The sequence below is a fragment of the Oculatella sp. FACHB-28 genome, from assembly GCF_014696015.1.
In the GTDB taxonomy this organism is placed as follows: domain Bacteria; phylum Cyanobacteriota; class Cyanobacteriia; order Elainellales; family Elainellaceae; genus JAAUTN01.
On record NZ_JACJPJ010000036.1, the window covers coordinates 1 to 57,671 of the forward strand.

Below are 57,671 nucleotides of genomic sequence, written 5' to 3' on the forward strand. Positions count from 1 at the left end.
TGGCTCTCTCTCGACCGCTTAACCAATATAACGAGACATCCAAGAAACTGTCAAGCATTTCTGGAAAGTTTTTCGGGAAACGCTGGAAGTGGTGATACCGCAAGGGCTCCAGCTTTTTGGGCGCTGGGAATCTTCGAGAAATCGCCTTTAAGGTCTATGATTTCTTGAGATGAATCTCTAACGCGATAGGATGAGTTCCGAGCGGAGTGGTAGCTGCAAAATCCTGAAAGTCTTGATTGCTATTGGATTAAGACGGCTGTCTGCTTAGTTGGGACGAGCGAGATACTCATCCAGAGGCTTAGAAAAGTTGCAGGTTGCATCAATGAGTCCTAGCTAATTACTATTGTTGGACTTAGTGAAGCTGGAAAATTATAAGTAATGGCTCCTGTGTTACCGCCTGTTTTGGTGCTGGATCAACTGCTGAGAAGTTGGCTTTTGGAGGATATTGGGCGGGGTGATCGCACAACTCAAGGCCTTTTTGCATCTGACGCTGTTAGTGGACAGGCTCAGTGGATTGTGAAAGAAGCAGGGGTCGTTGCGGGATTGCCGATTGCTGCGCGGGTTTTTCATCTACTCAGCGAACAGTCCACTTTTACGGCACTTGTTGAGGAAGGACAGTGGTGCGCTCACGGACACCCCATTGCTCGGTTGAGTGGATCGATTGATGCGCTCTTGACGGGGGAGAGGGTTGCGTTAAATGTAGTAATGCGGCTGAGTGGGATTGCAACGCTGACCAATAAGTATGTGGAGCAGATTGCAGATTTGCCAACTCAGTTTGTCGATACGCGCAAAACTACGCCGGGACTGCGACTTTTGGAAAAGTATGCAACTCAAGTGGGCGGTGCTGTGAACCACCGCATGGGATTGGATGATGGCGTAATGATCAAGGATAATCACATTGCGGCAGCAGGGGGAATTGGGGAGGCGATCGCCCGAATTCGTCCTCACATTCCTTATCCGCTGACTATTGAGGTGGAAACGGAGTCAATTGAACAGGTTGAAGAAGCCCTGGTTCACAAAGCGGACATCATTATGTTGGATAATATGCCGCTGGAGATGATGAGACACGCAGTGCAGGTTATTCGTCAACGTAGTCCGCATATTAGGATTGAGGCTTCAGGTAATATTACGCTGGAGACGATCCGGGCGGTGGCGGAGACGGGTGTGGACTATATTTCTAGCAGTGCGCCGATTACTCGCTCTTCTTGGCTAGACATCAGTATGAGGATGGTCGTTGCCAGTTAAGAGTTAAATAGTTTTTGATTTATGAATTCTACAATCCAGAAAATTCGAGAGCAGTTTGAGCAGGCGTTGGTGGCTGCGTTTGGGTCTGACTTGGAAGGAACAGATCCGATTTTGGTACCTGCTAGTAATCCTAAGTTTGGGGATCATCAGTCTAATGTAGCGATGTCGCTGGCGAAGCGATTGGGGAAAGCACCGAGGGCGATCGCTGAGCAAGTTATTCAGCACCTTGATGTGAGCGAGTTTTGTGAACCACCTACCGTAGCAGGTGCGGGTTTTATTAATTTGACGTTCAAGACGAGTTACCTAGAGGAGCAGCTTCGGTGTGTGCAGGCTGATCCCCGACTGGGAGTAGCTCCAATTGAGCCGCCTAAACGGGCGATCGTAGACTATCCCAGTCCCAACATTGCGAAGGAAATGCACGTTGGACATTTGCGTCCCTCAGTGATTGGAGATTGCATTGCCCGAATTCTAGAATTTTTGGGTTATGAGGTGTTGCGGCTCAGCCATGTGGGGGATTGGGGAACGCCTTTTGGGATGCTGATTGCATATTTGCGGGAAGCGTATCCAGAGGCGCTGAAGTCTGATGAGAATTTAGATCTGGAAGATTTGGCATCGTTTTATCGTCATGCCAAAAAGCGATTTGATCAGGATGCGGCCTTTCAGGATGCAGCGAGACTGTCTGTGGTGCAGCTTCAGGCGGGAGAGGAGGAAACGCTGCGTGCTTGGAAAATTGTTTGCGATCTGTCAAATCGAACCAATCAAAGAATTTTCGATCTGATGGGTTTGTCTCCTCTAATTATTCGAGGTGAGTCTTTTTATAATCCGTTTTTGCCGGATGTGATTGAAGAGTTGGATCGGCTTGCTTTGTTAGTTGAAGATAGTGGGGCAAAATGCGTTTTTCTGAAAGGCTTTACGAATAAGGAAGGGGACCCTTTGCCTCTGATCGTGCAGAAGTCGGATGGTGGATATAACTATGCCACCACTGATTTGGCTGCCATTCGCTATCGGGTGAATGTGGACAAGGTAGACCGAGTGGTTTATCCAGTTGGGGCAGAACAAACAAATCACTTTGCTCAAATTTTTCAGGTTGGGAAACGAGCGGGCTGGATTACGGACGATGTAGAGTTTGTTCACACGCCGCTTGGGTCTGTATTAGGGGAGGATGGGAAAAAGTTAAAGAGCCGTTCTGGAGAGGCAATTCGGCTGGAGGATATGTTGAATGAGGCGATCGCCCATGCTCGTACTGACCTAGAAAATCGTCTTAAAGAAGAGGGGCGTGAGGAAACAGAAGAATTTATCAAACATAGCGCTCAAGTAATCGGGATCAGTGCGGTAAAGTATGCTGACCTGAGCCAAAACAGAACGAGTAACTATGTTTTCAGCTATGACAAAATGCTGGCGCGGCAAGGCAATACGGCTGTATATATGCTTTATGCCTACGTAAGGACGCGTGGGATCAGTCGGAAAGGAAACATTGATTTTGAAAAATTAGGTTCCGACTGCCCGGTTGTGTTGAAAGAAGATGAAGAGTTTGTATTAGCAAAACACTTACTTCGACTAGATGAAATTCTCAGCATAATTGATGCAGATCTGCTGCCAAATCAGCTTTGCCAATATCTATTTGAACTGAGCCAAAAGTTTAATCAGTTCTACGATCGTTGCACGGTACTGGATGCGGAAGAACCTATCAGAACGTCGCGGTTAGTGTTATGTGATTTGACTGCGAGAACGATCAAATTAGGACTATCTTTGCTGGGAATTCCCGTGTTGGAGCGGATGTAGCAGTTAGGGAAACTTCTGGTTGACGATAAAACTTCTGATAACCTTTGAAGAATGTAAGTTGGGTTGAAGTATGAAACCTTAACGCAAAGCTTATGTAAGTGTTGGGTTTCGCTATGCTCCACCCAACCTACCAATGCGTCTATTACAGGAGTTGGTGTGAATGCTTGATACGCCCCTGGAATGGGTACTGCTGGTTTTGGTAGGGTCAGTTACCGGAGTTGCAGCTGGATTGCTGGGAATTGGGGGGGGGCTGCTGATGGTTCCAGCCCTGACATTTCTGGGAGTGCCATTAATCCAGGCTACTGCGACGAGTTTGATTGGGGTGTTTTTGAGCGCGGTTTCTGGTAGCTTGCGGAATCTGGGAGCCGGTGAATTGAACTGGCGGGTTTCGTTAATGCTAGCGGCTTTTGGGGTTGTTACGGCGCAAGGGGGTGCCTGGTTGGGCGATCGCCTCCCTGACCCAGCTTTGGCTTTAGGATTTGCAGTTCTGTTGCTAGCTACGACGTATTTGATGGATCTACGTCAAAGACTCAAGCGAAAAACTGAGAAAACGATGGAACCAGAATTAACATCTGGGGAAGAAGTGCCAGAAGCAGAGAAAGAGGCACCGCTGACTTCAATTGCTGGAATCGGTCTGTTAGCAGGTGGGCTATCTGGTTTGTTTGGCGTGGGTGGTGGGGTGGTGATGGTGCCGCTGCAAATGCTGTTTTTGGGAGAATCGATCAAGGCGGCAGTGCGGACGAGTTTGGGCGCAATTGTGGCGATCGCCGTCTCAGGACTCGCTCAGCACACGTGGAATGGCAACGTTTTATGGATTCCTGGGTTGTGTCTGGGATTAGGTGGAATTGTTGGAGCACAGGCGGGAACTCGCTTGCTGCCTCGATTGCCTGATCGAACGGTCAATTTCCTGTTTAAGTTTTTGCTGTTTGCTCTAGCCGCCTACATGATTGTTCGAGGCGTTCAGGGTTGGATCTAGTTATTCCTGTCAGCAAGTTTCAGCAATCAGCTTGAGGTATTCCTGGTCAGTAATAATGTCTCGCGTGGATTCCAATCGATCCAGAAAAACGTAGCCTTCCAGATGATCGAACTCGTGCTGGAAGATGCGAGCGACAAAATCGGTAAGTTCTTGGTGTTGGAGGTTGCCGTGGCGATCACAATATTCAATCGTAATTGCTTGATATCGAGGCACCAGCCCCCGAATTCCAGGAATGCTCAGGCAACCTTCCCAATCTTTTACCACTTCATCAGAATGGCTCACTAACCGAGGATTAATCATCGGAGTCGGCTCCATCTCGGGAGCATGAGGATATCTGGGATTGGGACGAGATGCGACGATCAGCAAACGCTGAGAAACACCTACTTGAGGCGCTGCAATTCCAACTCCATTGGAATGCTGCAGGGTTGCAAGCAAATCGTCGATCAAGGACTGCACTGGCTGCGTTTGAATTTCGGTAATGGGTTCGGCAGTTTGGCGCAGGACAGGATTACCCAGTTGGGAAATTTGCAGTAATTCAGCCACGGCTTTGATCAACTCCTGGACAGGTCAATTAGGTTTGATCGCGATCGATCCACTTGTGAATTTGGATAAGCTGATATTGGTTCAGCTTATCCAAGAGTTCTTCACAGGTTTGCGCTTCGATTACCGCTGAGCGATGTTCGGGACGGACAAATTGCGCTTGAACCGCTTGGTTGAAGAAGGCGATCAAAGAGTTGTAATATCCCTCAATATTAAGCAAACCACAGGGCTTTTGGTGCAGCCCTAATTGCCCCCAAGTGAGAACTTCAGCAAATTCTTCAAGCGTACCCATGCCGCCGGGGAGCGCGATGAAAGCGTCGGCGTAGTCTGACATGAGGGCTTTGCGTTCGTGCATGGAAGCAACGATATGCAGTTTGGAGAGACCTGTGTGAGCAATTTCGCGATCGGCTAGCGCTTGGGGGATTACGCCGATGACTTCACCCCCTGCGGCAAGGGCGGCATCGGCGACGGTTCCCATTAGCCCAACTTTGCCGCCGCCATACACTAGCCCAATGTTTTGCTGTGCCAGCAGTTTACCTAGCTGCTCGGCTGCAAACCCGTAAGCAGGGTTTGCTCCCTGATTTGAGCCGCAAAATACGCAGACTCGTTTCATACTTGCCTCTTAAGCATCTGTTTCAGGCAAAATTTTGAGGCGAATAGTGCGAGAGAAACTACCTCCATCTGGATCACCCAGTTGGACTTCCAGCACTTCACCTGAAAGGGGACTAAGGTGAGCAAGGAGCGATCGCAAGTGAGGTGTACTCGCGCCGCTGTCCAGATAAACCCGCTCTGAAAGCGTGTTGAGCCGTTTCCAAGTGGTGTAGAGTTTGACGATCGCCTGCTCTAACTGCGAAGCCTGATTTACTAAGTCAGCCGTAGAACTAAGGCAACCGACCCGCAACGCTTCTTCTAAAGCAGATTCCAGGTCAAGCGCTTCGTTATCTAAGGCCTGCACGTTGGTTGCAGCATTGAGATACTTCGCCAAATAGCGAGCTTCGGCAGTAACTTGCTTCAGCGTATCCACGTCAGGATTTCCTGCCACCTCTGCCTGGAGGGAAACCTGATGCGCTTCTGGCAACTTTTCCATTTCTCGCACCAGTGGAGCCAAATAGCGGGTAGGAATTGTGCTGTTAGCAGCTTTTTCCTTCACGACTTCAGGAATCAGGTCTGAAGTCATCGCTGTCCATTCGTCGGAAAGCTGACGGACTTCTCGGCGAGTGATGCGATCGCCCTTTCGCGCTGCATCCCCGACCATTTGCTGAACTTCCGGGGATGACTGAGCCGTTTCGACAAAGGCGCGTTTGCTGAACTGGTTAACATCTTCCGGCTCTAGGTAACCCTCTTCTAGCAGCGCATCGGCACTATTTGCCAGTTCGATTAGCGAGTAAGCCTGGGTTTTGCTGATTTCCCGGTCTTTGAGCCAGTTGAGAAATCCGCTGCCTCGACCGTCGCCGCCTCGCTTTTCGCGATCGCGCACAGCTCGAAGGATGCGTCCGCGCCAAATCTCGGTTTGCAGGTCAAAGCGATCGCACACCTGCCAGGCTGTCTCGACCTGACTCAAAAATTCTGCTTCGGGAATCAGATCATCCTCTGGATCAGGAAGCTGAAAGCTGAGATCAGGGTTTTGCTCAAAACTAAAGTTGTTCAAATCAGTGGGAAGTGGAGGCGCTTGAACCATGAGAAGACTCTGGAAGACAGTGCATCATTATTGCATAATCCTCCCTTGGAGATCACGCCAAATGTAGCGCTAAGAATTGAGTTAGCCGCCACTGATAGCGCCAATTAGTAGGCGAACCAGCAGTACAGAAAAAGTAGCAAAACCTATGATAACCACTGCTAAGCCGAGAATTAGCAGAATTAGAAATTTGCGATCGCTCGCTCGATTGGATTGTGGCATATCGACGTGAGTTTCAAGCAAGGCAATATTTCGAGCATTTGCTTTCCAGGTCGCGTCAAACACATCGCCTAGCATTGGCACCGATCCCAGCACAACTTCCAGAACAATGTTGGATGCCATTCGCAACAGGATTTCACGAGGCACGCCCATTCGCGCTGCTTCAACGACAATGTAGGCTGATAGCGCTCCTGCAACCGTATCTCCAGCACCGGGCAGTAACCCCAGAAGTGGATCAAGTCCAATTCGATAACCTGTACCAGGAATTGGAATGGCGTTGTCTAAGACATGGCTGAGTTGGCGCAGACGTTGAAGCGAGGTGTTTCTGGAATTTACAACCGATGGGACCCGCTTGGGAGGAGGCTGTGACATCTAGGATGCTCCAAATAATGCCAGGAATTTTTGCTGGGCGATCGCCATCAGATCAGAATCAACGGGCTAAAGCATTTGTGGCGATCGCGACAGAAGTTGCGATCGCCACAATAGCGTAAATCAAACCAGGAGAACCAGTCTTCTACCAGGAGAACGTTATTCCTTCAAAAATCGCCTGACTACTTTTCGTTTGGAAGGTTGTCGAGACTGGCGATCGACCCTATCTAAAGCGAGAGCGACCCGTCCACGACGAGACATTCGCTTCACTCCATTCGTCCAACGGGGATCATGGAGTAGCAGGTAAAAGCAGGGAATGATGAACAGCGTCAAGAACGTTGCTAGAGATAACCCAGAAAACACAACGATGCCGAGCGGCTGCAAAAACTCTCCCCCTTCGCCCATTCCCAACGCCAAAGGAAACATTCCTAATACAGTTGTGATCGTCGTCATGAGAATCGGACGAAGTCGTTGGGGAGCCGCTTTGAGAATGGCAGTGCGGCGATCGACCTTTTCTCGCTCGCGGATTTGGTTTGCTAGTTCCACCATGATGATGGCGTTGTTAACGACGATACCGACCAGCAGCACTGCTCCCACAATCACTGTTGCACCGATCGCCGTTTGCGTCACATACAGTCCCAAAATTCCACCTGCTAGAGCTAGGGGAATCGTGAACATGATGACTAGCGGGTCTATTAATGAGTTATATTGCACCGCCATGACAACGAATACCAGGAAGGCAGCCAATCCACCGAGAAGGGGCAAAGCAGACTGAATTTCCTGGTTACTTTGGGCCGCAGCACTGGGCAAACGACTAACCCCTTCAGGCAACTCTAATCCTTGCAAGATAGTATCTACTTCAGCCAAAGCTTCACTCAAGCTGGCACCTTCATTCAAGTTGCCTGCTGCGATGAACACCTGCCGCTGGTTGATCCGCTGAATTTCGCCAGGGGCTTCTCCTTCTTCTAATTGAGCAACATCTCCTAGCCGAATCAACTGGTTGTCTTCTGTGAACAGAGGTAACCGTTCTAGCTGCGACGGCCGGGTAATCGCGTCCTCGTCAAGCTGCACACGCACATCTACCAAACGGTTACCGCGCTGAAGCTGGGTTGCAACGACTCCTTGGACGGCAGTTTCAAGCGTTTCCCCGATGTCCTGGGTGTTGAGTCCGAGGGCGGTCAGGCGCTCCAAGTCAGGACGGATTTGAATTTCAGGCTGGCGCTGGTCAGCATCTGGGCGAAAGGTTGCCAGCGTTGCCTGCTGGTCAAGTGCGTCGAGTACCTGAAAACCTGCCTGAGTTAGCGATCGCTCATCTTCTCCTTGCAGCACCACATCTACTTCTGCACCACGCACCGGAGAATTGTTTAGTACCAAACCACGCACTTCACCCGGCCTTATGCGAATCCGAGTATCGACCAGGTTAAGCTGCTCAATCTCTTGATTGACCCGAGCGACAAACTCCTCAACATCACTTCCTCGCTTCAGCGTGATGTTGCTGGTGCCTCTCAACGGGTTTTCGTTTGTACTGCTGCCAAAGAGGGAGCCTCCCGCTGTCGTGAATACGTATTCTGTCTCCGGTTGCGCCTGAATAATCTTGTCTACCTCTTCCATTACCTTCCGATTGGTTTCGAGGGGAGTTCCGGGGGGAAACTGGGCATTCAGGTTTGCTTGCCCGGTGCTAATGCGCGGCAGAATTTCCTGAGGAATCTGACCGATTGTTAGCAGACTGCCACCCCCCAGAACCAGAAAAGTTGCCAAGACGATTAAGACACGCTTTCGCAGCACCCATTCCAGAGTGCTGGCGTAGCCTCGTGTCGAGGCTTCAAAGCGACGATTAAATTCTTTTAAGAGCCAAAATTCTCCGATGCGGCTTGACCAGCGAATTCCTAGCAGTCGAGAAGACATTGCGGGCACGACGGTTGCCGCAACAACAATCGACGCGGCGACCGCAAAGCTGATGGTTAGAATCAACTCGTTAAACAGCAGGGCGATAAAGCCACCGATCAGCAGGAAAGGCAGTACCGCCACCAGGTTTGTGCTGGTAGAAGCTAGCAGGGCCGATTCCACCTCCTGGCTGCTCTGGATAGAGCGCTCGATGATTTCGTCGGGGGGCATTTGCGATCGCGTATCCTGTCCTGGTGTCATGCCTGCTCCTTCGGCGATCGCCTCCAGCATGACGATGGAGTTATCGACCACAATTCCCACACCCAACGCCAAACCGCCCAGACTGAAAACGTTGAGCGACAGCCCAAACACGCCCATCAAGATGATTGCGGCTAGCGTTGCCAGAGGAATAGAGAGGACAATAATCAGTGTTTGGCGAATGGAGCCAAGGAATAGGAGAACGGCGATCGCTGCCAATCCTGCGCCAATCAAACCTGAACTGGCAACGTTGGAAATAGAATTGCGAATAAAAACTGACTCATCCAGAGTTGGCAGCAACTCCATGTCTTCGGGAATTACACCAGACTGGCGCAATTCCTCAAGCCGTTTTTGAACTGCATCAACCACTTGGATAGAGTTTGCGTCAGGCTGCTTCTGAATGCTTACCTTAACGGCAGGCTGTCCGTTGAGCGACACAAAAACCCGCTGTTCCCCAGATTCATCAATGACCTCTGCAAAATCTCGCAGGTAAACTCGCCGAGGAGCACTGGGAGACAAGCCAGATTCTGTATCACTATCGGTCTCCTCAGTGTCTGTTGATGTGCTGCTTCCTCCAACAACAAAAGAAATATTGTTAATTTCCTCAGCGTCTTGAAACCGCCCAATTGCTCGCGTTAAGGGTTCAGCATTCTCTCCAAAAATTCGTCCGCCTGAAACATCCTGATTGGTTTGCTCTAGCTCATCCAATACGTCCGTCAGCCCGATGCCCAGTGCTTGCAGGCGATCGAGATCAACGTTCACAATGACCTCTTCTGCCTCTCCGCCAGACACATCCACCGAGGCAACGCCTGGAACCACACCCAGTTCACGGCCTAGCTCTTCATCCGCAAATACCCGCAGGGCGACCGATTCTAGTGAAGAGGAAGTCAGCGCTAACTCGTAAACTGGCAACTGTGAAGGGTCAGCCTTGAACAGACGCGGCTCCTCAATCGTGTCGGGTAGCTGTCCCCGTGCACGGTTGAATGCAGCCGTTGCATCGTTCAACGCCTGATCAATATCTCCGCCTGGCTCAAAGTACAGGTCTAAGCTCACCTGCCCTTCACGAGTTTGGGAATAAACCTGCACCACCCCTTCTGTGGCAGAAAGGGCTTCTTCGAGTGGACGGGTTACTTCATCCACCGCAACTTCGGGCGAAATTCCGGGTGCATCAACCCGTACTCCAATCCGGGGATAGGTAATAGAAGGCAGCAAATCAACCTGAAGGTTGGAGATATAAAACACGCCAACGACGATCACTGCCAGGGTCAGCATTAGCGTGCCGATGTGACGGCGGATTGAAATGCTGCTAATGCTAAAGCCGGAAGGTTTTTGGGTTTGCATTGCTTCAACGAGTGAGTGAGGACGATCAGCAGCCTAGATGAGCAGTAGGCACAGGTATCAGGATTAAGAAGCGGGCGAATAAATGGGATGAAGGGGAAAACGTTAGTTCTAGGAGGATGTTTCAGAAATTAGGCTGAGGCGGACGGCGGCACCATCTTCCAGAGCGCCACTGCTCCGCGCAACGTATTGATCCCCGGGTTCTAGTCCAGAGAGAATTTCTACTTGCCCGTCAGCGCGATCGCCCAACCTTACCGTTCGGGCCACCACAGTCGGCTCCTCTTGAGAACCTTCTAAGACAAAAATGGTGGCTGTTTCGCCGGATTGCTCATCTGATTGCTCTGATGCCGAAGCTTCTGCCTGCGGTGATTCTGCGTCTGAGCTTTCTGCGTCTGCCTCTCCTCCGATTTCGATCGCCGTCAACGGAATAACCACTCGTTCAGCAGCCTGTTGAGAGAAGCTAACCCGTGCCAGCAGTCCACTGCCGATGCGTTCATCTGGGTTCGGTATTGTCACCTCAATTGGGATTAGACGAGCAGTGGGGTCAGCCGCAGGAGAAATGAGCGTTACCTCGCCCGAAAAGGTTTGGTTAGGAAGTGCATCCAGGCGAACCTGGACGGGTTGACCGACTTGAATACCTGCCAGTTCGAGTTCTGAAATTTGGACTTCTACTTTTATTTGGCTGAAGTCTCCCAGTCGTAAAACTTCACTGCCGGGTTGGGCCAGATCGCCCGGTTCTATTTCCCGCGATAATACCGCTCCAGTGACGGGAGAAACGAGCGTACTGTAAGATTGCCGCTCTTGTTCTTGGGCAACCAACGCTTGCTGAGCAACAACTCGCCGTTCGGCTGCTCTCACCACCTGCTGACGGGTGCGAACCTGCTCTTGCGCCGATCTGAGTGCTTGCTCTGCTGTGCCAACGGTAGTTTGGGCAAGTTCTACCTGTTGCTCTGCGATCGCCCCCTCGTTAAATAATTGCTGTTGTCGTGCGGCATCTGACTGCGCCTGAGCCAACTCTAGCCGCGCTTGTTCTACTAGGGTCAGTGCATCGCTGACTTCTGCTTGCAGGCTGGCCACTTCAGACTGACGGGCTGCTTCCTCTGCCTGCGCCTCAATCACAGTTGCGGTCAGCAACCTATTATCGAGCCGCGCCAATACCTGCCCCCGCTCTACTGGATCGCCCATATCGACCGTTACATCTAACAGTTGCCCTTCAGCTTGCGATCGCAGTGAAACTTCTCGGAAAGGTCGGGTTGTGCCAGTGAATTCCTCTGCTGCCTCCAAAGGGGCAGTTTCAGCAACCATTACATCAACGGATGGTGGGCCGCCTTGCTCTGCACCAGGAGGCTCAGACTGAGCTTCGCTACGAGGAAACAGTTCACATCCGGCTGACACAAGTAATAAACTGAGAGTCAAAATTAGGCGGCTGGCGATTGACACAGGTTTACGCGCAACAGCCAGGGGCACGGAAGGAGCGACCTGCAACATAAATTTCTTGCCAATTATTTGGAAAATTTCTTGCCTTAGCTGATCAAGCGCTTGCTTAAAAATGCAACAGAGTTTATTGCATTTTGTAAACGCTGTATCCTTAACAGGTATATCAATTTGGAGTAGGAATATCAACCTGATATAGAAATACGTTGAAATAATGTTGGAATTAGCAACACTTGGATTTTTACAAAAGCAACCTTTGCACGGCTACCGTCTAAAGCAGCAGCTAGAGCTATTTATGAGTGGCTGCATCAGCGTCAACTATGGGGCGATTTATCCTTTGCTCAAACGGCTGGAGGCAAGAGGAGATATCGTGACGCTGGTGGAGGAAGCTGGAGAATCGGGTTCGAGCCGCAAGGTATATTGCATTACTGAGGCGGGGCGCGATCGCTGGCGACGCAAAATGCTGGAATATCCGCATGAAAGCTGGGTCAACAGCCGGTCCCGTTTCATCATCAAATATTTCTTCTTTAGCCACCTTCTTCCCATAGAGCGAATTAAGCTGCTAGAGCAACGATTGCTGGTTTGCCGTCTGCGGCTACAGGATCTAGAGCGGGAAGATATGACTAGCAGCACCGATCGCTATGAGTCAACAGCGTGGCGACGGCATCTAGCCAATTTGCGGTTTGAGATTGATTGGCTACTGGAACAGCTTGAGCAAGAGAATCTTGAGAAGAGGTTGCAGGAGGCGGGGGTTGGGGATTAGGGGGAGGAATGAGTTGGCTCGAAGGGCACACTACACCGTAACTCTACTGAAATTGCTGAATGACTTGCAATTCTCGATAGTCCTGCAATATTTCTATAGGGCGATCGCTCAAAAGCAGATCTAGCAGCGATCGCAAGCTCATATCTCCCTTGAATGAACTCAATTCTTCTTTATGAATGCTGATTTTGACCGAACCATGATGCAACGTTGTCTGGAGCTAGCGCGTCAGGCAGCAGGTCAAACAGCCCCAAACCCATTAGTGGGAGCCGTTGTGGTGCAAAACGGTCAGATCGTTGGCGAAGGATTTCACCCCAAGGCGGGGCAACCCCATGCTGAGGTTTTTGCATTGAGGGCAGCGGCTGAGCAAGCACAGGGAGCTACCGTTTATGTCAATTTGGAGCCTTGCAATCACCACGGTAGAACTCCACCCTGCACAGAAGCCCTAATCCAAGCGGGGGTTGCCAGGGTTGTCGCGGGAATGGTTGATCCAGATCCGCGTGTGTCGGGAGGTGGCATTGCCAGACTACAAACGGCTGGAATAGCAGTCAGCGTTGGTGTAGAAGAGACAGCCTGCCAAGAATTGAATGAAGCATTTGTGCATCGAGTGCTTCATCGCCGACCGTTTGGCATTTTGAAATATGCGATGACCCTAGATGGCAAAATTGCTGCTAGCACCGGACATAGTGCCTGGGTTACAGGAAAAACTGCACGAGCAGCAGTTCACCAGTTACGCGCTACCTGTGATGCAGTGGTTGTAGGTGGAAACACGGTTCGGCGTGACAATCCGCTGTTGACCAACCATCAAGTCGCCCAGCACAATCCGCTCAGGGTGGTGATGAGCAGCAGTTTAGATTTGCCCGACGATGCCAAATTATGGAACATCGCGGAAGCTCCAACACTAGTCTTGACTGAAGCTGGCAGCAGACCCGAATTTCAAACTGCTTTGAGGAAGCGGGGAGTTGAAGTGGTTGAGATGTTATCTCTGGCTCCTGCTCAAGCAATGGACTGTTTGTATGAACGGGGCTGCTTGAGTGTTTTGTGGGAATGTGGAGGACGATTGGCAGCTGAGGCGATCGCCGATCGGGCTATTCAAAAAGTTTGGGCATTTATTGCCCCCAAAATTATTGGTGGGGCAACGGCTCCTTCCCCAGTTGGTGAGCTGGGCTTGTCGTTGATGTCAGAGGCGCTAGTACTGGAGCGGGTGAAGTGGCGATCGCTTGATGCGGATTATTTAATAGAAGGCTATTTGCCAGTTGGGCAGCCTTAGCGCATCTTGATTACCGTTAGAAACATCGAAAGGTTGCACCTAGAGAGTGCAACCTTGCAACAGCGGTTCTAAAGGTGGAATCAGAATGTTTATTGAGCGATCGCTCGTAACAGTCTATTGGGGAGGAGCTTCAGTTCCAGGAGCGGTAGGAGCCTCTGCTGGCTCTTCGGTAGGAGCAACCGCCGGATCTTCAGCAGGTGCTACAGCGGGGTCTTCAGTGGGTGCAGTTTCTGCATCATCGGTACCAGCAGGAGCGCAAGCGCCAACAGCTAGCGTCATTCCAAGTAACAAAGGTAGAGCGAGAAACTTTAATTTCATTGCGATATCTCCTGATTTTTTATCATCCGTCCCTACACTCAATTTGTCAGAAAAAGCGAGACCAGCCTATGCTCCGTAAGGAATAATTCAATTTCTCAAAAACCTCCTCCCGTAGGAAGATCTGCTGAATCCCGGTCTAACTTAAGAGTTAATTTCAGGCAACGTTAGGTAGTGCTTAGAAACACAAAAGCCATTGCTCAACTTGAGAATGGGAGGAAGTTTCTAATATGGCGATCGGCCACTATAGGAGCACAGCATTGCCGTGCCCCTACGGAGTCGTTCGTCATGCGCAACGCCACAAATCGGTACCTTAACAGAAGGGTATAGACGCGCTCACGAAGGCAAATCGAGTTTCCCTACTGAGGCAATTCTTGACCTGAGGCAGGTTCAGCTCGAAGAATTTGCTCAACTTCCTGTTGCAAAGCAGGATCTTGCTGCACAGCAGCAAGAATCTGGTTAAACTGCTCGACTTCTAACCCTTCAGCTTGAACCGCTTCCTGGAATCTAGCTTGGGTCTGCTGACGGACGGTCGTGATCTCGTTTGCGGCTTGCTCAAAGCTCTGCAATTCCTCATCAGAAATCTCTACATCGGTTCCTGCTTGAGGGTTTTGCTGGGCTTCAGCAATTTCATTGAAACGATCTGGGGTTAATCCTTGACCTTCAACAATTTGAAGTAGCTCAGTTTGAGTTTCCTGCTGAATCGTTTGGAGTTGCGCGATCGCCCTGGCAAATTTTTCGATGTCCTCTGAACTTACCTCAGCAGCGGACTGGGGTTGAGCCTGAGTAGGGGGCGTGGACTGAGCTTCAGTAGGAGGAGCAGGCTGGGCTGCAGGGTCTAGCTGTTGGGCTGAAGGCTCAGTTGGCTCAGCTGTAGGAGGAGCTGATGTTTGAGATCGAGCGGGTAGGCTCCCAAAGGCTACCAGCAGCAAAAAGGTACTGCCTGCCAAAATTTGCTTCAGCATTTCAAGTTTCTCCTTAAACCTTAAGGTGTTTACTCCACTGCAATCCAGTGTTTGCCGTCTTGGCTTTCGACGGATGCAAACTGGTTTCACGTCCGAGTGGATTTTTGCTTAAATCCTCGGCAGAGTCCGCAGGATTTAGGAGTCACCCTGACAAGCCAATGTTGAGTTGATGTGTCAGAGACATGAAGCTTATGACACAGCCCGGTTAAGTTACGGACAAAGAAGAGGTGTGTGATTAAACGCCTTCGCTTTTCTCTGAAAGCTGCTGCTCTAAGTTAGAAGAACGTTCTAAAAGCTTGGTGTAAAGGCGATCGCATCGCTTGGTTTCAACCCCAGTTGCTGGTTGATAACCGCTACTCTCGTAAAGCTTGACCGCTTCAAAAAGCACGCTCGCCGTTTCTAACCAAATCTGTTGATAGCCCCGTTTGGCGATCGCCTCTTCTAAGTTTTGTAACAAATAGCGCCCCAATCCTTGCCCTCTCGCTTCGGGCAAAAGGTACATCTTGCGAATTTCTACTGCATTCGTCCCTTTCGCAACCGGATAGTAAGCGGCTGTGCCTACTAGGCGCTGCTGTCGTTCGACCACCCAAAATTCGCCACCTTTGTTCCAGTAAGACTCCTCAACAGACAAGACATCTCGGTCGGCACCGTCTGGTTCACACTCAAGCCCATATTCACTCAGCACAGAGCGAATCAACTCTGCTGCGACTGTGCGATCACCTGGTTGCCAATCTCGAATCCAAAACTCGCGGTAATGGCTATTCACTAACTATGAATCCTTGGCTCAGGGTAAAGGGTTGACAAAAGCTGGCTCTCCACAGCCGCAAGCGATTCTAGCCGCTCCATCACAACTGCGCGCTCAAAATAAGTAGTTGCTAGTGTCCAGTAAATGCCATAGTGACGCGCTTCCGATGCCATTAAGCCTCGATAAAACTGCGCTAGTTCTACTTCAGGGCAATGAGCAGCTAACAGCCCCAACCGTTCGTGGCTACGGGCTTCGATTAGCCCAGAGACGAGCAGCAGGTCGAGCATTCGGTCGGGTTCATGACGGCGAATTTCAGCCTTGAGTCCAGCAGCATAAGGTGGTGCAGACAGTGGTGCCAGGGGAATGTCACGCCGATCGAGCCACTGATTCACCTGCTCGAAATGCTCTAGCTCTTCCTGGGCGATCGCCGTCAAGGTTCGCACTAGTTTAGCGCTGGAAGGATAACGAAAAATTAGATTGAGGGCTACACCCGCCGCTTTCCGTTCACAGTGAGAATGGTCAAGCAAAATAGTGTCAAGATTGGCGATCGCCTGCTCTACCCATTGAGTTGAGGTAGGTTGCTGAAGGAATTTAATCGTGGGCAGGGTTGAAGTCACAGGAAAATTGGGTTTGAAGAAGAATTTCTAAAGGGAGAGGGAGCGGTTACACCTCTGTCAGATTAGCAAACGCTCTATCAGATTTGCGTAATTCTACGATTCACGGCTGTTGATCTACAAAGCTGGATACCGGGTTTAGCGCCAGCCAGAGGAAGACGTGACTACAAATACTCAGCCATCCAATTCGGCTTTCAAGCGGGAAGCACTGGCAGCGATCGCCGACTTTGAGCAATCTCCTGCACCCAGCCTGTGGCCGCATCTGGATAAGCAAAAGATTGTGGCAGAGATGCGATCGCGGGTGAATGACCCTTTTAAGGTCAATCAGGGTAAGCAACCTTTTTGTGGTCCAGCTTCCATCTTGTTTGAGCTAATCCGTAAGCAGCCGCTGCGCTATGTCCAGGTCTGTAGAAGTTTGTTTGAACAGGGCAATTTCCAAGCAAAAACAAAGCAGATCAATACCTCTACTCGGCTGCGTCAGGAAAGCAAAGGCGATCTGCAAATGGGGCAGGCAGACTGGTTAGTGCTGGCAGCGCTACGCGATGCAGAAAATTTACTGTTTCCCGTTGATCCCGATGCGCCTGAAATGATGCGTAACCTCAGCGGCATGACTAAATCCTGGGAAATGAAAGGCTGGGTTAGAGAAATTTTGGGCTACGAGCAAGTGAAGTACAACCACACCTACCTCTTGGGCGACATGAGAGCCCTGCAAAATGCAGCTCGGGTGATTGAGGCAGGTGGCGTAGCGTTCCTGCTGGTAACGGCTGATGGTTTGCTGGGGCAAGCTACACCTAGCAAGGATGACCTGCCTGTTGCTCTGCCCAACCACTGGATTGCGCTAGTCGGCAATGTTGCAATTCAAAAGGGCACTTTCGGTCAACACGACAGCGGACATGTCAGCTTTGACGTATTCACCTGGGCAAAAAAGATGCACGTCGATGTTAACGAAGGTCCGTTTGAACGCTTCCTTTGGGGCATTGTGACAGGACAGTCTGTTTAAAGAGCTAAAGCTAATTAGAAGGCTAGAACGGCCGAGGTAGAACGCTTCCTGTTACAAAGTTTGCCTTTGCATAAATCTAATGAATTGCCGTTTCATTGCTGTTTCTAATAGGCTCTAAAACCGCTGCTTATTTAAGAAGTATTGAACAGCAATTCATCATCTTGCTAATCTCCGCAGCTTCTTGTTCTAGAAGTAAGCGTTTCCTAGAGGGGAGCTTGTCCTGAGTACTTCATCCAAGGCTGCACGAAAAGTCTGCTCACGCGGACTTTTTTTCTGTCATTTTTAAGTTTCTTTAGTCGCAGATTTAACTACAAAATTGCTTCAAACTTTAAGACTTTCAACAGAGTGTAATTTTGGCGCTTGAAAGTTAGTATGTTTTAATAAAAGTTAATACTCGTTTTTAGGTTGGTGCTTTGAGATGCTAAGAATTATTACTGATTTTGATGGCCCTATCATGAACGTTTCTGAACGGTACTATCGGGCCTACCTGTTTTGTTTGAGAGAAGTTCGATATCCCGATCAGCCAGTTAGTCCACTCTCTAAGGAAGAATTTTGGGCTTTGAAGCGATCGCAAATGCCTGAGCGCCAGATTGCACGGCTCTCGGGGCTAGATGCGACCCAGGCAGAAAAGTTTTACCAAGTGCGGAAACGCACCGTCCACTCGATGCCTTATCTGGTTTATGACACGCCAGTGCCAGGGGCGATCGACACGCTCAAGCGACTTCGGCAAGCAAAGGTCGATCTAGCTGTAATGACGATGAGACGGGTGCGGGAATTGGATGATGCGTTTGATCGCTATGACCTCGCACAATTCTTTCCACTGGACAGACGGTTTTGCCTCAGCAATGACTACGTCAAAACGGCTGATGTGAAAGACAAGCCTCTGCTAATGCAGCGAGCACTAGCCCAGCTTCCAGCGGCTGAGGAAATTTGGATGGTTGGCGATACGGAGGCTGATATTGTATCGGCTAAAACTCACGGTATCAAAGCGATCGCCGTACTGTGTGGCATTCGCGATCGCACCCAACTGATGCAGCAGCGCCCCGACCGAATTGTGAACAATTTCGGCGAAGCAGTAGATTTGATCTTTAAAGAGTCCAACGTTGTGCCAGCCAACGCTGTAGGAGCAGCCATCTCTTAAGTGGCTGATCGGCAAGCATTATAGGTGGGTGAATGCTTGATCCCCGGTGACTTTATCGCAAAAAGCTGTCGATCAACCAGAGGACTAGGAAAGTCACCCAGGCTGCAAAAGTGTCTGCTTCAATTCTTAGGTCAGCGAGTTGGGGTTGCAGCAGGCTAGCTGCCTGTAACCCCAACACTACGCCTAAAATCAGTCCTACCAAAGTCAGCAGAAAAGATCGACCAAATTTGTGTTCTTTACGATTTAAGAAGTAGAGGCTAAAGCCGACTCCCAAGGCTAACCCCACCGGGGCTGAACTCAGGCTGAGAAAGGCCGTTCCGATGAATAATGCAGCCGGCCAGAGAATGTCGGCTCGACTGGGTGTGTCAATAAAACGCTGTAACCAATCCGGAGTTTGCTTGGTTGGGATTGGAGTGAATTCAGGGGGTACTTCAACCAGCCGCTCTGGAAAGCGAATCCGGTCGGGCACTTTAATTTTGCCTTCTTGTCGCAGCCGTAGCCGATCCATCAGGATCGCGTCATAAGCTGCCTCAATGGACTCTACCAGCTTGCGATCGCCGCTGTGTTCCTGCACGAGACGATTACGAGCATCCTGAATTTCTTCAAACGAAGCGTTTTCATCTACCCCAAGCTTTAAGTAGTGATTCTGGTCACTCATCTACAACCTCCAAAAGACCCCCAATATATTCGATTATGATTGCAATAAGAAAATCAGGAAGCCCGCAGTCTGTTAGCATCTCTGCCCAGCTTAAGCTGCTGACCGTCTACTGCTAGCCATCTGCTGCTAGCCATAGTGTAACTGTCTACCCTCTTTTCGCAAACTAAGGATGCAAAAGTTTAGTTCAGGTAGTGCATATAAGCTCAAATTTAGCTAGATTTGCTCAGGCAGGTGTTTGCATTGCCGATTTCTAGTGCGGATAATTGTTTTATTAAGCGCTTAATATAACAGGTATCCATTTCTACAGCCTATTCTCTAAAGAAGTCTAGTGAAATCTCTAGTGAAATCTATTGACGCAGCTACCCTCGCATAGGCTATTGTTTCATCTGCCATTGCATCAGCTTCTGCTTACGTTTACCGATGCTCATCCACTCCTCAATGTAAGGTTATGGTCATGGCTCCAGCCAAGATTCTCGTAGTTGATGACGACCCCTCCATTCGCACTTTGATCCATCGATTTCTGTCGAAACAGAATTATCAGATGGAATCTGCCGAAGACGGCAAGACTGCTTTGGCTATCTTCGAGCAATTTAATCCAGACTTGGTGATTCTGGATGTCAACCTGCCAGATTCTACTGGCTATACGCTTTGCCAAGAGATGCAAAGCCGAACTGGGGTATTTGTGCTGATGCTAACTAGTCGCACAGACGAGGTTGACCGGATCACCGGGTTCAAGAAGGGTGCAGACGACTATTTGACAAAACCCTTTAGTTTAGGGGAGTTAGAAGTCCGGGTGGGGGCAATTCTAAAACGTCAGCGCCCAGTGACAACGGCTGAGCAACAGTGTCTAACTTTTAATGGATTGGCGATCGATCCGGTACGGCGAGAAGTCACGCTCAACAATGACATTGTGCCCCTAACGGCGCTGGAATTTGACCTGCTGCACTTTTTGGCAAGCCATCCTGGACGAGTTTGGCGGCGGGCTGAGCTAATTCAAAAAGTTTGGGATTATGAGTATGTAGGCGACCAGCGGGTTGTTGATGTTCATATTGGGCAGATTCGCAAGAAGATTGAGATTGATACAACTCAGCCCGCATTAATTCAAACAGTGCGCGGGGTTGGCTATAAGTTTGAGGCTCCTGGGGTAGGTCAGGAAGGTGCTGTCGCTCAGTAGGTCACGCACCTGACTTTCCCGTTAAACAGAAAAGCACCTCAAAGAGAAGCGCACCTCCCAGGAGGTGCGCTTCTCTTTCATATTGCTACCGATTGAGGATGGGGAGCGACGATCGCCTACTTTGTCCACTTCTGAGCGACTAGCTCAGCCAGATCCACAACCCGCTGGCTGTAGCCCCACTCGTTGTCATACCAGGCGACGACTTTAACCATATCGCCACCCATGACCATCGTTAGTGCGGCGTCAACAATTGAGGACTCATCAGTACCGCGATAATCGCAGGAGACTAGCGGTAAATCGCTGTAAGCTAGAATCCCTTTGAGTGGACCCTCTGCAGCAGCTCTAAGGGCATCGTTGACCTGCTCAGCAATGGTAGGCTTCTCAACCTGAACAACCAGATCCACGACGGAGACGTTTGGCGTAGGAACTCGTAGCGCAATACCGTTTAGCTTGCCCTTCAATTCAGGCAATACTAGCGCAACTGCTTTTGCAGCTCCTGTGGTCGTAGGCACGATGTTGAGTGCAGCAGCACGGGCACGTCGCAAATCCCGGTGGCTTGCGTCGAGCAAGCGCTGGTCGCCTGTGTAGCTGTGGGTCGTCGTCATGGTGCCTTTGATGATGCCAAAGTTTTCGTGAATGACTTTGGCGACTGGGGCAAGGCAGTTTGTGGTGCAGCTTGCGTTGCTGATGACGGTGTGCTGGTTATGGTCATAGTCTTGATCATTTACCCCTACGACAAAAGTGCCATCGTCGCCTTTGCCAGGAGCTGTAATCAACACTTTCTTAGCGCCTGCGCTGAGGTGCTTAGAAGCCCCTTCTTTGCTAGTGAAAACGCCAGTCGATTCGATGATCAGGTCAATGTCCCAGTCTCCCCAGGGCAAGTTAAGGGGGTTGCGGTCAGAGGTGCATTTGATGGTTTTGCCATTGGCGGTGATGGTGTTGTCGTCAGCGCTGATGTCAGCGTTGAACCTGCCCAACATGGAGTCGTATGTTAACAGGTGGGCGTTGGTTCTAGGGTCAGAAGTGTCGTTGATGGCAACGACTTCCATTTGGCTGTCTTGTCGAGTCAGCCAGCACCGCATAAAGTTGCGCCCGATGCGCCCAAACCCGTTGATCGCTACTCTAATCACTGCGTCTTGCCCTCTGTCTACTAAAATACTTGCTAGTAATGAACCAGATCATACACGTTAGCCGTGTCCCTCTCAATAGCCACTGATGAAGGGTTTTGCACTAATTATTAGAAAAATGTGATCTGGTCGCTCGGGTCTGGTAGACAGCTCAAGCCAGTGCTTTTTGTAGCTATGCTTCGTTATCGGTACAAACTATGAGCGAGAATGTAGTTTTCTACCGATTCAGGCACGAGGTCTTGGAGAGAGCGGCGATCGCGACAATATTGCCGAACCAGGCTAGACGAAATTTCGACTAAAGGCATCTGTAAAATTTGCCAATCGATTTTGATTGACTGTGCTGCCAGTTGTTGCACAACCTGATGACCGATGACCTCTGCGGGCTGTCCCGCCCGAGGCGCAACCAGCCAACTGCAGTTGGCTGCCAATTCTTGGCGACGATACCACCGGGGCAGGGAGGCAAAGGCATCTAAACCGACGATCCAATACCACTGGCTGTTTGGATAGCAAGTTTGCAGGTCAAGCAAGGTATTGATGGCGTAAGAAGTCCCAGTACGGTTCTGGTCAACGGTAGATAGGCAAAAGACAGGATAGGAGGCGATCGCCCGCTTGACCATCTCAACTCGGTGCTGAAAGTCTGCTAGCTCAATCGATTGCTTGTGAGGAGGGCATTGAGCAGGCACCCAAATGACTTGATCCAGATTTACCTGTTTGCGAGCCATCTCTGCCATTAGTAAATGCCCTTGATGAATCGGATTAAAACTGCCACCCAGAATGGCTAACTTTGGCATGGCAAAAGAATGGCGATCGCCCTGAGAAACTTCCGGATTAGCAACAGCTCCAACGAGTAGGATTAAACATTAGTTTTCGAGCAAAATCTCTTGAAAAGGACGCGATCGCACTCAAAACAGCTTTTAATTAAGACGCTTATTCAGAAAGCAGAAATGCGAATCGTGAAGCCATTGCTCCTGCGAATTGTTTAAAGCTTGAGTAAGCACTAGCCAAAAATTAAAAAGTTAACTGAGAGCAGACAGCCTAATCCTTCAGGAGGTTATATCGCGAAAAAGCAATTCTTGCTATGATATCGCGTGTTATTGGTGTGGTGTGGTGTTTGAGGAGCTAGAATGCTGAATTCTGTCGATTTCAGCGGGAGACCATTCCATTTCATCGGCATCGGTGGGATTGGAATGTCGGCTCTCGCCTATATTTTAGCTAAGCGTGGACTCCCAGTTTCAGGGTCAGATATTTGTCTCAACCACATTACGCAGCGTTTGCAGGAGCAAAACGTCCATATTTTTTGGAGTCAAGACGCTGCGAATTTGAGATTTTTTCAACCCAGCCAAAGGTTGATCTCGTCAGAATCATTACCCCAGGAAGCTGGCAGAAATGGTAACGGTAACGGAAACGGCGCGAATGGCACCTTAAAGCAACAAGAGTTGAATTCGTTGGATTCAACTGACTTACAAGCTGTCCTTCCTCAAGTAATCTGTTCAACAGCGATTGATCCTAAAAATAATTCTGAATATCGAGCAGCGCTGGAATCAGGCTGTCCAATTTTTCACCGCTCTGACTTGTTAGCAGCGTTAATGCGTGATTATCAAAGCATTGCCGTTGCTGGGACTCACGGCAAGACAACCACCAGCAGCATGATTAGCTATTTGCTGCTGCAAGCAGGCTTAGATCCGACCATTATTGTGGGTGGTGAAGTAGCTGCTTGGGAAGGAAACGCTCGGTTGGGGAAAGGTCCTTACTTAGTTGCAGAATCCGATGAATCAGATGGTTCTTTGGTAAAGTTTTCTGCCTACATTGGCGTAATTACGAATATTGAGCTTGACCATCCTGATCACTACAACAGTTTGGATGAGGTAATTGAAACGTTCCAAACGTTTGCTCAAAACTGTCAAATCCTAGTAGGAAGTCTAGATTGTGAGACTGTACGGCATCAGTTAAAACCTGCCGTCAGCTATAGTCTACAACCCGAACTTGAGGCAGATTATACAGCGACTGATATTGTTTACCATCCGAGTATTACAGAGGCAAAGGTTTGGGAGCGCGGCGAACTGTTAGGCACGTTGAGTTTGAAGTTGTTAGGTCAGCACAATCTTAGTAATGCCTTAGCTGCTGTAGCCATTGGGCGTTTGCTAGGATTAAAGTTTGAGGTAATTACCTCCATCCTGGCAACTTTTACGGGTGCACGTCGACGCTTTGAGCTACGGGGTGAGTTCAATAATATTTTGCTGGTTGATGACTATGCTCACCACCCCAGCGAAATCCAAGCGACGCTAATGGCTGCTCGGCTCCAGGCAGCAGCCTCTAACCCTCTACCGCGACGGGTTGTAGCCGTATTTCAACCCCATCGCTATAGCCGCACATTAACCTTCTTGCCAGAGTTTGCCCGTTCTTTTGGGAACGCTGACTTGGTCATCACTACGGAAATTTATAGCGCGGGTGAACCAAAGTTGGAGCAGGTTAGCGGACAGCAGTTGGCAGAGGCGATCGCCATGCACCATCCTAAGGTGGTCTATCAGCCAACCCTGCCAGATGTCTACGCTTATTTGGTTGAGACGCTGGCTCCTGGCGACCTTGTTCTATTTCTGGGAGCAGGGAACCTAAATCAGGTAATTCCTCAGCTCAATGCATACTATCAGCAGGTTGACCCTAAGGTTCAGCCTCAGTGTCATTAAGCGAATCCCGGGTTGACCTGTCGTTTCCTCAACGATTGCAGTTCATCCCAACCTTGCTTCATCTTTCAAAACTTGGAGCGCCCCTTTAGCCTCAAGCTTCTTCAAAACCCAAAAAGCTATGACTCTCTCCTGTGACTCCCCCAGCGCCCGTGAACCCGCTTCAGGGATCGCAAGTGCTAAATCCGATTACCCTGCCAGCGAAGAAACATTCAACAAAGAGTTTAAAACTGTTTCGACTGCCGCGGCTAGTCCAACCTCGCTTGCTAAATCGCGTTCTACAACAGCGCTTCACTTACCTGGAACAAGTTGTTTGATCAAGCCTCAAGTGCCATTGTCTAGTTTGACCTCCTTTCGGGTGGGTGGCCCAGCAGAACTCTACATTGCGCCCCAAACCTTGGAAGACTTGCAAATTAGCTTTGCTTGGGCAGAAGCAGAAGGTCTACCCGTCACTCTATTAGGAGCAGGGACCAATTTACTCGTGAGCGATCGCGGTTTACCAGGCTTAGTCATCTGCACTCGCCACCTGCGCCATACAGAATTTGACTCCAACACGGGACAAGTCACTGCCGGAGCAGGTGAGCCAATCGCCCGTCTTGCCTGGAAAGCTGCTGAGCGAGGCTGGCAAGGTCTGGAGTGGGCAGTTGGCATTCCGGGCACCGTAGGCGGAGCTGTCGTGATGAACGCGGGCGCTCATGCCGCCTGTACTGCTGACATTTTGGTGGATACGCAGGTTCTATCGCGAGATGGTCGCGTTAACATTCTTACCCCCCCAGATCTCAACTATCGTTATCGCACCTCCTCGCTGCAGGGAGACACACGTCTGGTTACGCGGACAACCTTTCAACTTCAGCCCGGAGCGGACCCCAAACAGGTGCTTGCAGACACCACCGCTCACATGAAGCAACGACATACAACCCAGCCCTATCACCTCCCTAACTGCGGCAGTGTTTTCCGTAACCCTGGGCCATACACTGCTGGTTGGCTGATCGAGCAAACCGGGCTCAAAGGACATCAAATTGGAGGTGCCCAAGTCGCTCAACGTCATGCCAATTTCATTCTTAACTGTGGTGGTGCAACGGCAAACGACGTTTTCCGGTTGATTCGCTATGTTCAGCAGCAGGTCGCGGATCAGTGGTCACTCTGGTTAGAGCCAGAGGTGAAGATGTTAGGTGAGTTTTAGGGCTGCAGTGGCTTAAAAATTAAATCGGAATGCTTGATCTATAAACACCAATGTTAAGGTTAGGTGTTAGGGTTACACTGAGTTCATCAACAGCAAGATTTAGAAAGTTATGTCTAAAGGTCAAGGATTTGGCTTCGGTTTAGGCAAGATGAAAGAGCTAACCGAAGCGTTTAAGAAGGCTCAGCAGGTTCAAGAAGGCGCAAGAAAGCTGCAAGAAGAACTTGAAGAGATGGAAATTGAAGGCACCTCTGGCAATGGGCTGGTTAAAGTTGTGCTGAGCGGAAACCAAGAGCCTCGTCGGGTCGAAATCTCACCCCAAGCTCTAGAAGAAGGTGCAGATTTGCTCTCTGACCTCGTAGCAGCGGCTATGAAAGATGCTTACGACAAATCTACGGCAACCATGCGCGAACGTATGGAAGAACTAACGGGTGGCTTGAACTTGCCCGGAATGTAATTGATTGCTTTGTCTCAAAAAATATTTTGCATAGGAAGGGGTGCGGACTTGATTCACACCCCTTCCTATGCAAAATTTGTTTAATGTTGAATTAGGAATCTACGCTTTTAGAGTAAACCTGCTGACTCGTATAGCCGTCGTACGATCGCCACAATCTTCTCCCCATATTGAGCATCCGCTGACCAGCGCCCGCTGAGTTGATTGACGAGGGGCGCAATGCCGCGCCTAACAAAACGAAACCTTGGGTCAACTAGTTCTTGCACGAGTGGTTCTGTGCTGGCATAGGCTTTGAGGTGCTGAATGTGGGCCCTAACTCCAATTCTGGCGCTAGGAAAGGAGGCTGTTTCCTCTTCCACGATTGCACTGCCTAAGCCACCAAAGTTGTTTTGAGACGGTTTTAGAGCGCCACCAAACTGTAAAAACCCTGTTTCAATACACATCTGTGAGAAGGCTACATCGTAGTTAACGCCTTCAATACTGGCTTCTTCACGATAAAGCTTGGGTAAGTCGGGAAACTGGGTTAAAGCATTCTCGTTGTTGGTCTTAAGAAACATCATGAGTTGCACTTCAGACGTGGAACCACGTCCCATGATGCGATCGACGAGTCCTGGGCAAACCGATGCTGACGACCGCAGGATGACCGTGCGAGAGGCACTATCCCAACTTACAGAGATATTAAATTCGCGGAGATCAATTGCCTTGATGTATACGACATTACGGTAACTGATACGGTTAATACCTGGTGAGTTTGACAGGTCTATATTCAACCGATCGACCAGATCAATGGGGATGTAGGCATTGCCGCTGACGATAACTCCTTGCTCATCATAGATGCCTCCATTGATGTTGATGTCGGTAGAGGTGTAGGTTGGGGAGGGAGACGGGGACGGAGAGGTACCTGCCACTGCACGACTCCAGGCAGCAAGACCGTCTGCAATGCCGATGGCGAAGTCACGACGGCGGTTTTGCAACAGCAGGCGATCGTCTGGGTTGGTGAGAAAGCCGACTTCTAGCAGCAGCGAAGGAGGAACAAGCTGGCGACAGAAGGGTAGATTGCCTAATCCTGTGGCGGTGTCGGGTCTGGCTCCTCGACTAGGCAATTGAGGGACACGCCGCAATAGCGCTAACAGCAGCAGTTCGGCATGGGCTTTGCGCTGGTCGTTGTTGGCGATGTGATAGGCACTGGCTCCACGCAAAGAGGGATTTGGAGAACCGTCCATGCCAATTTCTAAGGCGACATCGTCTCTTCGCCCTCGCGCATTGATCCAGGCGATTGTTTCTGTGGCACTGAGGTTGTCAGGAACGGTCAACACTTCAAAATTGCGCGATCGCAACTCAGTGGCAATCAGGTCGCGAGTCAAGATCATTTCTCTGGCTTCTGTGGTGCCACCTGCAACGGTGCCGGGGTCGGTCGAGCCATTTTCTAGCCCACCGTGAGCGGCTGAAATGAAAATTCGTCCCATGTGCTAAGTAGTGTCCTTTGACTGTGCCTATTTAAGCGCTTAATGGCTCAAGATACCAGTTAAAACTGGGGATTGGGGATTAGGAGCTGGGGATTGAGGGTTGGGTGAGGAGTTTGATTTTACTCTTTACCCTTTGGCTTTTAGGTCTGACAATGTAGGGAATCATTTTTACTCTGGTGCTAATGGACGTTCCCCGTTTACATCCCGACACGGTTGAGCAGGTCAAGCAACGAGTTGACATTGTTGATGTTGTCTCAGAGCATGTAGTGCTACGAAAGCGGGGGAAGGACTTTACGGGACTATGTCCGTTTCATGATGATAAGTCACCCAGCTTTAGCGTCAGCCCTGGCAAACAGTTTTATTACTGTTTTAGCTGTGGGGCGGGGGGAAATGCGATCAAGTTTTTGATGGAGTTGGGGAAGCGCTCGTTTAGTGATGTGGTGCTGGATTTGGCACGTCGCTATCAGGTATCAGTGCAAACGCTGGAGCCTGCTCAACGACAGGAGCTACAGCGGCAGCTTTCACTGCGAGAGCAGCTTTACGAGATTTTGGCACTGACAGCCCGATTTTATGAACATGCGCTGCATCAGGCTCAGGGTGAAGCAGCCTTAATCTATTTGCGGGAGGCACGACGGCTGAGCGAGGAAACAATTCAACAGTTTCAGCTTGGCTATGCTCCGGCAGGGTGGCAGACACTATACGGCTATTTGGTGGAGCAGAAGCACTATCCGGTGGAGTTGGTGGAACAGGCGGGGCTGATTGTCCCCCGGCAGGGTGGGGGCGGATATTATGATCGGTTTCGCGATCGCCTGATGATTCCGATTCACGATCTTCAGGGACGGGTGATTGGGTTTGGCGGCAGGACGCTGAGCGATGAGCAGCCCAAATACTTGAATTCTCCTGAAACGGAGCTATTTGACAAGGGTAAAACGCTATTTGGGCTGGATAAGGCACGAGGGGCGATCGCCAAGCAGGATTGTGCTGTGGTGGTGGAGGGCTATTTCGATGTGATTGCCCTCCACGCAGCAGGGATCAACAATGTGGTGGCCTCTCTGGGAACAGCTCTAAGTTTGGTGCAGGTGCGGCTACTGTTGCGCTACACCGAGTCAAAGCAGGTGGTGCTGAACTTTGATGCAGATGCAGCGGGGGCGAAAGCGGCTGAGCGGGCGATCGGGGAAGTTGCAGACCTAGCCTATAAAGGGGAAGTGCAACTGCGAGTGTTGAACACTCCTCAGGGTAAAGACCCGGATGAATTTCTTCAGAGTCACTCTGCCGATGACTATCGAGCACTGTTGGCAGAGGCGCCCCTATGGCTAGATTGGCAGATTCAGCAGCTCTTGGCGGATGCTGATTTAAGTAAGGCAGATCAGTTTCAGCAAAGCACTCAGGCGATCGTAAAGCTGCTAGGAAATTTGCCGAATGCCACCCTGCGAACCCATTACATTCATCGCTGCGCAGAACTACTGAGTCGAGGAGAAGCGCGGCTCACTTTGCGGCTAGAGGAAGATTTGCGAACACAGGTGCGGGGGCAGCGGTGGCATGGGCGATCGCAAAAGTGGCAAACTCCAGGCGATCGCACCCTCCTAGAAGAATCAGAAGCGCAGTTATTGCGGCTGTACCTGAATCTGCCCGACTACCGGACTCTAATCATTGATGCCCTGGAAGAACGCGATATTGATTTCAGCATTTCTCATCATCGGTTTCTGTGGCAGCAAATTTTGGAGTTGCAGTCTGACATTACAAAAGATGATTTGATTAGACAATTGCGCGATCGCCTCACCGAATTTCCCGATCGCTTAGCTCAGGTCAACCCGCTGTTTCATTTGGATGAAAAAACTCAGCGAGACATTGTACGTGCGCCTTTAGTCGTTCGAGCCGCAACCGCCTGCATGGAGCGGGTTATGTGTGAAAAGCGCTGCCGCCATTTTCTCAGCCTATGGGAAAAAACTGACTGTGCCGTTGCAAGTGAACTCAGCCAGTATTACCAGCAGCAAATCTACGCCGAAAAGCAGCGCATCGAAGAACTTGACCAGCAAGAACGCCAAACCACCTTTGCAGATCTAGCCCAGGTGCCCTGGGTCGGAGAGTTCTACCAATCCCTGGAATCTGCCACAAATTAAATTTTGTACTACAAGCAAACAAACCCTTTGCTACCTACCGATGCGAAGCGCGTTATGCCCCGCTATCCCAATCTAATCGGAGGGGGTTTGGGGGAAGCGGGCGTCCCCCAATGGGGGTTTGGGGGAAACCCCAAGGCTCGGATTCCCCCAAATTCCTTTGTTATAACCAAGTCTTTCAATGCACGAGGTCTTCGGTTTTTAGCCAAGACCTTCTTGGGGGCAAAGCCCCCAAACCCCCACTGGGGGACGAAGCACGTCCCCCAGACCCCCTCTGCAAGGAATTGGGAATGAGTGGCATAACACGCTTCGCATCGGTGGGTAGCAAGGGGTTGTTGCACTCCTTGCCTGTGCCTCAGCCCCTAGCCCCTGTCCCCTAGAAACAATCCAGTGTCTCGCGGGTATTTCGCCCGGTTACAGGGTTAGTGCCTGTGGCCGTTTCACAGAGTTTATCTTGGGTGTCTTGACGCAAAAGTACGTCGGTAAAGTCGGCTCCATCCAGGGTTGCGCCCTCAAATTTGGCGTTGAAGGCAAATGCACCTTCTAAGATGGCGTTTGTTAGATTTGCGCCGACTAGACGGGCGGAGTCGAGGGTGGCAAAGCTCAGGTTGGCTCCTTTCAGATTCACGTCTTCTAGATTTGCACCAAAGAAGCTCACGCCGCGCAGGTCGGCGTGGCTCAGGTTGCTGCTGCGGAGGTTGGCTTTGGTGAAGCTGGAGTCCGTTAGCACTCGCCCGGAAAAGTCAACGTTGATGAGGCTTTCTTTGTTGTAGTTGTCTGCTAGGGCTTGAGGAATAAATATAAGGTTTAGGGTGGCGATCGCCCCCACCAGTACCCACCACCCTACTAAACTGGGAAACCATCGCGCTGCAAATCGGCAGCATCGCGTCCAGGAGAAATCACAAAGCCTGATCATGCGAATTGAAGGTAACGTGAATAACAATTCAAGTCGATTTATTTCAACCCAATCCTACCCGAATGTGTCGTGCCATTTGCAGATCAGGGTTGTAGAAGTGGGCAAACTTCAGTCACCGTTACATTCTTTGAATTGCCTTGTGAATTCTTCACTCAATCCTGCTTCCCAACCTGCCAAACCCGGCAAAGTTACACAAACCATTGGTTTTTTGGCAGAGGACTTGGTAGCGCAATGGCTGATTGGTCAAGGCTGGGAAATTTTGCAGCGTCGCTGGCACTGCCGCTGGGGTGAGTTAGATCTAGTGGCGAAAGGGGCGATCGCCCCAATTCTTAAAACCATATCTAAGAACGCTCCTCTCCAATCTCAGCCAGTGCTTGCCTTCGTTGAAGTTAAGGCTCGCGGTCGGGGAAATTGGGATGCGAATGGGCTGTTAGCAATTACGCCCAAAAAGCAGGCAAAACTATGGCAGGCTGCTCAGCTATTTCTGGCGGAACAACCTGAGTTGGCAGAGTTGCCCTGTAGATTTGATGTGGCACTAGTGAGCTACGGGCGATCGCCCATTCCCATTTTCAAGCAAGCTAACTCGACTGCTGCTGAAGATTCAACTATTACAATTCCACAGCAGACCAGTCCAATCATCTCCAGACCTGTCAAATTGGGACAACCCCTGGTTGTATCAGGCTATCGACTTATCCTCCAGCAGTACATTCAATCTGCCTTTGATTGAAGCCCATTACCAACAACCCCTACCGCTCTAACCATGCCCGCATTTTGCCCGGATTCAGCAAACCGTAAGGATCGACCATTTCCTTAAACTTAAGCTGCACCGGATCAATGGTTTTCCTGCCACCATCTTCCAAAACGTAGGTATGCGGATTGGCAATAAACGCACCCTGCTCCTCGTGATATTGAATAATTTCTTGAAGCCGTTCAGCAGTGGAATAGCGAATAATTTGCAGTGCCGCCGGAAGCACGGAGCCATTCACCCGGATAAATTCTAGATGCATCATTGCTTCGTCGCCAAAGTGGTGATACATCTGCTCTACCAGTTTGAGCTGCTTATCTGGCGGAAACAGCGTTTGCAAATAGGTGAGAGACGGGTCAACGCTACGAGCGTGGAGGGTGGTGTGATTCCAGGAATATTCCACCAGCGTCACCCCTTTGCTGGCATCCTTTGCGGCTTTCTCATAACAGAATGCACCACCATACTCCCGCACTAGTCCAGTCAGGGGTTCCCGGCAGGATTCTGAGACGACTAGCAGGGCACAGTGGCTATTTTCAGGAATATGGCTCCGCAGCGCAGCAAAGTAGTTAGGAATTGGGGCAGCACAAATGCAGATTAATTTTTTAATGATGCCGTCTGAGTCGCCTAGCGCCTGACCGAATCGGGCCGCGCTCATAAAATCGGAGAAGCTGACGATGTATTCTGCCCAGGGATAAGCCGGACCAAGGGGAATTTCTAGCTCGGTAATAATGCCGTTGGTACCATAGGCATGGTTCACTTTCTGTACATCGTCGCCGCGTAGCTCGATCACACGAGGCTGGTCTTCCATTGTTACGACCCGAACGGCGTGCAGGTTGCCGCGATCGCGCAGTTGCCCATAGGTAATCGAGCCGATGCCACCACTACCACCCCCAATAAAGCCCCCAATTGTCGCAGTCCGATAAGTGGAAGGGGTCATACGAATTTCCCAGCCGGTTTCCCGTGCCTGTTTGTCAAGTGCGGCTAGTTTTACGCCAGGTTCAACGCAGGCGAGTCCAGGTTTTAGCCAGCGAACAGCCTGCATTCGGCTCAGATCAAGAATTACGCCGCCTTCTAAGGGGACGCACTGCCCATAGTTTCCGGTGCCTGCTCCACGAACCGTCAACGGTAGTTTGAATTTCACGCAAATCTCCGCCACGCGCAGCACTTCGGCTTCGTTAACAGGGCGAACCACTAGGTCGGCAACTTTACCCGTCAACTGTGCCTGCAACACTGGGCTAAAGCTGTAGTAGTCTTGCGAGAGTTTGGCTACTTGAGTCGGTTCTCGAATTATTTCAATGCCGCTGAGGGCACTGGTTAATGCATCCCAATCAAGCGATCGCCCTGTTGCAGCCGTTGCAGTCATCTCGCTAGCCTCCTGTATACAAAGTCAAGTTAAATTAAGTGTCCCGTCATTTCACCAGCAAGTCATCCAGTTCGGCGTAGTCAGGAAGAGCGGTATCGATCGCCTTTCCCTGTCGTAACACGACTCGATCATGCTGCGATCGCGACAGCAATTCACTAAAGTAACGCCCTCTAAAGAGAATCAAATCGGCGGGCAACCCAGTTCCGATCCGCCCAATGGTTGGAAAACCCATTAGGTCTGCGGGTGTGGTCGTTACCGCTGTACACCAGTCTCCATAGGCTGCATTAAAATGAGCAATCTTTGCAGACTGGGTAAACACCTCCAGCACATCGTGATCCCCAAAAGCGTGAAATGGGTCGCGGCAGTTATCACTGGCAACCGCTGTGGGTACGCCAGAGTGCTTTAGCTCATGCAGTAGCGTTACCCCTCGCCAGCGTGGAGTACGACTGGGAAACTTGGAGTTAAATGCAAGCTGCTGCTCTAGCGGGGCATACAGGAAATGCTGAGAAGTTTGCTGGTTGCGGTCTTGCAGGTAAAGGTTACACATCGGCAAGCTAACGATTCCGATTCGCGCCTGCTTGACTAGATCAATCGTTTTCTGAACTTCCTCGGCAGGTTGCACCGAGAGGCTACAACAGTGACCACAAACTACCTGCCCGGTGAATTCGTGGCGCAGGGTTGCCGCTGCAATGTGGCGCAGGGTAATGTCGGCGGGGTTGCCGCTTTCATCGGTGTGAAAGTCGAGGTTGAGCTGGCGATCGCCTGCCAACTCAAAAACCCGATCGATCTGCCGCTCTAAATCTTCGTTCATCAGCGGCAAACCGCCCAAACAGCCTCCCGCTTCAGCGATCTGGTTAGCCAATACTTCTCCCTCTGCGCCCATGAAATAGTCCAACGGCACCAGGGAAACAGCCTGAAGTTCTAGCCGACCTTGCCATTCCGCTTTTAGTGCTTTGAAGACCTCCAGACTGATTTTCGCCTGTCCATTAGCAGAGTCGATGTGAGTCCGCAGGGCACGAGTGCCGTGAGCATAGCTGCACTTTAGCCCAAACTCCATACGGCGATAGACATCCTCGGCATCCCAGTGTTTCTCGCGATCGCTACTTACTAGAGCTAAGGCGCTATCAAACGTGCCTGCCAGGTTGGGCGATCGCCCCCAGGTATGGCCTTTATCCAAATGCGTGTGCAAATCCACAAAGCAGGGCCAGACCATTCCTCGCTGCAAATCAACTGAGGGAATTTCATCTGGAACGGTTGCAGATTGTTGTAACGAATGAATTACTCCGTCCCGAATCTCAATATCTAGCAGCAGCAGCGGCTCAATTGGATTCAGTAATTCCGATTCGCCAAGCGTTTCCCCATCGGCTAGCTGAATCAGGGTAGATGGAACATGGGCATTCTTCAGCCAGTAATGGGACGCTCCAGGGATCTTCATCGCAGGTAGATGCTCAATTTTCTCGTCGAACAGCGCTTTCGTGCCACTTGCCAAGCAAAAAGTCAGAAAGCAGCGTCAGCAGCACAAAGATGAGCACGCCCAACCCAGTAGTCATCAGTAGGGCAGCAAACATCCGGGGAATCTGTAGATTGTAGCTGGAAATCAGGATTTGGTAGGCGATCCCCGATTTGGTACCGCCCGTTCCGGCAACGAATTCTGCCACCACTGCGCCGATCAAAGCCAGCCCGCCGCTGATTCGCAATCCACCCAAAAAGTAGGGCATAGCGCTGGGCAAGCGCAGATGCAGCAACGTCTGCCAGCGGGAAGCTTTGTAAAGCTGGAACAGGTTGATCAAGTTGTGGTCAGCGCTATTCAACCCCAGGGTCGTATTGGCGATGATGGGGAACAGCGCCACAATCCAAGCGCAGATTACCAGTGCCACAAAGGTGCTGTTGTCTCCCGGTACAACCTGCCTGACCCAAATAATGATCAGTGGGGCGATCGCCACCACCGGGGTCGTTTGTAAGATCACCGCGTAGGGAAAAAAGCTGCGCTCAATCCACTTGCTCTGGGTAAACAGAACCGACACCAACAGTCCAGAAATCACCGCTACAACGAAAGCAGCCAGGGTAATTTGAAACGTGATCACCAACGACGGAAACAGCGTTCCCCATTCGCTAATTAGCGTTTGCAGCACCAACAGCGGACCTGGGAGCAGGTAAGGCTGAACGCCACTCATTCGGACCGCAATTTCCCAGAATGCCAGCACCAAAAAGCCCACCCCTACCGGAGCCAGCAAATCGGGCGAAAGCAATTGCCGCATCCCTGACAACCCCGCAGTTCCCAGTTTGCCAATCGGTTTAGCCGCAAGGGCAGGGATCGATCCATTGGGGCGATCGCTCCCTGCCGTGAAGTTGATGCGGCCCATCAACAAATTTTGCAGTTCCAGAATTAGGGCAGTCAGTTGGCGCAGCAGCATGGAGGAAGGAGAAAGGGGGACGGAAGAAGGATGAAGGATAGTTAGCAGGTAAGGGGTTAAGACAGTCTTCCTGCTTGCGGTCTACTACCTACCACTAGACATATTCTGCAGCTCGTCGGTCAGGGTTGGCGATCGCCACATCTTGCCCACTCGCAGCCTGGGAAAGGGCAGAAGAAATCTGGCGGCAGTATTCACCGTAGAGGGGGGAGAGGCGAAACTCTTCGGTGCGGGGATAGGGAGCGGCGATCGGCACATCTGCCACAACTCGCCCTGGACGTGCTGCCATCACGATTACCCGATTCGACAGGTAAACTGCCTCATAAATGTTGTGGGTGACAAATATCACCGTCCATTGCTTTTGGCTCCACAGAGCGAGCAAGTCACTGTTGAGCCTGCTGCGAGTCATCTCATCCAGCGCCCCAAACGGCTCATCCATCAGCAATACTTCTGGCTTTGTCACCAGGGCACGGGCGATCGATACCCGCATCTTCATCCCACCTGACAGTTCACGCGGGTAACACTTCTCAAAGCCAGTTAGGTCAACCAGTTCCAGCGCTTCAGCTACAGCCGTCCTAGATGCAGAATAGGAAACCCCCGCCAGTTTCAAGGGCAATCGCACATTGTCTTGCACCGTTGCCCAGGGCATTAGAGCAGCTTCCTGAAACACAAACGCAAGCTGGCGCTGGGAATGACCACTACTCCATTCGATCTGTCCCGAACTCATCTTGCCTAAACCTGCAATCATTCGCAGTACAGTACTTTTACCGCAGCCAGACGGTCCAACCAGGCTGATAAACTGTCCTTCCTCAATCGCCAAATTGAGGTGCTGTAGCGCCACCGTGCCATTGGAATAGACCTTGGTGATGTCGCTGAGCGTAATGGCAGGATGAGTCATTAGCGTTTATGCAAATAAAGTGCAGTGTGCGTGTACCAACCCAAATAGCCTTAAGCCTGATAAGCTTCTGCGCCTTTGTTGACAAAGTCCAGTGTGTAAGCCTGCTTGTAATCCGTATTAGGGTCAAACACGCCTGCCTCTGCCATCGTGTCAAAGAAAGACTTCCAGCGCCCATCGGTCATTGCGCCAATGCCTTGCGTTTCTGCCTCACCAGAAATGGCAATGCCGTATTCCTGCATTTTTTCGATGCCGTAGGCAATTTGTTCGTCGGTCATTTCAGGGTTAGCTTGCTTGATTAGCTCATTTCCCGGAGCCGGATCTTCAAAGTAGCTATACCAGCCCTTGATCGACGCATCAACAAATCGCTGCACTAGATCTGGGTCAGATTCAACCAATTCTCGCCGCGTTTCGATCGTGGTGGAATAAGGATCGTAGCCGTAATCTGCTAGTAGGAATACGACTGGCTCAAAGCCGCCCTCCTTTGAGATCGCCAGCGGTTCAGAACTGAGGTAACCCTGCTGAGCCGCTTGCTTGTCTGCTAAGAATGGACCGGGGTTGAAGTTATAGGGACGCTTTTGGTCTTCGGTGAAGCCGTAGCGTGCAACCAGGAACGGCCAGTAGGTGGTGTTTGCTGCTGCCGAAACAAAGACAGGTCTGCCCTTTAAATCTTCTAGCGATTCGGCTCCCGTGTCGGGGTGAGCAATCAGGATTTGCGGGTCTTTTTGGAACATCGCCGCTACCGTGACCTTGGGGATGTCTTCCTCGATCGCCTTGATCGCATCTGCCGTATAGCCCATGAAGAAATCGACTGCACCGCCCATCAATAGCTGCGTGCCGTTGACTTGGGGACCGCCCATTTGAATGGTCACATCCAGACCATGCTCCTCATAAATGCCCGCAGCAACCGCCTGATAGAAGCCGCCGTGCTCTGCCTGAGCATACCAGTTGGTGCCGTAGGTGACGGACGTCAATTCACCGCTAGGAGAAGGGCTAGCAGCGGCGGAAGATTCTGCTGCTTCCTCCTCTTCAGCGGCGGGCTGATTGCCAGTACAGGAAGCAACCACGCCTGCCCCCACTGCCATTGCTCCATATTGAATAAATTTACGCCGGTTGATCCCCTGGTTGATCCCATAAATTCCAGGCTTTGGATAGCGCAGTCGGCTCATGCAAGTCTCCTTTGAGTTGGAAATGAGATCCCTCGCTCTGAAGCTACTAAAACAAACAGACCAGAGGGAAACTGTATTTTTAGATACGGGTCTTTCAGATACGGGCGATCGCCCCAAACGCTTCTCAGACCGAACGGATTGCGGGCTGCTGTTCCACCCAACGAATCACCTGTTCACCCAGTCGCACATTGTTGAGCCGATCCACTTCGCGGATTCCGGTTGGGCTGGTGACATTTACTTCAGTTAGGTAGCCCCCAATCACATCAATTCCTACAAAGATTAAGCCATCTCGCCGCAACGTAGGGGCTAAGAGACTACAAATTTGGCGATCGCGCTCAGTAACCTCTGCCGCAGCCACCCGTCCGCCCACTGCCATGTTGCCGCGAAACTCACTGCCCGTCGGAATCCGATTCACGGCACCAATGGGCTCACCGTTTAGCAGAATCACCCGTTTGTCACCGTCTTTGGCTTCTGGCAAAAACGTTTGCACCATGATCGGGTACTGGTTTTGGGTGCTGATTTCGACCAGAGAATTGAAGTTGCGATCGCCTGGTTCGATCAGCAAAATTCCCTCGCCGCCTTTACCACCCAGCGGTTTAATTACCGCCGCACCCTGTTGCTCAATAAACTGCCGGATCACCCGCTTATCTTGACTCACGATCGTCTTAGGGATCACATCAGCAAACTGAAGCGCATACATTTTTTCATTCGCCAGGCGCAGTCCAGCAGGCGAATTAACCACCAGCGTTTTTGCCGGATTCACATAGTCCAGAATGTAGGTGGCGTAGAGGTAGGGCACATTCACGGGCGGGTCAGTTCGCATGAACACGGCGTCCATTTCCTCCAGGCAGAGGAGGGTGCGATCGCCAAGCTGATACCAGTTTGACTCCACTACCCAGCGTCCATCGACTAACTGCGCTGGAGTGATCTGCACTTGCTGTAGCTCAGCCCAAGCCTTGCCACCCGTCACACTGAGCAATCTTGCCTCCGTCACCCAAACCTCATGACCCAGCGTTTGTGCTGCCTCCATGAGCGCCACGCTGGTGTCGTGACCAGGATCAAGCTTTTGAATCGGGTCAATAATAAACGCAAATTTCACGCAGCCACTCTCCAGCGATGCACTTGGGCAACTCTACATTAAACCGCAAAGCAGCTATGTCCAAAGCAGCTATGTCCAAGTTCTTATGCGGCTAGCAGATCATCCAGCTTGCCGCGAGAGTTGAGTGCATACAGGTCATCGCAGCCGCCAATGTGCTGATCGTTGATAAAAATTTGGGGCAAAGAACGTCTACCGTGAGCCCGTTCAGCCATTACTGCTCGCGCCCGTTCATCACCATCAATGGGATATTCGGTAAACTCAATTCCCTTCTTATTCAGCAGTGCTTTAGCTCGAATGCAGAAAGGACAAGAAGCCCAAGTGTAAATTTCAACGTTGGCAGTCATAATTCACATCTAAATCACACATACTCCAATCTTAATGGTGTATTAGGAATTGAGGATTAGACATTAAGGCTTGGAGAGTGGAAATTGGGGTTGGGAGGGGAAAATGGAGGTTAATTTTCAAAGATTCCTGGAATTCCATCTATCCTTCACCTGCTTACCCTGCCCGAATTGCCCAAAAATCTTGAACAAAATGGATTGCGGTCACGAGCCAGCTTTTGGTCGATTGCCAAACGATGCGCCCATGGGGATCGATATAGTAATCGACGCTGTCATGGTTTACCAGGGCTAGCCCGCCATCAAAGTTTTCTGCAAAGCCGTCAAACTGGGGGGCGATCGCAAAGTCTCCTGAACGGTTGATATACCCCCACTCAGACTGTTTAGGATCCAAGCTCACCGCTGCTAACCCTTCAGAAAAATCTTTGACACCGGAAAACTGAGGCTGAATCACAAATTCTCCCTGCTGATTCATGTACCCCCATTTGTCGCCGACCTGCACGGCCACCAACCCCTCAGAAAAAGGTCTAAAGTTGCTGAACTGTGGCTCGATGATAAATTTTCCGCTCTGGTCGATATAGCCCCACTTACCATTCACCTGCACTGCCATAAACCCTTCAGAGGCGTAGCTGTACCCCTCATATTGGTCAATCTCAACCTGCGGTGCGGGGACAAAATCTCTTTCGCGCGCTTCTGCTTCTCGCTGCGGATTGCGAACTTCTCTACCAGAACGGCGATCGACAAAGGTGCTGGGTACTTTCCAGGTGGCGTTGCGGCTGCCATCCTCGTAAGAAACCTGTCCGGCGACCTCAGCCACTAGCTGCCCTGATGCGTCAATGTAGGTAAACTGACCGTCTTTTTCAACAAACGCGATGCCGCCAACAAAATGCTCTGCGTAATCGTATTGAGGCTGGATGACAAACTCCCCGGTGCGGTCAATGTAGCCCCATTTGCCATTTGCAGCAGCCAGAGATAACCCTTCAGAAAATCCACAGGCTTCGTCAAACTGAGGCTCAATGACGGTGTACCCGCTGCGATTGATAAAACCGACCTGGTTGTTTTGGCGAACGGGATAGAGCCCACTTTCATCCGCTAGGTTGGTGGTTTCGTAGCAGGTTGGACTGGCGATCGGCGGTAGTGTCCCTCTACATCCAGTAACGATCAGGCTAACAAAAATCAGGCAAAGCAGAGCCGTTTGCTGCATCGCTCATCTCCCGTGTTGCTCTGTTCTGGCAGGTGAATCCTCTAACCCAAGAGTCTAACTCTTTAGAGCGATTTCCTCATCGCCCTATTTGGTCAGATAGGAGGAGGTGCGACTAGGGGTTGGGCATCAAAGGCTAGTAAGGGAGAGCTATTGAGAAAAATTATTCTAAAGAAAAATTTATTTTAGAGTTATCTGGGACCGAAGTTGAAGCGATCGGGAGACGCACAACCGCTGCTTACTCCGGAGGGGCTGCCTGTTGGGACTCGCCAGACCGTTCCAGACTCGTTGCACTGAACCAGAACAACAGCATTGCCCTCGGGCAAAATCAGGTCGCCTGCAAAGAGGTCTGTGTTGACATCAACGAGTTGGTAATCCTGAGCATTAACTCTTTTGCGGGCCACTCGACCGTTGTTAATATCAACGATGCGGGCGATCGCCTCTGAACGCTCGGACGATCGGAAGATTGAGGTGGATTGCTGTGCAGTAGCCAGATCATAAGCAATTCCGTAGCCTAACCCCGCCAGTGCTAAGCCCAAAATAACAAAAGTGAAACTTTCACGCCGCATGACCTGTTTTACCTAGTTTCCAATTTAGCTTGGTGACTGCTACTTGCTTCAAAATGCAAAAATGACCCTCGTGTAGTACGGGATCGATATCCTTCCAATTTAGACTGTGCAACCCCTGATTCGATGCGATCGCTGACAGTTCTTATTGCGACAACACTTCCCGTTGCGGCATTAAAGGCGATCGCTCAAGCACCCAATTAAACTAACTAATTTAAGAATTAGACCCTAAGTATATAAAAGCGTAATTCTCATACTGAATGCATCCTTCATGTTGTGTAGATGCTGCAGCAAACTATCAAGTTCCATTTCTTTGAATCTCTTAAGAACCTCCTTAACCTTGAATTTAAACTGTGAATTAAATAATCCGTAGAGCGAATAGCTTGTCCACTTAAGGGGCGAGATGCCCCTTTCACAAGAAATGTAGTCTATTCAGTTGGGGCATCTTCACTTTGAAAGACCGTCTGAGGCACCATTTCTCCTAATCTTTCTCTCGCCATTCCATACCACTTATCCTCATCTGGGTCAGTTACCTTCGCAGACGAGAGGCAGCGTTCCCATACGGCGATCGCGTCTTGTGGCTGATCCAATTTCTCCAACACCTGTGCCAGCAAGCAGTGTGCGGGTGCCATAGCATTGTTGACTTTAATGGCTTCCTGTAGATATACCTCCGCTTCGTCATAGCGCTCCTGTCCCAACCTGGCCCAACCCAGGTTTTTAAGAATGGAATACCGCAGATATTCTGCTTCAGGTTTGACTTGATCCTTTGCTTGCAGGAGTAAAGGAATCGCCTCGTCATAGTCTTCAGCCAAGATGTATAAACGCGCCAGGTTATTCAATCCTTCTAGATTCAGCGCATTTGGATTAGTTTTGCGGCTACTGCTGACGATGCGATATTCGCGACTGGCATCTTCCAATTCGCCCAAATCCTCTAACGCCAGTGCCAGCTTAAATCGAGCTTCCAGATTGTCTGGGTTGAGGTTAATTGCGCGCTGATAGTTCAACTGAGCTTCGACCAGCCGCCCCGCTTCATAATCCTTTGCGCCATTGAAGGTGTAGGCATTAGCAATTAGCGGAAAAGATAGCCGAAAACCAATTAGAGATGCCAGCAGCAGCGTCACCAGAATCAGCCGCCCTTCTTGCTTAAAGTGGATTGGAACTTTGAGCGTGGTCAAAACGCGATCGATCGTCATATGACCATCTTTGGTTACGACTCCGCCAATTACTAAACCTGTGAGTGCTGTTTGTAAGGCAACCACAACTGAGCCGAGAGTGTCGCGATCGCCACTCAAAAACCGGGTAGAAATGCTGTACAACGCAAACAGACTGAGCAGCGATAGGAAAATCGCCAGCGCATTCCACAGGCGATCGAACCGATCCCACCAGTAAACTGGGACGGGAGCTTCAAAGAACCACCACCAAGCTTCAGCTTTAGGGTGAAAGCTGGTTCGCAGATCTTCTAGGTCAGCTACCCGGGTAATTCTGTCAGACTGCTTTCTTAAACGGCGATCGAGGTACGTGAGGACGGCAGGGCGACGGATGACATCTCTGGTGCGATCGCACAACAATGCATGAACCACATCTCGCGCCGTCAACACATCTAAAACTTGCTCGACCGACGGCAGCGGATCAGCCGTTTCTAATTCAAACAACCTATCTTCATAATTTTCCAGCGAATGCTCTAGTAAAGACATGGGTTAGAGACATGGGTAGCTTGTGGGGTTGCTATGGGGAAGTAGCTGTGACGGATGCAGACACTAGTTTTTGGCTTCTGGGGCTTCCGGTTCTTCCGGCTCCACAGGCGATGAGGTGACGTTATCAACGGTGAGGTCAAGCTGATAGTCGATCGGCTCCGAGGCAGTTGAGACCACTACCACTTCATAGAAGCCTGACTGGGGCAGCTTGCTCGACCAGCGGGTGTCTGTAGAGTCTTCCAGCAAAACGGGCAGGTTAGACGTGGGGCGAGGTAGATACACCGAAAGCTGAGTAGCGTCAGAAGGAGCATCCAGATCCAGGCGCAGAATTTGCCCTTCTGAGAGGTTAGCCGTGTAGACTCGACCTTCTCCTGGCTCTAGACTTTCCTCTAACTGTTCGCTGTAGGAGTCAGCGTCAAACTTTATCTGTTCCAGCATTGAGCCATCTTGCAAGGTTCTCAAGCGGTCAAACACAATTCCTTGCCATACCTGTCCCAGCGGCTGGTCGAGAAAATCTTTGCCTCGCTGCTCAGGAAACAGATGAAAGAATTGAGCATCTGCCAGGTCATAGAGCGATCGACTGCCAACATAAAGCTGATTGGCTTGCTGTTTCCACTGTTCGCGATCGCCTTCGTCATAGCTGCCCAACTGTCCGCGCGCTTCTGGGCTGAGGCTAGTTTCTAGAGTATCCAGCCACTCAGCGGCGATCTCGTCCCAGTGCGATCGCCATTCTTCATCCTCCGGACCATCAGTGAGGGTGCGTCCTCGCTGGTCAGGATAGCGTTCGTAAAACGCCGCATTTGCCAGGTTGACGTAAAACTCGTAGGGAATGCCTAATTCCTCTCGCTGTGTTTGAAGTTCTGCTTTGCGGGCTTGCTCTGCCTCTGAGAAGCGGGGAGACTCATCGGAACCTGGCTCAACAGCTTCTTCTGTAGGTGGGCCGGGTACCTGTTCTGGCAAGATCCAGTTTGTGGTTGCCCACCAGCCCGCTCCGGCGGAACCCGAAATTAGAGCTAGCACTACTAGAAGTTTGCCAAAGCCAAAACCTTGGCGAGAGGGGGTGTGGGGTGTAGGGGCGTAGGGTGTAGGGCTATGAGGTGTGACAGGAGGGGCAATCGCCACAGTTCCCTGAATCTCAGAGTTAGGCGGCGCAGGGGGAATGTAGCTGGGGGGCGGCTGTGTTTGAACGTAGCCAAGATCGACGGGGGTAATTCCCAGGGCTTGCAAGACTTCCGCAGCGGATTGGTAGCGATCGTTGGGGCGGGGCGATCGCATCTGTTCCAATATGGCACTCAGCCCTGGACTAAGGTTTAGCTCCTGACCCCAGTTGCGGCGCGGCAAGCTACCCAAAAACTCTTGCGGCTCTTTGCCCGTCAACAGCACCAACACTGTCGTTGCTAATGCATACAAATCGCTGTGAGGATAAGCCCTACCAAGCTGCATTTGCTCTTCGGGGGCATAACCAACCTTGCCGAGTCGAGTCTCTGGCGCAGACATCGGCTGTGCCTGCATCGTTCCCTGCACATATTGCGAAACTGCCGCTGCCACTTGCTTGACCCCGCCAAAATCAATCAACACAGGTAATTGATCGCTGTAGCGCAAAATCAAGTTGTCGGGCGAAATGTCCCGGTGAATTACCCCAACGCTGTGAATGTACTGCAACACAGGCAAAAGCTGAATCAGAAGCTGCATCACTTCTGACTCAGTAAAGCTCATTCCCTGAAGCTTACGCGCATCTAAAAGCTGCCGATAGGTTTGTCCCTCAACATAGTCCTGAACTAGAAATAGATGCGCCTGTTTCTCAAAATCTGCCCGAAATAATTCTCGAAAGCGTGGAATTTGGGGATGTTGAAGCTTGTACAGTACGCCTGCTTCCCGCTCAAACAATTCCTCTGCTTTCTGTAGAGCGTAGGTTCCGTGAACCTGGGGAGCAAACTCTTTCAGCACACACGGTTCGTTAAACCGATTTAAATCTTCTGCCAGGTAAGTGCGACCAAAGCCACCATGACCTAACTGCCGCTTGATCCGATAGCGCAAACCAATCGTGGTGTCTATCCCTTGAGCGACTGAGCCTGGGTATACCTGGCTGTTGACCGCAAGCTTTTCGCCACACAGTCGGCAAAATCGGCTGCCCGGTGGGTTCTCATGACTTTGACTACAGTAAATTGATGACATGGAACTCAGGTCACACCAAACTTAGCGATAGGACGAGGAAAGGTTTCAGCACCAGGCTTACTTCAAGATTATGCGGGCGATCGCACAAGTGTTGGCTGTTGGTTGCCAATTTTGAAATTGGAAATCTTTAATGCTCTTGACATGGGCACCCACTCACCCTCAAAAGCTGCCCTTTGATCTACGGTCTGGGATTACCTAATTCCAGAAAACTGCCTTCATTTAAGGCGATCGGGCTATTGATCGCGCTGTTGTTTGAATGTGAACGTTGCAATTCGCCAGGGAGAAATGTGAAAAGCTCGTGTCTCTTGGTTTAAAGAAGAACCATCTGACTCCTCTAGCAGAGTCGTGATTTGGGCAGTTTCAGGCTCGAGATATTCAGATAGAAGATCTCCTAGATCCGCCAGCTTTAGCTCTGCCGATCGCCCCTCACATTCATAAACTCTCAAAACCCACCGATCGCCCTGTTCTGATGGCTTAAAGGCAGTAAGAACCAGGTTTTGTGATTCTAGCTGAAGGAATTGTCCGGTTGATGGCAACAATTTGCGGGTGCCTGCTTGCTTAGGTTGGACTACCAGCAACGGTTGATTTAGCTCATAGCCGCGATGCACTGTCTCGGCTGTTTGCCAATCGCCACTGTGAGGATAAAGCGCATAGCAAAATTGGTGAATGCCGCGATCGGCTGCGGCATGGGGCCATTCTGAACTACGCAGCAGTGTCAACCGCAACTGAGATGGCTGGCTGTCATATCCATGTTTGCAGTCGTTGAGCAAACTCACACCGTAGTGAATGCCTTCGTCAGACTGGCTCAGGTCAGCCCACTGTAAGGCTGGAACCTCCCACTTGGCTCGAACCGCATCAGGGAGTGAGGCAGTATCGGCTTGGTCATGGGTTTGGTCATTGGGAGGAAGCGTGGGACGAGCGATCGCCCCATAGGGAATTTCATAAGTCGCGAAGTCAGCTTTCAAATTCAGTGGAAAAGCCGCTTTCACCAGCACCTGACTTTCTTGCCAGTTGACGACAGTGGCGATTTTGAGAACGGGCAATCGCCGCTGCAAAATGTAATCCTGCTGAAATTCCGATTGCCCAAACTCGCGTACCACTCTGAGCCGCTGCTGAATTTCACCCCGCTCTAGCCAGCAAATTTGCTTCAGTGTTGCTGCTGGCAAAGCATGTTTGGTGTAGTCAGGGTCAATATTCCAGGCATCCCAATACTGACCGCTATCCTTGAAAAACTGAAGCTGATTGCCCGCATTGCTCAACACCTGCCGCTGCTGCACTTTGTCAAACACGCTGCTCAGGTTTCCCGTTTCGGGATCGATGCTGACCCGCAAAGTTTTGTTTTCCAGTACCCAAGCCTCTGAAGGGGCAGATGATTCAGCCAAAATTTGAGAAGGGTGCGAAGCAGTCTCCCCTGTGGGGCGCTCGCCCTTCAACCAGTACACCTGATAGCCCAATCCAGGAATACTTTCCGCGTGAAACAGCAAATGAGCATCATGATCCCGCTGCATCTGGCAGGAAAGTTCACATCCCTCCAGGTTGAAAACTCGCCATTCTAAATTTGCTTCAGAAACGGGAACTGCGACGACTTCCGATCGCGCCCAGTTCAGTGAATTGAAGACCACAATGGGCTGACAATCAGGCTGTAGTGGAGCAGGGAGGTGAATTTGAGTGGCAATCGCCTCCAGTGCCTTCACCAAAAGCTGTTCTCCGGTTTGCTCTGCCTCTATCCAGGCTTGATTGGCATCGTCAAAGACTTCTGCGATTGAAGAACCCGGCAAAATGTCGTGAAACTGGTTGAAAAGCACCTGTTTCCAGGCACTTTCGATTTCCCCTTTAGGATAATTTCCACCTGTAACCAGAGTTGCCACAGAGCTGAACAATTCAGCCTGATACAGGAGCCTTTCACAGCGACGATTCCACCATTTCTGGTCGGCATGAGATGTGTAGCAGCCACGATGGAATTCGAGGTAGAGTTCGGAGTTTAGAGTGGGGAGGGAAGGGGTTGGGGGCTGGTGGGGACTAGGGACTAGGGAAGGGGGGTGGGCATTGCCCATCTGAGGCAGCGATCGCAGGTAGTCCAGGACGGTGCTGAAGGTGAGTTGGGGGAAGAAGGGGGAGTGCTGCCAGCGGTGACCGACTTCTAGCATGTCGCGAGTGGGTCCGCCGCCGTGATCGCCTACACCAGGAAGCCAAAGAGATTGCTGAATGGTAGTCTTGGCTTCCCAAGTGGAAGCGTATTCAGAGATTTTTAGCGGATCGATGCCTTCACCGATGCGGGGAGACATGAAGCTGAGAATTTCGCTGCCGTCGGGCGATCGCCACCAAAACAGTTCATGGGGAAATTCTGTGGTGTCGTTCCAGCGCAGTTTTTGGGTGACGAAGTACTCAATGCCCCCTTGCTTGAGAATTTGCGGAAGCTGCCAGCAAAACCCAAAACTGTCGGGCAACCAGGCGATCGCGCTCAGTTTGCCAAACTTTTCCTGCACATAGCGCTGACCATAAAGTACCTGCCGCACAATCGACTCACCGTTGACCAAATTTAGCTCTGGCTCCACCCAAAGCCCCGCTGCGATTTCCCAGGTACCCGCTTCAACCTGGGCTTGAATTGCTGCAAACAGCTCCGGTCGGTGCTGTTCGATCCAGGCAAACAGTGCAGGTGACGAGTGGCAGAAGGTCAATTCAGGAAAATCTTGCTGAAGCGAGAGAACCGACTTAAAGGTGCGCTCTGCTGCTTCCCAGGTGTCACTTACCGTCCACAGCCACGCCAGATCCAGGTGGGCATGTCCCACAAGCTGAACTTGCCGCTGTTTTAGCCAGTCACCCAACGGCTGAAGTTCTTGTCGCAGGGCTTGCAGCGATTGGTCAAAGCGAAGACGAGCCGCTATAGATTGATCCCGCAGTGCTGCCCAATCGAGTTGAGCAACGGCAGTCGCTAGCGTTTCCAGCTTTTCGGGTGCAAAGGCGGTGAGATATCGCTGCAAAACAGCCAACTCATCTGCCACAAATCCCGGTTCAGGAGTAGGCGAATCAGGAAATGAATTTTCGTAGAGGCAGAGCGACTTGACCAGCGCACCATCGTCATGACCGGGACTGACCAGCCGCAGCGCAACGTGAATTTGCTCTCCCGGTTTGGCAGATGGGCTAAGCAAAATTCGGGTGGAAGCGTCAAAAATATCGCCTTCCTGCACCAGCTCCCCATTCACAAAAATTTGCGCGTCCTCTGCCCACCAGACCACAGCCAGCCGCAAAGCCAGCCCTTCCAGGAAATATCCTTCCAAAGCTGGCGGAATGGTCAGAGTTTGTCCCAGCCACAGCACTTGCTGTCCTTTTGCCCAGGCGACGTGATGCCGTAAGTTGAGGGAAGCGGTCGCCCACTCTTTCCACCGTTCAGGTTGGGTTGCGTCCGCAATCGATAAATCCTCAAGGCAGTAATGCCAGTTTGCCTGAATATCGAGCTGGGTCAGTTGACGCAAATGGGCGATCGCCTGATCAATCTGCTCCAGGACAGTTAAGACAGCATTTTGCGGCATTTGATTTTGGGCAACTGAGGTAACATCGGTCATCTTTCGACTAAGATCAGGGCATTCGTACGGCTTCCCCCGACTGTACAACAGAATCTCTCACTCCCCTCAGCATTGCATTCCCCCTCGACCCATGCCTTCCCCCGGTCGCTATCAGAGCAGCGTATTTAACTTTTTCAATCGGCGATCGCTGCAATTGAGTGAACAGATCAGACGCACTGTTCGTTCAGTTAAAACGACCGCTACCTGGGGTGTGCAAATTTTGCTATATCCAGCTTATGTGGCATTTCAGACGGGACGAGTAACGGCGCAGCAGCTTCGACAGGCGGTGCAAACGACTTCACTTCGGCTCAAGGCAGTCGAGAAGGCGATTGAGAAAGTAAAGCACGTCAACGCGCCTCCCCGGCCCGAACCCACCCTCAGTTCTGATACGCCAATCTATAAAGTGTTGCAGACGGTAGAAGCGTTCGCGCTGCTGCCAACGGTGAAAACGCCGCTGGAGCTAGCCGCCTCATCCGATCTGTCTCAGCTTCAGGATCAGGCTGAACTGACTGTGCAAGCGATTCAGATTGATGGATTAACAGTCCGTCACGATGCAGCTAAATATAGTGCGACTGAACACGGTGCGATTGAACACAGGGCGTTTGGAGAGGCAACCGAAGCAGGAATTGCTGTCAGTCAGAACGGCACTATCAGTGGAAGCAGTGCTGTTAATGGGAATGGGGCTGTTAATGGGAATGGGACTGTCAGTGCAAATGGAACCGCGCGATCGCTTTCCCCCTCCAGCAAAATTATTGGTATTGCATCTTTGTTGACTAGCCGTTCCTTAGTGCTAGTTACCAATCAGAGTCAGATTCTAGACATTTTGACGACTGAGCAGCAGGTTCAGTTACACCGACGCATTGTGTGGGAAGTGGCTCAGTACTGGCGAACCCGACGAGCCTTGTGGGCGGAGCAGCAGCCGGTCCCGTTTCCCCTGCCGCTATCCGAAGTTCACCAAAATGCACTGCCTCCCGTGCGACTGTTTCGGCGGCTAATGGCGTGGATGCAGACCGGCTCGGTGGCGATCGCCACCAACTTATTCCACGAGTCTGTTTTGGTCGCGAGACTGCAAGCTGATCAAGCGATCGCCTACACCCACCTTGCCAACTTTACTGAGCCTGGGGCTGACGATCCCTGGACTGAGGATGATGACACCAGCGGCTTTATTGAGATGACGGAGTTTTCAGCGGCAATGGTCAACCCCTGGGAACGACGGCAGCGAGCAACTTTGAATCCCTCAGCCGCAACACCTATGCGCCTGCTAAAAAGTTCTCGCTTTAGCGGTGTGTTTCCGTTTGCAGGTAAGCGGCAAGATTCTCCTCAGGCAAATTCTCAAGCCAATCCTCAGGCAAATCGCTTCAGCAGAATCTTGCCAAACTTGAGAACGGTCTGGTCAGAAAAGAGATTAGCCCAGGTTGAAGACTCAGGAAGGACAGTGGCGATCGCCCCAATGCCTCCCTCCCCTGAAACTGGCTCAGCTCTACAACCCTGCCAACCAGACGTACCCGGACAGCTAGATCAACCCAATCCTCAAAGCTCATCTGACCTGCAAACCACCTGGATTGAAACGGAAGCTACTCTTGTCGGCTACGTCAAACATCCTTTAGAGCAATTCCTAGAATGGCTTGATTCAGGCATGGTCTGGATAGAAGAAACCCTTGCTAAAGTTTGGAACTGGCTCCGGCACGGTCGGCGCAGCTAAGGATTATTGGTTTGCATGAGTCCTCCGACTATCACGTCTTGCTGGACTTATATTTCATCTGGGTCAAACCCCAGCTCCCTTAACCTATTCGCTAAGCGGTCAGCGCGCTGTTTTTCTTGTTCGGCTCGCTCGTCTCCGTTCAACAGCAAGTTGCCGTTGCTATCCCACCAGCGCAACCAGGGAAAGGTCTGATTAATGTACTGCCCCTGCCAAATTCCCAATTCCATACCCATCGGTGCAATGGGGAAATGCCCTCGCTCGTTGGGATCACAGCGTTGATAGTGATTGGCAATTAATTCGTAAACTTCAACTGAGGCTTTGTCTACTTCATAAATGGCGTAAAACGGCACTCGAATTGCCTGCTCATACACCCAGAATTTCCCAGCCTTCGCTGCATCGTCTGGAAAGGGCGAGGTTGTGTCTCTTTCCTCGGAGCCGTCACCCGAGACAAACTCAATCACAATCAGGGGAGCGACTATTTCCTTCCACATCACATAGGAGCGCCGCCTTTTTCCATCGAGCAGCGGTGGTACGTTCGGCACGTAGAACCAATCAGGAGCCTCAGCGCCTCGCTCTGGTGGCTCGGTCAGCCGCCAGTAGATGCCGCAGTCTTGACCAATAGCGTACTGTCCTGTTGGGTGAAGGGCATCAAGAATCGGGCGGATAGAATCAGTCAGCAGCAAACTCTGCGGATGCTCCTGGAAATTTTTCACAAATGTACCGTCGGTTTCCGGCAGTTGCGTGTGGTCCGGAAGGGTAAGGGCCGGCTGAGATGAGGCGATCGTCATCGGAACATCCTGTCGATCAAAGTGTCCTGATCCTACCTTATCTCCCTAGACTGTCATCTTGGGGAACATCCAATTACCAGAACCCATCTGACTTAAGGTAGAGTGTATTGTTGCTGCCTTAAATGGCGATCGCTGTGCCCCTCAGTGATGCTTCAGCGAATTATCTCTCATCAAGCATTTAGGTCAAAGATCTTCAGTCATCCGACAGCAATCCAAATGCTGTGTAAGAAAAAGGACACTGTTTCGATATTATAAGAAAGCCTATTGCTGGAGATGCTTCACATGCTGACTCTTAAAATCGCCGTTTACATCGTTGTTAGCTTCTTTATTGCGCTTTTTGTGTTTGGATTTTTGTCAAATGATCCCGCTCGTAACCCTAATCGTCGGGATTTAGAATAGACAGCCAAAACACTCCTTGCTCCCCCAGGCAATCAGTCTGCGCTGAGGACGGCTAAAGCGATGTATCCGGGCTGTCCGCATAAATTTGTCGTGCCAAAGTATGCCCTACCCGGTTCTGCCGCCTACTTCTCCGGTTATCGATCTGTCGCAACCAGAGGAAATTAGCCATCCTTTACCTTCTTCAACGGCTGTTTTGCCTGCGGAGCCTGCCCAACTCACTTCGGGCAGCGGTGTTGCTCCGGTTCCTACCCCACCCGAACGCTTTGCGCCAGAGCGATCGCCTGCTTCAGTCGAGTGGTCAACCGTCTCAGATGCTGCCAATACTGGAGCATCTGATGCGGCTCTGTTAGGTGCTCCCGTTGAACTCAACCCACCGCAGCTAACCCTCTCAAGTCAGCAAGAGGCTGCGATCACCTACGGCGTTACTTCTGAAGACTTATTTTCTACAACTTCGGACTCTGCTTCACCTGCAGCGATCGCTCCATCTACTGCAACTAGAGCAGAAGCGGCTGCGAGTGCCGTATCCCCGTCCTCATCCCCAGCGATCGCTTCGCCAACCTTAGTAACCGAGCGCGAAGCGGCAGAAAGGGCTGCACCTTCTGCCTTGCCTGCAACCGTTCCCCCATCTATAGCAAGCGAGAGAGAAGCGGTTGCGAATGGAGCCTCTTCCGCTTTGCCTGCGATCGCTTCACAGGCAGGTGTCGGGGAAGTAGCTAGTGAAACAGTTGGGGATGAAAGCATTAGCAATTCGGTCGTGGCGGAAACAACAGCCGCCGAGTCTCCCCTGTCCCTCTTCCAGCGGCAGATTTCATTCCGTTACTTGTCTGAATCGGCAGAGCGATCGCCTCAAAGAACTCGTTCTCCCATTCTCGAGTCGCTACGGCTAAATATCTTTGCTCAAGAAGCGGAATCAGAATTGGCTCAACTACCTGAGCTAGAACCTCAACCTTTGCCTCCGCTTGATTCAGCTCCATTGCCACCCGATGAATCGGGTGAACCCATCGACCCTGAATCACTACCCGATCGCTTGCCTGACTCAGATAGCACTCAGCCATCAGGGGAAACTTTAGTCATTCCCGATGAACTGCCTCCCCTTCCAGAATCGCCATCGGAAGAAGGTGAACCGCAAGAAGGTGAACCGCAAGAAGGTGAACCGCAAGAAGGTGAACCGTCTGATTCACCTCAAATGAATGGAGAAGAGCAAGAACCCCCTGTAGATGGGGTATCTCCTGATCAAATTCCTACGGATGGCGAGCCGTTTCTGCTCGACCCATCGGGCACCGGAGAAGTAATCGAACTTTCTGCCGATCGCCAGCGGTTTGACCAAATTCAGCAGGTATTTGTCGCCGAAGGCAGCGTTGAAATGCGCTTTCGCAGAGCCGTTTTAACCTCAGATCGACTACGGGTGAATTTGCTCAATCGCATTGCAGTCGCCGAAGGAAATGTCACCCTGTTTAGCGGACAGCAGGAGTTCAGGGGCGAACGTTTCGTCTACAACTTTGTTCAGGAGCGCGGCGATATCCTCAATGCCAGCGGTGAAATATTTCTGCCCTCAGCGGGCGACGACTTTTCGGCAACGTTGCCTACTGACGCCAGTGCTGGAGCGCAAGAGCCACTTAGAGGCGACCTGATCAGCGCTGAACAGCCCGAAGTTCAACCTGATGAAAGTGCTGTCACGGGCGTGGATGATTCTGGTGCGCTACCTGACGTTGACACTCAGCCCGATCTGGATAGCACACCCACTGTAGAAGACGAGGACGAAGACGAAATTCCAACTGATGCCTCAGATGCAATTAACTCTGAAGCCGATGAAGATTCTGATGCGCCTGTTAGCAGTCCAGGTGGGCTATCGGTAACTTTGGGTTCAGGAAATGCTAGGCGAGGCGGCACAGGCGGTGAAGTTCGGCGGATTCGATTTGAGGCAGATGAGGTGGAGTTTACGCCTGATGGTTGGGTTGCAACCAACGTCCGCATCACCAACGACCCATTCTCACCACCAGAGCTAGAGCTAAGGGCAGACACCGCTACCTTTACGCGGCTATCGCCAACTCGCAGTGAAATTCGAGCAAGGCGACCTCGGATTGTGTTTGATCAGGGGCTATCGATTCCTTATTTCCAAAATCGAGTCATTTTAGATGACCGAGAACGTCGTCCTGGACTAGTTCAGTTCGGCTTTGACGAAGAAGACCGGGGTGGCTTCTTTGTTGAAAGCAATTTTGAGTATGCCCTTAGTCCTCAGGTGGAGCTTTCACTCAGACCGCAAATTTTGCTTCAGCGAGCCTACGACAACGGCTTCAACCTGACTGACCCCGCAAACTATGGGTTGATCGGTGAGTTAAATGTCCAGTTCAGCCCAACTACGGTTTTGCGAGGAAATGCCGTTTTTACCAGTCTCGATCTGGACGAATTGCAGACCCAGTTTCGCGGCAGCTTACGGCTACAGCAGCAGCTATTTAACCATACCCTGACCGCAGAATATAGCTATCGCGATCGCCTCTTCAATGGCTCTCTAGGTTTCCAGACTGTGCAGCGCAGTTTGGGCTTAGTGCTTACTTCACCTACTTATGAGTTAGGCAACACTGGCATTAATCTGAGCTATCAAACTGGCGTACAACTCATTAGCGCTAACACCGATCGCCGTAACTTGATCCTTGCCTCAGATGGCGGTAACCCAATTGAGCTAACTCGCTATCAGGCTGGTGTTGCCCTGCGGCGAGGCTTTTTGCTGTGGCAAGGCGAGCCGCTTCCCCCCACCGCAACAGAGGGGTTAAGATATACCCCCAACCCCGTTGTTCCCTACGTGAGCTTGGTGGCTGGTTTGAGGGGGGTGTTTAGCGCCTACAGCAATGGCGATACTCAGCAGGTCTACACCGCTAGCCTTGGAGTGCGTGGACAATTTGGGCATTTCTCTCGCCCGTTCTTTGACTACACCGGGTTCAACCTGACCTATTCTCAAAATATTCGAGATGGAGAATCGCCCTTCCGATTTGACCGGGTTGTGGATGACCGGGTAATTTCGGGCGGCATTATTCAGCAGCTTTATGGGCCCTTCAGGGTTGGATTTCAAACTTCGCTCAGTTTAGATCGCGATCGCGAAATCCAGACGGAATACATTTTGGAATACAGCAGAAGAACCTATGCGATTACGCTACGAGTAAACCCACGACGAGAACAAGCCTCTCTCGGCTTGCGCATCAGCGACTTTAACTGGAATATTGATCCTGAACCCTTTGGTGGGGACGAATCAGGCACAGTAGACGGAGGTGTACGCCGCAGGAACGATTAAGTTTGTGGAAAAACAGACTAACGTTTAGGCTCGGCGGAATGATCAGAATTTTGTTAAAGTTTTGATTTGACTCTACCCTAGCGATGACAGAACTGGCGAGAGATGCTGCTATAGATGCTGCTGAGTTGTTGGCCCATTACAGTTTTGACCTGGGTGGCTTCACAATTGAGCGTCTAATTGACTATTGGCTGAGAGAATATCCGGCCAACTGGTTGCGGTCTGCGCTAGTAGAAGCGCTTTATCAGGGACGCTACAAAGCGGTGTCTGTAACCCAAATCTTGACGCTCTGGAAGAGGCGAGGACAGCCGCTCTATCACTTCAACCATGAGTTTGAGCGCATGGTTTGTGGGAGATTTCCAAAATCTTCGATCACCTCATCTGAACTGCCTGCTCCAACTCGCCCCTCCCCCCAAACTTCGAGCTTGAGTAACGATCGCCATTCTGCCGCAATCTTGCCGAGAAGCGCTGAGGTTTCAGAACTCCAGCTTTTTGAAGATGCGATCGCAGTAGGTGAAACGAGTGAAGCTAGTGTTACTGATGTAGAAAAAGAATCATCGGATGCAAGGGTAGACGACACGCCATCTAAGCAACCACCCGCGCAAGAAATACTGCGACCAGACACCAGCGATCGCCCCGTCCGTGCCCTCCTTCCTGCTGCTAAATCCCCCCTAGAGCCATCACGAACTTCCCTTCCTGAAGACGGCACTGTCGAAATGCCCTCAGCTACCCCTGAACCCTCAGCAACTTCTGCAACCCATGAATCTGTAGAAGCCAATCGTGAACATTCCACTTCTACCCCCACTCAATTACCTGGCTCAGAAGTCACAGAGTCTCCCATTCCAACGTTTAGACCCGTCAACGCTGGGTTAGACGCAACAGAATTGGTGCAATGGGCAGGCGATCGCGTTAGCAAACACCCCATTCACCAGTTCGTCCCCTCTACAGGCGTTTCCAACTTTTACACCAAGCTCAAAGCTGTTGTGCAAAGCAGAGATGACTACTTCACCGACCTTGCTCTAGCTGGAGATAGTATTTCCCTGCAGGAACAGCGGGAGCGGGAGTAGGGATGAGGGATTAAGGACGAAACTTGTCTCCTTGTCCCTCATCTTTCATTCTTAGCCCTGCCCGCCCATCCGGATTTCAGAGCAAAATGTAGCCATGCTAAAGCCGCCGAAACGCTTTAGGATGCTGGTTCTCAGACGTAGATTAGGGCTGGCGAACCAGAGGCGCTCTTCAGAGTACATTGATTCGTATTCAGTAATCAGCGTTAGGGAACCGTCGTCACCCATGACATACCGTCCGGCAACAGGTGCTTTCTCTGCGTAACCTGTATCTCTCAGCAATTTCCCTTCGTTGGGCTTATCTGGATCGGCAACAGGAACTAGAACGGTAGATCCTTCGTGCTTTTCCTTGTCCCATTCCATCGTGCCGTCCCAGGTGACTCGCGCACCGCAGAGCGCCAGAGTCGGCTCGACCTCATTTTGCTGGCACAGCTCAATTACTTCAGGTGCATCCTGGGGCAGCATTTCAATGCGAATGTCAGATTTGCCGCTCTCAGACTGCTTGAAAGCGAGATGATGACTGGTGCGTTGTGAAAACCATTTGCCAGCACTTTGCTGAAAAAATTCTGTAATATCCATGAAGTCGATGCAGTTGCTAACAGTTCTTAACGTTCACTCTAATACTCACTAGTTTAAGCTGAGTTGGCGTTAGTCATTTGTGACTCGCCTTTTGTCCTTTGTCATTTGTAAACCGCTATTGCGGCAAACAGCCCATGACCAATGACCCTTCGACACGCAGAATCGCTATATAATCTTAATCCTGGAATTGCTGAATCTAAGCGCATTTTTGTGTCTAAACCGTCAGCGTCTGAACACAAAGATTTATAGAAGTTAGCGATCGCCAAACCCTTGCTGTGAAGTCTGTAACTTTAAGAGAGAAACTTTAGATGGCTGGACTGACCCAGGTTCCTTATCTGCTGCGGGCTGCTCGTGGTGAAACGTTAGACCGTCCTCCTGTGTGGATGATGCGACAGGCAGGGCGCTACATGAAAGCCTATCGGGATTTGCGAGAAAAATATCCGTCGTTTCGACAGCGCTCTGAGATTCCAGAAGTAGCGATCGAGGTTTCATTGCAACCCTGGCGGGCATTCCAACCAGACGGAGTAATTCTGTTCTCTGACATCGTCACTCCCCTGCCCGGTCTGGGAATTGAGATGGACATTGCAGAAGGAAAAGGCCCGATTATCGAGCGCCCCATTCGTACTCAGGAACAGGTCGATGCGCTGCGGCCGCTTGACCCAGCCGAGTCGATGCCGTTTATTCAAGAAATCTTGCAGGCACTGCGGCAGGAGGTGGGCAATCGTTCAACCGTGTTGGGGTTTGTGGGCGCGCCTTGGACATTGGCAGCCTATGCGGTAGAAGGTAAAGGCTCAAAAACCTACTCGGTTATTAAGGGAATGGCCTTCTCTGACTCGGCAATTTTGCATCAGCTTTTGGCTAAATTGGCAGATGCGATCGCCGTCTACGCTCGTTACCAGATCGATAGTGGCGCACAGGTCGTGCAAATGTTCGATTCCTGGGCGGGTCAACTCAGCCCTCAAGATTATGAAACGTTTGCCTTGCCCTATCAGCAGCGCGTTTTCCGGCAGGTAAAGGAAACGCACCCCGATACACCTCTAATTCTTTTGGTCAGCGGCAGTGCGGGCGTTTTGGAGCGGATGGGTCGTTCTGGAGCCGATATCATCAGTCTTGATTGGACGGTTGATATGGCAGAGGCTCGTCAGCGGTTGGGACGGCAGATGAAGGTACAGGGCAACCTTGATCCTGGTGTGCTGTTTGGCTCACGCGAGTTCATTCGCGATCGCGTTCTCGACACGATTCGCAAGGCAGGCAACCAGGGGCACATTCTCAATCTGGGACACGGCATTTTGCCCGACACGCCAGAGGAAAATGCAGCTTTCTTCTTTGAAACTGCGAAACAGGCAGACCAACTGTTGGCGGTTCATGCCTAATGGCACTACGCCGCTAAAATGATGCCAACCCTGTAAGGGCGCGGCATTCGGGAATAGATCCTGGGCAAAACTACAGGACCGTTGCCGAATGCCACGCCCTTACTCAATTGAATGCACCCTATTAGCGGTGCGCTGATACAAGATGGTTGCTTGATTATGACTGCGAAGCGAATTTTGGTAACGGGTGCTAGCGGCTGCATTGGTCATTACATTTGCGATCGCCTCATTCGAGAAACGTCTCATGATCTGTTTCTGCTGGTGAGAAATCCGCAAAAGCTGAAGTTTGACTACAATGCTCGTCCAGGAGTCACTATCCTTCAGGCTGACCTGCGAGAAGTTGAGCAGTTTGCCGATTTGCTCAAAACCATCGATACCGCAATACTGACCGCGACTGCCTGGGGTGGCGCTCAGGAGGTGTATGACATCAACGTTTTGAAAACGCTGCGGCTGATGAATTTGCTTGACCCGGATGTGTGCCAGCAGGTGATTTACTTTTCTACCGCTAGCATTCTGGGTCGCCACAATCAGCTTTTGAAGGAAGCGGGACAGTTAGGCACAGACTACATCAAGTCCAAGCACAATTGTTTTCAGCAGTTGTCAAGGCTGGCGATCGCCCATCGCATCACCACCGTTTTTCCTACGCTCGTCTTTGGTGGAGATGGTCAAAAGCCCTATTCTCACCTCACCTCCGGCTTGCCCGAAGTGGCAAAGTGGATCAATCTAATCCGCTTCTTTAAAGCTGACGGCAGCTTTCACTTCTTACATGGGGAAGATATTGCTCAGGTTGTGTTACACCTGATCGAACACGCGCCAGCACCAGGAGAATCGCGTCAGCTAGTTTTAGGCAATTCCGCAATTACGGTAAATCAGGCAGTAGAGCAAGTCTGTCATTATCTCAACAAACCCATTTCCGTACGAATTCCGCTCTCAACTCAGTTAGCTGACCTATTCATCGTGCTAT

The 57,671-nt window shown here is 51.0% G+C and carries 48 protein-coding genes (1 of these 48 running past the window's edge); 19 read left to right on the top strand and 29 right to left on the bottom strand.

Features of this window, described 5'->3' with window-relative positions; all coding sequences use genetic code 11:
• The first annotated feature begins 378 nt into the window (after positions 1 to 378).
• The 3 genes from nadC to H6F88_RS03950 all read left to right on the top strand — a co-directional run bounded on the left by nadC (position 379) and on the right by H6F88_RS03950 (position 4,003).
• Positions 379 to 1,245 carry a carboxylating nicotinate-nucleotide diphosphorylase gene (gene nadC, locus H6F88_RS03940; RefSeq protein WP_190641448.1) on the top strand — a complete coding sequence of 289 codons (867 nt, stop codon included), beginning with the start codon at positions 379 to 381 and terminating at the stop codon, positions 1,243 to 1,245.
• 21 nt (positions 1,246 to 1,266) lie between these two features.
• Positions 1,267 to 3,027 carry an arginine--tRNA ligase gene (gene argS, locus H6F88_RS03945; protein ID WP_190641449.1) on the top strand — a complete coding sequence of 587 codons (1,761 nt, stop codon included), beginning with the start codon at positions 1,267 to 1,269 and terminating at the stop codon, positions 3,025 to 3,027.
• Between the two features lie 160 nt (positions 3,028 to 3,187).
• The gene (locus tag H6F88_RS03950; RefSeq protein WP_190641450.1) at positions 3,188 to 4,003 is read left to right on the top strand and encodes a sulfite exporter TauE/SafE family protein; all 816 of its coding nucleotides are present in this window, start codon (positions 3,188 to 3,190) and stop codon (positions 4,001 to 4,003) included.
• 9 nt (positions 4,004 to 4,012) lie between these two features.
• Here H6F88_RS03950 and def read toward each other — a convergent pair whose 3' ends face one another.
• The 6 genes from def to H6F88_RS03980 form a co-directional block, all read right to left on the bottom strand.
• A complete protein-coding gene (def, locus tag H6F88_RS03955) occupies positions 4,013 to 4,546 on the bottom strand; it encodes a peptide deformylase (RefSeq protein ID WP_190641451.1) in 534 nt (177 codons plus the stop codon).
• 28 nt (positions 4,547 to 4,574) lie between these two features.
• On the bottom strand, positions 4,575 to 5,156 hold the full coding sequence (locus H6F88_RS03960) for a TIGR00730 family Rossman fold protein (protein ID WP_190641452.1): 582 nt from the start codon (positions 5,154 to 5,156) through the stop codon (positions 4,575 to 4,577).
• A 9-nt stretch (positions 5,157 to 5,165) separates the two neighbouring features.
• Positions 5,166 to 6,221: a hypothetical protein gene (locus H6F88_RS03965; RefSeq protein WP_190641453.1), complete on the bottom strand. Its 1,056-nt coding sequence runs from the start codon at positions 6,219 to 6,221 to the stop codon at positions 5,166 to 5,168.
• An 81-nt stretch (positions 6,222 to 6,302) separates the two neighbouring features.
• The gene (locus tag H6F88_RS03970; RefSeq protein WP_190641454.1) at positions 6,303 to 6,809 is read right to left on the bottom strand and encodes a DUF4112 domain-containing protein; all 507 of its coding nucleotides are present in this window, start codon (positions 6,807 to 6,809) and stop codon (positions 6,303 to 6,305) included.
• A gap of 156 nt (positions 6,810 to 6,965) precedes the next feature.
• On the bottom strand, positions 6,966 to 10,289 hold the full coding sequence (locus tag H6F88_RS03975; RefSeq protein ID WP_190641455.1) for an efflux RND transporter permease subunit: 3,324 nt from the start codon (positions 10,287 to 10,289) through the stop codon (positions 6,966 to 6,968).
• A gap of 108 nt (positions 10,290 to 10,397) precedes the next feature.
• The gene (locus tag H6F88_RS03980) at positions 10,398 to 11,774 is read right to left on the bottom strand and encodes an efflux RND transporter periplasmic adaptor subunit (RefSeq protein ID WP_190641456.1); all 1,377 of its coding nucleotides are present in this window, start codon (positions 11,772 to 11,774) and stop codon (positions 10,398 to 10,400) included.
• 160 nt (positions 11,775 to 11,934) lie between these two features.
• On the opposite strand from H6F88_RS03980, the gene H6F88_RS03985 reads away from it, so the two are divergent.
• Both H6F88_RS03985 and ribD read left to right on the top strand, forming a co-directional pair.
• Positions 11,935 to 12,483: a PadR family transcriptional regulator gene (locus tag H6F88_RS03985; protein ID WP_190641457.1), complete on the top strand. Its 549-nt coding sequence runs from the start codon at positions 11,935 to 11,937 to the stop codon at positions 12,481 to 12,483.
• Between the two features lie 172 nt (positions 12,484 to 12,655).
• Positions 12,656 to 13,750: a bifunctional diaminohydroxyphosphoribosylaminopyrimidine deaminase/5-amino-6-(5-phosphoribosylamino)uracil reductase RibD gene (ribD, locus tag H6F88_RS03990; RefSeq protein ID WP_190641458.1), complete on the top strand. Its 1,095-nt coding sequence runs from the start codon at positions 12,656 to 12,658 to the stop codon at positions 13,748 to 13,750.
• Positions 13,751 to 13,864: 114 nt separating this feature from the next.
• On the opposite strand, the gene H6F88_RS03995 is transcribed toward ribD, so the two are convergent.
• From H6F88_RS03995 to miaE, 4 genes are all read right to left on the bottom strand, one after another.
• Positions 13,865 to 14,068: a hypothetical protein gene (locus tag H6F88_RS03995; protein ID WP_190641459.1), complete on the bottom strand. Its 204-nt coding sequence runs from the start codon at positions 14,066 to 14,068 to the stop codon at positions 13,865 to 13,867.
• A 356-nt stretch (positions 14,069 to 14,424) separates the two neighbouring features.
• Entirely contained in the window at positions 14,425 to 15,030 is a 606-nt protein-coding gene (locus tag H6F88_RS04000) for a DUF4168 domain-containing protein (RefSeq protein ID WP_190641460.1), read from the bottom strand.
• Between the two features lie 235 nt (positions 15,031 to 15,265).
• Complete coding sequence (locus tag H6F88_RS04005) at positions 15,266 to 15,796, bottom strand: GNAT family N-acetyltransferase (protein ID WP_190641461.1); 531 nt, start codon at positions 15,794 to 15,796, stop codon at positions 15,266 to 15,268.
• Positions 15,796 to 16,392 carry a tRNA isopentenyl-2-thiomethyl-A-37 hydroxylase MiaE gene (miaE, locus tag H6F88_RS04010; RefSeq protein ID WP_190641462.1) on the bottom strand — a complete coding sequence of 199 codons (597 nt, stop codon included), beginning with the start codon at positions 16,390 to 16,392 and terminating at the stop codon, positions 15,796 to 15,798. The genes H6F88_RS04005 and miaE overlap by 1 nt, the downstream gene beginning before the upstream one ends.
• 157 nt (positions 16,393 to 16,549) lie before the next feature.
• On the opposite strand from miaE, the gene H6F88_RS04015 reads away from it, so the two are divergent.
• Together H6F88_RS04015 and H6F88_RS04020 are read left to right on the top strand one after the other, a co-directional pair.
• Positions 16,550 to 17,389, top strand: a complete 840-nt coding sequence (locus H6F88_RS04015) for a hypothetical protein (RefSeq protein WP_347277662.1) — start codon at positions 16,550 to 16,552, stop codon at positions 17,387 to 17,389.
• Positions 17,390 to 17,807: 418 nt separating this feature from the next.
• Complete coding sequence (locus H6F88_RS04020; protein WP_190641463.1) at positions 17,808 to 18,530, top strand: HAD family hydrolase; 723 nt, start codon at positions 17,808 to 17,810, stop codon at positions 18,528 to 18,530.
• Positions 18,531 to 18,582: 52 nt separating this feature from the next.
• On the opposite strand, the gene H6F88_RS04025 is transcribed toward H6F88_RS04020, so the two are convergent.
• The gene (locus tag H6F88_RS04025) at positions 18,583 to 19,188 is read right to left on the bottom strand and encodes a CPP1-like family protein (protein ID WP_190641464.1); all 606 of its coding nucleotides are present in this window, start codon (positions 19,186 to 19,188) and stop codon (positions 18,583 to 18,585) included.
• Between the two features lie 454 nt (positions 19,189 to 19,642).
• Between H6F88_RS04025 and H6F88_RS04030 the strand changes: the two genes are divergently transcribed.
• A complete protein-coding gene (locus H6F88_RS04030) occupies positions 19,643 to 20,362 on the top strand; it encodes a response regulator transcription factor (protein ID WP_190641465.1) in 720 nt (239 codons plus the stop codon).
• A 116-nt stretch (positions 20,363 to 20,478) separates the two neighbouring features.
• Here the strand turns inward: H6F88_RS04030 and H6F88_RS04035 are convergent, their stop codons facing one another.
• A complete protein-coding gene (locus tag H6F88_RS04035) occupies positions 20,479 to 21,492 on the bottom strand; it encodes a type I glyceraldehyde-3-phosphate dehydrogenase (RefSeq protein ID WP_190641466.1) in 1,014 nt (337 codons plus the stop codon).
• 179 nt (positions 21,493 to 21,671) lie between these two features.
• Entirely contained in the window at positions 21,672 to 22,280 is a 609-nt protein-coding gene (nadD, locus tag H6F88_RS04040; RefSeq protein WP_190641467.1) for a nicotinate (nicotinamide) nucleotide adenylyltransferase, read from the bottom strand.
• Between the two features lie 333 nt (positions 22,281 to 22,613).
• Here nadD and murC point away from each other — a divergent pair, with 333 nt between their 5' ends.
• From murC to H6F88_RS04055, 3 genes are all read left to right on the top strand, one after another.
• On the top strand, positions 22,614 to 24,173 hold the full coding sequence (murC, locus tag H6F88_RS04045; protein ID WP_190641468.1) for a UDP-N-acetylmuramate--L-alanine ligase: 1,560 nt from the start codon (positions 22,614 to 22,616) through the stop codon (positions 24,171 to 24,173).
• A gap of 118 nt (positions 24,174 to 24,291) precedes the next feature.
• On the top strand, positions 24,292 to 25,353 hold the full coding sequence (gene murB / locus H6F88_RS04050) for a UDP-N-acetylmuramate dehydrogenase (RefSeq protein WP_190641469.1): 1,062 nt from the start codon (positions 24,292 to 24,294) through the stop codon (positions 25,351 to 25,353).
• Positions 25,354 to 25,462: 109 nt separating this feature from the next.
• Positions 25,463 to 25,807, top strand: coding sequence for a YbaB/EbfC family nucleoid-associated protein (locus tag H6F88_RS04055; protein ID WP_190641470.1), 345 nt, complete (start codon positions 25,463 to 25,465; stop codon positions 25,805 to 25,807).
• A 107-nt stretch (positions 25,808 to 25,914) separates the two neighbouring features.
• Here the strand turns inward: H6F88_RS04055 and H6F88_RS04060 are convergent, their stop codons facing one another.
• Positions 25,915 to 27,270, bottom strand: coding sequence for an N-acetylmuramoyl-L-alanine amidase (locus H6F88_RS04060; protein ID WP_190641471.1), 1,356 nt, complete (start codon positions 27,268 to 27,270; stop codon positions 25,915 to 25,917).
• Positions 27,271 to 27,452: 182 nt separating this feature from the next.
• On the opposite strand from H6F88_RS04060, the gene dnaG reads away from it, so the two are divergent.
• Positions 27,453 to 29,390 carry a DNA primase gene (gene dnaG, locus H6F88_RS04065; protein WP_190641472.1) on the top strand — a complete coding sequence of 646 codons (1,938 nt, stop codon included), beginning with the start codon at positions 27,453 to 27,455 and terminating at the stop codon, positions 29,388 to 29,390.
• Positions 29,391 to 29,763: 373 nt separating this feature from the next.
• Here dnaG and H6F88_RS04070 read toward each other — a convergent pair whose 3' ends face one another.
• Positions 29,764 to 30,303 carry a pentapeptide repeat-containing protein gene (locus H6F88_RS04070; protein ID WP_190641473.1) on the bottom strand — a complete coding sequence of 180 codons (540 nt, stop codon included), beginning with the start codon at positions 30,301 to 30,303 and terminating at the stop codon, positions 29,764 to 29,766.
• 139 nt (positions 30,304 to 30,442) lie between these two features.
• Between H6F88_RS04070 and H6F88_RS04075 the strand changes: the two genes are divergently transcribed.
• Complete coding sequence (locus H6F88_RS04075; protein WP_347277663.1) at positions 30,443 to 31,030, top strand: YraN family protein; 588 nt, start codon at positions 30,443 to 30,445, stop codon at positions 31,028 to 31,030.
• A 19-nt stretch (positions 31,031 to 31,049) separates the two neighbouring features.
• Here H6F88_RS04075 and H6F88_RS04080 read toward each other — a convergent pair whose 3' ends face one another.
• The 12 genes from H6F88_RS04080 to H6F88_RS04135 form a co-directional block, all read right to left on the bottom strand.
• The gene (locus H6F88_RS04080; protein ID WP_190641475.1) at positions 31,050 to 32,411 is read right to left on the bottom strand and encodes an FAD-binding oxidoreductase; all 1,362 of its coding nucleotides are present in this window, start codon (positions 32,409 to 32,411) and stop codon (positions 31,050 to 31,052) included.
• 46 nt (positions 32,412 to 32,457) lie between these two features.
• A complete protein-coding gene (locus H6F88_RS04085) occupies positions 32,458 to 33,846 on the bottom strand; it encodes a cytosine deaminase (RefSeq protein WP_190641476.1) in 1,389 nt (462 codons plus the stop codon).
• Positions 33,847 to 33,859: 13 nt separating this feature from the next.
• Positions 33,860 to 34,669: an ABC transporter permease gene (locus H6F88_RS04090; RefSeq protein ID WP_190641548.1), complete on the bottom strand. Its 810-nt coding sequence runs from the start codon at positions 34,667 to 34,669 to the stop codon at positions 33,860 to 33,862.
• Positions 34,670 to 34,919: 250 nt separating this feature from the next.
• Complete coding sequence (locus H6F88_RS04095) at positions 34,920 to 35,720, bottom strand: ABC transporter ATP-binding protein (protein WP_190641477.1); 801 nt, start codon at positions 35,718 to 35,720, stop codon at positions 34,920 to 34,922.
• Between the two features lie 50 nt (positions 35,721 to 35,770).
• Positions 35,771 to 36,886 carry an ABC transporter substrate-binding protein gene (locus tag H6F88_RS04100; protein WP_190641478.1) on the bottom strand — a complete coding sequence of 372 codons (1,116 nt, stop codon included), beginning with the start codon at positions 36,884 to 36,886 and terminating at the stop codon, positions 35,771 to 35,773.
• Between the two features lie 124 nt (positions 36,887 to 37,010).
• Positions 37,011 to 37,985 carry a glutathione synthase gene (gene gshB, locus H6F88_RS04105; protein ID WP_190641479.1) on the bottom strand — a complete coding sequence of 325 codons (975 nt, stop codon included), beginning with the start codon at positions 37,983 to 37,985 and terminating at the stop codon, positions 37,011 to 37,013.
• Between the two features lie 83 nt (positions 37,986 to 38,068).
• Positions 38,069 to 38,329 carry a glutaredoxin 3 gene (gene grxC / locus H6F88_RS04110; protein WP_190641480.1) on the bottom strand — a complete coding sequence of 87 codons (261 nt, stop codon included), beginning with the start codon at positions 38,327 to 38,329 and terminating at the stop codon, positions 38,069 to 38,071.
• 154 nt (positions 38,330 to 38,483) lie between these two features.
• Positions 38,484 to 39,527: a WG repeat-containing protein gene (locus H6F88_RS04115; RefSeq protein ID WP_190641481.1), complete on the bottom strand. Its 1,044-nt coding sequence runs from the start codon at positions 39,525 to 39,527 to the stop codon at positions 38,484 to 38,486.
• A 188-nt stretch (positions 39,528 to 39,715) separates the two neighbouring features.
• Entirely contained in the window at positions 39,716 to 40,093 is a 378-nt protein-coding gene (locus H6F88_RS04120) for a hypothetical protein (protein ID WP_190641482.1), read from the bottom strand.
• 425 nt (positions 40,094 to 40,518) lie between these two features.
• Positions 40,519 to 41,784, bottom strand: a complete 1,266-nt coding sequence (locus H6F88_RS04125; protein WP_190641483.1) for a tetratricopeptide repeat protein — start codon at positions 41,782 to 41,784, stop codon at positions 40,519 to 40,521.
• Between the two features lie 63 nt (positions 41,785 to 41,847).
• On the bottom strand, positions 41,848 to 43,959 hold the full coding sequence (locus H6F88_RS04130) for a serine/threonine-protein kinase (protein ID WP_190641484.1): 2,112 nt from the start codon (positions 43,957 to 43,959) through the stop codon (positions 41,848 to 41,850).
• Positions 43,960 to 44,192: 233 nt separating this feature from the next.
• Positions 44,193 to 47,522: an alpha-mannosidase gene (locus H6F88_RS04135; protein WP_242050382.1), complete on the bottom strand. Its 3,330-nt coding sequence runs from the start codon at positions 47,520 to 47,522 to the stop codon at positions 44,193 to 44,195.
• Between the two features lie 91 nt (positions 47,523 to 47,613).
• Here H6F88_RS04135 and H6F88_RS04140 point away from each other — a divergent pair, with 91 nt between their 5' ends.
• The gene (locus H6F88_RS04140) at positions 47,614 to 49,224 is read left to right on the top strand and encodes a hypothetical protein (protein WP_190641485.1); all 1,611 of its coding nucleotides are present in this window, start codon (positions 47,614 to 47,616) and stop codon (positions 49,222 to 49,224) included.
• Between the two features lie 47 nt (positions 49,225 to 49,271).
• Here H6F88_RS04140 and H6F88_RS04145 read toward each other — a convergent pair whose 3' ends face one another.
• Complete coding sequence (locus H6F88_RS04145; protein ID WP_190641486.1) at positions 49,272 to 50,012, bottom strand: Uma2 family endonuclease; 741 nt, start codon at positions 50,010 to 50,012, stop codon at positions 49,272 to 49,274.
• Positions 50,013 to 50,294: 282 nt separating this feature from the next.
• Here H6F88_RS04145 and H6F88_RS04150 point away from each other — a divergent pair, with 282 nt between their 5' ends.
• The 3 genes from H6F88_RS04150 to H6F88_RS04160 all read left to right on the top strand — a co-directional run bounded on the left by H6F88_RS04150 (position 50,295) and on the right by H6F88_RS04160 (position 54,761).
• On the top strand, positions 50,295 to 50,411 hold the full coding sequence (locus H6F88_RS04150) for a photosystem II reaction center protein I (RefSeq protein WP_190641487.1): 117 nt from the start codon (positions 50,295 to 50,297) through the stop codon (positions 50,409 to 50,411).
• A gap of 100 nt (positions 50,412 to 50,511) precedes the next feature.
• Positions 50,512 to 53,697: a DUF3769 domain-containing protein gene (locus H6F88_RS04155; protein WP_190641488.1), complete on the top strand. Its 3,186-nt coding sequence runs from the start codon at positions 50,512 to 50,514 to the stop codon at positions 53,695 to 53,697.
• 83 nt (positions 53,698 to 53,780) lie between these two features.
• A complete protein-coding gene (locus H6F88_RS04160; protein ID WP_190641489.1) occupies positions 53,781 to 54,761 on the top strand; it encodes a hypothetical protein in 981 nt (326 codons plus the stop codon).
• Between the two features lie 51 nt (positions 54,762 to 54,812).
• Here the strand turns inward: H6F88_RS04160 and H6F88_RS04165 are convergent, their stop codons facing one another.
• Positions 54,813 to 55,337: a phycobiliprotein lyase gene (locus H6F88_RS04165; protein ID WP_190641490.1), complete on the bottom strand. Its 525-nt coding sequence runs from the start codon at positions 55,335 to 55,337 to the stop codon at positions 54,813 to 54,815.
• Between the two features lie 308 nt (positions 55,338 to 55,645).
• Between H6F88_RS04165 and hemE the strand changes: the two genes are divergently transcribed.
• Both hemE and H6F88_RS04175 read left to right on the top strand, forming a co-directional pair.
• Positions 55,646 to 56,710 (top strand): uroporphyrinogen decarboxylase, encoded by a 1,065-nt coding sequence (hemE, locus tag H6F88_RS04170; RefSeq protein ID WP_190641491.1) that lies wholly within the window; start codon positions 55,646 to 55,648, stop codon positions 56,708 to 56,710.
• A gap of 156 nt (positions 56,711 to 56,866) precedes the next feature.
• On the top strand, positions 56,867 to 57,671 hold the 5' portion of the coding sequence (locus H6F88_RS04175; RefSeq protein ID WP_190641492.1) for an NAD(P)-dependent oxidoreductase. 149 nt of this gene lie beyond the right edge of the window; the window shows 805 of its 954 coding nt (coding positions 1-805); its start codon is at positions 56,867 to 56,869; its stop codon lies beyond the right edge, outside the window.

What these genes read in the sequence shown, in the direction of transcription:
- nadC (WP_190641448.1), top strand. Translation starts at nt 379, where the DNA reads ATGGCTCCTGTGTTACCGCCTGTTTTGGTGCTGGATCAACTGCTGAGA.
- argS (WP_190641449.1), top strand. Translation starts at nt 1,267, where the DNA reads ATGAATTCTACAATCCAGAAAATTCGAGAGCAGTTTGAGCAGGCGTTG.
- H6F88_RS03950 (WP_190641450.1), top strand. Translation starts at nt 3,188, where the DNA reads ATGCTTGATACGCCCCTGGAATGGGTACTGCTGGTTTTGGTAGGGTCA.
- H6F88_RS03960 (WP_190641452.1), bottom strand. Translation starts at nt 5,156, where the DNA reads ATGAAACGAGTCTGCGTATTTTGCGGCTCAAATCAGGGAGCAAACCCT.
- H6F88_RS03965 (WP_190641453.1), bottom strand. Translation starts at nt 6,221, where the DNA reads ATGGTTCAAGCGCCTCCACTTCCCACTGATTTGAACAACTTTAGTTTT.
- H6F88_RS03970 (WP_190641454.1), bottom strand. Translation starts at nt 6,809, where the DNA reads ATGTCACAGCCTCCTCCCAAGCGGGTCCCATCGGTTGTAAATTCCAGA.
- H6F88_RS03975 (WP_190641455.1), bottom strand. Translation starts at nt 10,289, where the DNA reads ATGCAAACCCAAAAACCTTCCGGCTTTAGCATTAGCAGCATTTCAATC.
- H6F88_RS03980 (WP_190641456.1), bottom strand. Translation starts at nt 11,774, where the DNA reads ATGTTGCAGGTCGCTCCTTCCGTGCCCCTGGCTGTTGCGCGTAAACCT.
- H6F88_RS03985 (WP_190641457.1), top strand. Translation starts at nt 11,935, where the DNA reads ATGTTGGAATTAGCAACACTTGGATTTTTACAAAAGCAACCTTTGCAC.
- ribD (WP_190641458.1), top strand. Translation starts at nt 12,656, where the DNA reads ATGAATGCTGATTTTGACCGAACCATGATGCAACGTTGTCTGGAGCTA.
- H6F88_RS03995 (WP_190641459.1), bottom strand. Translation starts at nt 14,068, where the DNA reads ATGAAATTAAAGTTTCTCGCTCTACCTTTGTTACTTGGAATGACGCTA.
- H6F88_RS04000 (WP_190641460.1), bottom strand. Translation starts at nt 15,030, where the DNA reads ATGCTGAAGCAAATTTTGGCAGGCAGTACCTTTTTGCTGCTGGTAGCC.
- H6F88_RS04020 (WP_190641463.1), top strand. Translation starts at nt 17,808, where the DNA reads ATGCTAAGAATTATTACTGATTTTGATGGCCCTATCATGAACGTTTCT.
- H6F88_RS04025 (WP_190641464.1), bottom strand. Translation starts at nt 19,188, where the DNA reads ATGAGTGACCAGAATCACTACTTAAAGCTTGGGGTAGATGAAAACGCT.
- H6F88_RS04030 (WP_190641465.1), top strand. Translation starts at nt 19,643, where the DNA reads ATGGCTCCAGCCAAGATTCTCGTAGTTGATGACGACCCCTCCATTCGC.
- nadD (WP_190641467.1), bottom strand. Translation starts at nt 22,280, where the DNA reads ATGCCAAAGTTAGCCATTCTGGGTGGCAGTTTTAATCCGATTCATCAA.
- murC (WP_190641468.1), top strand. Translation starts at nt 22,614, where the DNA reads ATGCTGAATTCTGTCGATTTCAGCGGGAGACCATTCCATTTCATCGGC.
- murB (WP_190641469.1), top strand. Translation starts at nt 24,292, where the DNA reads ATGACTCTCTCCTGTGACTCCCCCAGCGCCCGTGAACCCGCTTCAGGG.
- H6F88_RS04055 (WP_190641470.1), top strand. Translation starts at nt 25,463, where the DNA reads ATGTCTAAAGGTCAAGGATTTGGCTTCGGTTTAGGCAAGATGAAAGAG.
- H6F88_RS04060 (WP_190641471.1), bottom strand. Translation starts at nt 27,270, where the DNA reads ATGGGACGAATTTTCATTTCAGCCGCTCACGGTGGGCTAGAAAATGGC.
- dnaG (WP_190641472.1), top strand. Translation starts at nt 27,453, where the DNA reads ATGGACGTTCCCCGTTTACATCCCGACACGGTTGAGCAGGTCAAGCAA.
- H6F88_RS04070 (WP_190641473.1), bottom strand. Translation starts at nt 30,303, where the DNA reads ATGATCAGGCTTTGTGATTTCTCCTGGACGCGATGCTGCCGATTTGCA.
- H6F88_RS04080 (WP_190641475.1), bottom strand. Translation starts at nt 32,411, where the DNA reads ATGACTGCAACGGCTGCAACAGGGCGATCGCTTGATTGGGATGCATTA.
- H6F88_RS04085 (WP_190641476.1), bottom strand. Translation starts at nt 33,846, where the DNA reads ATGAAGATCCCTGGAGCGTCCCATTACTGGCTGAAGAATGCCCATGTT.
- H6F88_RS04090 (WP_190641548.1), bottom strand. Translation starts at nt 34,669, where the DNA reads ATGCGGCAATTGCTTTCGCCCGATTTGCTGGCTCCGGTAGGGGTGGGC.
- H6F88_RS04095 (WP_190641477.1), bottom strand. Translation starts at nt 35,720, where the DNA reads ATGACTCATCCTGCCATTACGCTCAGCGACATCACCAAGGTCTATTCC.
- H6F88_RS04100 (WP_190641478.1), bottom strand. Translation starts at nt 36,886, where the DNA reads ATGAGCCGACTGCGCTATCCAAAGCCTGGAATTTATGGGATCAACCAG.
- grxC (WP_190641480.1), bottom strand. Translation starts at nt 38,329, where the DNA reads ATGACTGCCAACGTTGAAATTTACACTTGGGCTTCTTGTCCTTTCTGC.
- H6F88_RS04115 (WP_190641481.1), bottom strand. Translation starts at nt 39,527, where the DNA reads ATGCAGCAAACGGCTCTGCTTTGCCTGATTTTTGTTAGCCTGATCGTT.
- H6F88_RS04120 (WP_190641482.1), bottom strand. Translation starts at nt 40,093, where the DNA reads ATGCGGCGTGAAAGTTTCACTTTTGTTATTTTGGGCTTAGCACTGGCG.
- H6F88_RS04125 (WP_190641483.1), bottom strand. Translation starts at nt 41,784, where the DNA reads ATGTCTTTACTAGAGCATTCGCTGGAAAATTATGAAGATAGGTTGTTT.
- H6F88_RS04130 (WP_190641484.1), bottom strand. Translation starts at nt 43,959, where the DNA reads ATGTCATCAATTTACTGTAGTCAAAGTCATGAGAACCCACCGGGCAGC.
- H6F88_RS04135 (WP_242050382.1), bottom strand. Translation starts at nt 47,522, where the DNA reads ATGACCGATGTTACCTCAGTTGCCCAAAATCAAATGCCGCAAAATGCT.
- H6F88_RS04140 (WP_190641485.1), top strand. Translation starts at nt 47,614, where the DNA reads ATGCCTTCCCCCGGTCGCTATCAGAGCAGCGTATTTAACTTTTTCAAT.
- H6F88_RS04145 (WP_190641486.1), bottom strand. Translation starts at nt 50,012, where the DNA reads ATGACGATCGCCTCATCTCAGCCGGCCCTTACCCTTCCGGACCACACG.
- H6F88_RS04150 (WP_190641487.1), top strand. Translation starts at nt 50,295, where the DNA reads ATGCTGACTCTTAAAATCGCCGTTTACATCGTTGTTAGCTTCTTTATT.
- H6F88_RS04155 (WP_190641488.1), top strand. Translation starts at nt 50,512, where the DNA reads ATGCCCTACCCGGTTCTGCCGCCTACTTCTCCGGTTATCGATCTGTCG.
- H6F88_RS04160 (WP_190641489.1), top strand. Translation starts at nt 53,781, where the DNA reads ATGACAGAACTGGCGAGAGATGCTGCTATAGATGCTGCTGAGTTGTTG.
- H6F88_RS04165 (WP_190641490.1), bottom strand. Translation starts at nt 55,337, where the DNA reads ATGGATATTACAGAATTTTTTCAGCAAAGTGCTGGCAAATGGTTTTCA.
- hemE (WP_190641491.1), top strand. Translation starts at nt 55,646, where the DNA reads ATGGCTGGACTGACCCAGGTTCCTTATCTGCTGCGGGCTGCTCGTGGT.